The sequence below is a fragment of the Streptomyces sp. NPDC087844 genome (genome assembly GCF_044742785.1).
GTDB lineage: Bacteria > Actinomycetota > Actinomycetes > Streptomycetales > Streptomycetaceae > Streptomyces.
The window spans coordinates 115,344-167,157 of the sequence record NZ_JBIUVD010000023.1; the positions used below are offsets into that span (position 1 = coordinate 115,344).

The 51,814-nt window shown below is 69.8% G+C and carries 51 protein-coding genes, 2 tRNA genes and 1 riboswitch (1 of these 54 running past the window's edge); of the genes, 34 read left to right on the top strand and 19 right to left on the bottom strand.

Features of this window, described 5'->3' with window-relative positions:
* The 7 genes from ACIOKD_RS33980 to ACIOKD_RS34010 form a co-directional block, all read left to right on the top strand.
* Positions 1-737: the 3' portion of a carbohydrate ABC transporter permease gene (locus tag ACIOKD_RS33980; protein WP_402091688.1), read on the top strand. The gene continues 88 nt to the left of window position 1, outside the view; the window shows 737 of its 825 coding nt (coding positions 89-825); the start codon falls outside the window, past its left edge; the stop codon is at positions 735-737.
* Positions 738-807: 70 nt separating this feature from the next.
* Complete coding sequence (locus ACIOKD_RS33985) at positions 808-2,439, top strand: beta-N-acetylhexosaminidase (RefSeq protein ID WP_402091760.1); 1,632 nt, start codon at positions 808-810, stop codon at positions 2,437-2,439.
* A 276-nt stretch (positions 2,440-2,715) separates the two neighbouring features.
* Positions 2,716-3,609, top strand: coding sequence for an FAD binding domain-containing protein (locus ACIOKD_RS33990; protein WP_402091690.1), 894 nt, complete (start codon positions 2,716-2,718; stop codon positions 3,607-3,609).
* Positions 3,606-5,234 (top strand): 2Fe-2S iron-sulfur cluster-binding protein, encoded by a 1,629-nt coding sequence (locus tag ACIOKD_RS33995; protein ID WP_402091691.1) that lies wholly within the window; start codon positions 3,606-3,608, stop codon positions 5,232-5,234. Before ACIOKD_RS33990 ends, ACIOKD_RS33995 begins: the two co-directional genes overlap by 4 nt.
* Positions 5,231-7,540, top strand: a complete 2,310-nt coding sequence (locus ACIOKD_RS34000) for a xanthine dehydrogenase family protein molybdopterin-binding subunit (protein ID WP_402091692.1) — start codon at positions 5,231-5,233, stop codon at positions 7,538-7,540. The genes ACIOKD_RS33995 and ACIOKD_RS34000 overlap by 4 nt, the downstream gene beginning before the upstream one ends.
* A 526-nt stretch (positions 7,541-8,066) precedes the next feature.
* A complete protein-coding gene (locus ACIOKD_RS34005) occupies positions 8,067-9,290 on the top strand; it encodes an SUKH-4 family immunity protein (protein WP_402091693.1) in 1,224 nt (407 codons plus the stop codon).
* A gap of 107 nt (positions 9,291-9,397) precedes the next feature.
* On the top strand, positions 9,398-9,889 hold the full coding sequence (locus ACIOKD_RS34010; protein ID WP_402091695.1) for a DUF5949 family protein: 492 nt from the start codon (positions 9,398-9,400) through the stop codon (positions 9,887-9,889).
* A 138-nt stretch (positions 9,890-10,027) separates the two neighbouring features.
* On the opposite strand, the gene ACIOKD_RS34015 is transcribed toward ACIOKD_RS34010, so the two are convergent.
* Positions 10,028-10,099: transfer RNA gene (locus ACIOKD_RS34015), tRNA-Cys, on the bottom strand.
* A gap of 206 nt (positions 10,100-10,305) precedes the next feature.
* Between ACIOKD_RS34015 and ACIOKD_RS34020 the strand changes: the two genes are divergently transcribed.
* The 4 genes from ACIOKD_RS34020 (at position 10,306) to ACIOKD_RS34035 (ending at position 15,902) form a co-directional block, all read left to right on the top strand.
* Positions 10,306-11,757: an MFS transporter gene (locus tag ACIOKD_RS34020; RefSeq protein WP_402091697.1), complete on the top strand. Its 1,452-nt coding sequence runs from the start codon at positions 10,306-10,308 to the stop codon at positions 11,755-11,757.
* 150 nt (positions 11,758-11,907) lie between these two features.
* Positions 11,908-13,716, top strand: coding sequence for a DEAD/DEAH box helicase (locus ACIOKD_RS34025; protein WP_402091698.1), 1,809 nt, complete (start codon positions 11,908-11,910; stop codon positions 13,714-13,716).
* 451 nt (positions 13,717-14,167) lie between these two features.
* Complete coding sequence (locus tag ACIOKD_RS34030) at positions 14,168-14,812, top strand: IclR family transcriptional regulator (protein ID WP_402091700.1); 645 nt, start codon at positions 14,168-14,170, stop codon at positions 14,810-14,812.
* Between the two features lie 352 nt (positions 14,813-15,164).
* The gene (locus ACIOKD_RS34035) at positions 15,165-15,902 is read left to right on the top strand and encodes a S16 family serine protease (RefSeq protein ID WP_402091701.1); all 738 of its coding nucleotides are present in this window, start codon (positions 15,165-15,167) and stop codon (positions 15,900-15,902) included.
* A 52-nt stretch (positions 15,903-15,954) separates the two neighbouring features.
* Here ACIOKD_RS34035 and ACIOKD_RS34040 read toward each other — a convergent pair whose 3' ends face one another.
* The 5 genes from ACIOKD_RS34040 to ACIOKD_RS34060 all read right to left on the bottom strand — a co-directional run bounded on the left by ACIOKD_RS34040 (position 15,955) and on the right by ACIOKD_RS34060 (position 20,361).
* Complete coding sequence (locus tag ACIOKD_RS34040; RefSeq protein ID WP_402091703.1) at positions 15,955-16,923, bottom strand: glycine betaine ABC transporter substrate-binding protein; 969 nt, start codon at positions 16,921-16,923, stop codon at positions 15,955-15,957.
* A complete protein-coding gene (locus ACIOKD_RS34045) occupies positions 16,920-17,681 on the bottom strand; it encodes an ABC transporter permease (protein ID WP_402091762.1) in 762 nt (253 codons plus the stop codon). The genes ACIOKD_RS34040 and ACIOKD_RS34045 overlap by 4 nt, the downstream gene beginning before the upstream one ends.
* Positions 17,682-17,839: 158 nt before the next feature.
* Positions 17,840-19,180 (bottom strand): betaine/proline/choline family ABC transporter ATP-binding protein, encoded by a 1,341-nt coding sequence (locus ACIOKD_RS34050; protein ID WP_402091763.1) that lies wholly within the window; start codon positions 19,178-19,180, stop codon positions 17,840-17,842.
* A gap of 25 nt (positions 19,181-19,205) precedes the next feature.
* A complete protein-coding gene (locus ACIOKD_RS34055) occupies positions 19,206-19,853 on the bottom strand; it encodes an ABC transporter permease (protein WP_402091705.1) in 648 nt (215 codons plus the stop codon).
* A gap of 31 nt (positions 19,854-19,884) precedes the next feature.
* Positions 19,885-20,361 carry an Lrp/AsnC family transcriptional regulator gene (locus ACIOKD_RS34060; protein ID WP_402091765.1) on the bottom strand — a complete coding sequence of 159 codons (477 nt, stop codon included), beginning with the start codon at positions 20,359-20,361 and terminating at the stop codon, positions 19,885-19,887.
* A 122-nt stretch (positions 20,362-20,483) separates the two neighbouring features.
* Here ACIOKD_RS34060 and hppD point away from each other — a divergent pair, with 122 nt between their 5' ends.
* On the top strand, positions 20,484-21,629 hold the full coding sequence (gene hppD, locus ACIOKD_RS34065; RefSeq protein ID WP_402091707.1) for a 4-hydroxyphenylpyruvate dioxygenase: 1,146 nt from the start codon (positions 20,484-20,486) through the stop codon (positions 21,627-21,629).
* 162 nt (positions 21,630-21,791) lie between these two features.
* Here hppD and ACIOKD_RS34070 read toward each other — a convergent pair whose 3' ends face one another.
* Positions 21,792-23,273 carry a tetratricopeptide repeat protein gene (locus ACIOKD_RS34070; protein WP_402091709.1) on the bottom strand — a complete coding sequence of 494 codons (1,482 nt, stop codon included), beginning with the start codon at positions 23,271-23,273 and terminating at the stop codon, positions 21,792-21,794.
* A 103-nt stretch (positions 23,274-23,376) separates the two neighbouring features.
* Between ACIOKD_RS34070 and ACIOKD_RS34075 the strand changes: the two genes are divergently transcribed.
* On the top strand, positions 23,377-24,852 hold the full coding sequence (locus ACIOKD_RS34075) for an FAD-binding oxidoreductase (RefSeq protein WP_402091711.1): 1,476 nt from the start codon (positions 23,377-23,379) through the stop codon (positions 24,850-24,852).
* A gap of 94 nt (positions 24,853-24,946) precedes the next feature.
* On the opposite strand, the gene ACIOKD_RS34080 is transcribed toward ACIOKD_RS34075, so the two are convergent.
* A complete protein-coding gene (locus ACIOKD_RS34080) occupies positions 24,947-25,501 on the bottom strand; it encodes an SsgA family sporulation/cell division regulator (RefSeq protein WP_402091713.1) in 555 nt (184 codons plus the stop codon).
* A gap of 263 nt (positions 25,502-25,764) precedes the next feature.
* On the opposite strand from ACIOKD_RS34080, the gene ACIOKD_RS34085 reads away from it, so the two are divergent.
* Together ACIOKD_RS34085 and ACIOKD_RS34090 are read left to right on the top strand one after the other, a co-directional pair.
* Complete coding sequence (locus ACIOKD_RS34085; protein ID WP_402091714.1) at positions 25,765-27,456, top strand: RDD family protein; 1,692 nt, start codon at positions 25,765-25,767, stop codon at positions 27,454-27,456.
* Between the two features lie 110 nt (positions 27,457-27,566).
* The gene (locus ACIOKD_RS34090; RefSeq protein WP_402091716.1) at positions 27,567-28,208 is read left to right on the top strand and encodes an RDD family protein; all 642 of its coding nucleotides are present in this window, start codon (positions 27,567-27,569) and stop codon (positions 28,206-28,208) included.
* A gap of 122 nt (positions 28,209-28,330) precedes the next feature.
* Here the strand turns inward: ACIOKD_RS34090 and ACIOKD_RS34095 are convergent, their stop codons facing one another.
* Entirely contained in the window at positions 28,331-28,678 is a 348-nt protein-coding gene (locus ACIOKD_RS34095; protein ID WP_402091717.1) for a hypothetical protein, read from the bottom strand.
* A 467-nt stretch (positions 28,679-29,145) separates the two neighbouring features.
* Here ACIOKD_RS34095 and ACIOKD_RS34100 point away from each other — a divergent pair, with 467 nt between their 5' ends.
* Positions 29,146-31,497: an immune inhibitor A domain-containing protein gene (locus ACIOKD_RS34100; protein WP_402091718.1), complete on the top strand. Its 2,352-nt coding sequence runs from the start codon at positions 29,146-29,148 to the stop codon at positions 31,495-31,497.
* Positions 31,498-31,618: 121 nt separating this feature from the next.
* Positions 31,619-31,951, top strand: a complete 333-nt coding sequence (locus ACIOKD_RS34105; RefSeq protein ID WP_402091720.1) for a hypothetical protein — start codon at positions 31,619-31,621, stop codon at positions 31,949-31,951.
* A 140-nt stretch (positions 31,952-32,091) separates the two neighbouring features.
* On the opposite strand, the gene ACIOKD_RS34110 is transcribed toward ACIOKD_RS34105, so the two are convergent.
* Positions 32,092-32,676: a nicotinamidase gene (locus tag ACIOKD_RS34110; protein ID WP_402091722.1), complete on the bottom strand. Its 585-nt coding sequence runs from the start codon at positions 32,674-32,676 to the stop codon at positions 32,092-32,094.
* A gap of 243 nt (positions 32,677-32,919) precedes the next feature.
* On the bottom strand, positions 32,920-34,248 hold the full coding sequence (locus ACIOKD_RS34115; protein ID WP_402091723.1) for a nicotinate phosphoribosyltransferase: 1,329 nt from the start codon (positions 34,246-34,248) through the stop codon (positions 32,920-32,922).
* A 122-nt stretch (positions 34,249-34,370) separates the two neighbouring features.
* Here ACIOKD_RS34115 and clpS point away from each other — a divergent pair, with 122 nt between their 5' ends.
* The 7 genes from clpS to ACIOKD_RS34150 all read left to right on the top strand — a co-directional run bounded on the left by clpS (position 34,371) and on the right by ACIOKD_RS34150 (position 39,466).
* Positions 34,371-34,688, top strand: a complete 318-nt coding sequence (gene clpS / locus ACIOKD_RS34120) for an ATP-dependent Clp protease adapter ClpS (RefSeq protein WP_402091724.1) — start codon at positions 34,371-34,373, stop codon at positions 34,686-34,688.
* A gap of 118 nt (positions 34,689-34,806) precedes the next feature.
* Positions 34,807-35,412, top strand: coding sequence for a DUF2017 domain-containing protein (locus ACIOKD_RS34125; RefSeq protein WP_402091726.1), 606 nt, complete (start codon positions 34,807-34,809; stop codon positions 35,410-35,412).
* 376 nt (positions 35,413-35,788) lie between these two features.
* The gene (locus ACIOKD_RS34130; protein WP_402091727.1) at positions 35,789-37,264 is read left to right on the top strand and encodes an amino acid permease; all 1,476 of its coding nucleotides are present in this window, start codon (positions 35,789-35,791) and stop codon (positions 37,262-37,264) included.
* A gap of 108 nt (positions 37,265-37,372) precedes the next feature.
* Entirely contained in the window at positions 37,373-37,795 is a 423-nt protein-coding gene (locus ACIOKD_RS34135) for a Mov34/MPN/PAD-1 family protein (protein ID WP_402091729.1), read from the top strand.
* Positions 37,796-37,950: 155 nt separating this feature from the next.
* Positions 37,951-38,052 (top strand): putative leader peptide, encoded by a 102-nt coding sequence (locus tag ACIOKD_RS34140; protein ID WP_313904860.1) that lies wholly within the window; start codon positions 37,951-37,953, stop codon positions 38,050-38,052.
* Between the two features lie 159 nt (positions 38,053-38,211).
* Positions 38,212-38,490 carry a MoaD/ThiS family protein gene (locus ACIOKD_RS34145; protein WP_189775146.1) on the top strand — a complete coding sequence of 93 codons (279 nt, stop codon included), beginning with the start codon at positions 38,212-38,214 and terminating at the stop codon, positions 38,488-38,490.
* A 25-nt stretch (positions 38,491-38,515) separates the two neighbouring features.
* Entirely contained in the window at positions 38,516-39,466 is a 951-nt protein-coding gene (locus tag ACIOKD_RS34150) for a PLP-dependent cysteine synthase family protein (protein WP_398286087.1), read from the top strand.
* A 189-nt stretch (positions 39,467-39,655) separates the two neighbouring features.
* On the opposite strand, the gene ACIOKD_RS34155 is transcribed toward ACIOKD_RS34150, so the two are convergent.
* Complete coding sequence (locus ACIOKD_RS34155; RefSeq protein ID WP_402091731.1) at positions 39,656-40,108, bottom strand: type II toxin-antitoxin system PemK/MazF family toxin; 453 nt, start codon at positions 40,106-40,108, stop codon at positions 39,656-39,658.
* Between the two features lie 191 nt (positions 40,109-40,299).
* Between ACIOKD_RS34155 and ACIOKD_RS34160 the strand changes: the two genes are divergently transcribed.
* Entirely contained in the window at positions 40,300-41,052 is a 753-nt protein-coding gene (locus ACIOKD_RS34160) for an MBL fold metallo-hydrolase (RefSeq protein WP_402091733.1), read from the top strand.
* A 104-nt stretch (positions 41,053-41,156) separates the two neighbouring features.
* Here ACIOKD_RS34160 and ACIOKD_RS34165 read toward each other — a convergent pair whose 3' ends face one another.
* Positions 41,157-42,422 (bottom strand): PTS transporter subunit EIIC, encoded by a 1,266-nt coding sequence (locus tag ACIOKD_RS34165; protein WP_402091735.1) that lies wholly within the window; start codon positions 42,420-42,422, stop codon positions 41,157-41,159.
* A gap of 312 nt (positions 42,423-42,734) precedes the next feature.
* Positions 42,735-44,021, bottom strand: coding sequence for a PTS transporter subunit EIIC (locus ACIOKD_RS34170; RefSeq protein ID WP_402091736.1), 1,287 nt, complete (start codon positions 44,019-44,021; stop codon positions 42,735-42,737).
* Between the two features lie 132 nt (positions 44,022-44,153).
* On the opposite strand from ACIOKD_RS34170, the gene ACIOKD_RS34175 reads away from it, so the two are divergent.
* From ACIOKD_RS34175 to rdgB, 4 genes are all read left to right on the top strand, one after another.
* A complete protein-coding gene (locus ACIOKD_RS34175) occupies positions 44,154-44,453 on the top strand; it encodes a glucose PTS transporter subunit EIIB (protein WP_107015989.1) in 300 nt (99 codons plus the stop codon).
* A 114-nt stretch (positions 44,454-44,567) separates the two neighbouring features.
* A complete protein-coding gene (gene rph / locus ACIOKD_RS34180; protein WP_402091738.1) occupies positions 44,568-45,305 on the top strand; it encodes a ribonuclease PH in 738 nt (245 codons plus the stop codon).
* Between the two features lie 168 nt (positions 45,306-45,473).
* Positions 45,474-45,878 carry a hypothetical protein gene (locus ACIOKD_RS34185; protein WP_402091740.1) on the top strand — a complete coding sequence of 135 codons (405 nt, stop codon included), beginning with the start codon at positions 45,474-45,476 and terminating at the stop codon, positions 45,876-45,878.
* An 82-nt stretch (positions 45,879-45,960) separates the two neighbouring features.
* Entirely contained in the window at positions 45,961-46,563 is a 603-nt protein-coding gene (gene rdgB / locus ACIOKD_RS34190) for an RdgB/HAM1 family non-canonical purine NTP pyrophosphatase (RefSeq protein WP_402091742.1), read from the top strand.
* Between the two features lie 20 nt (positions 46,564-46,583).
* Here the strand turns inward: rdgB and ACIOKD_RS34195 are convergent, their stop codons facing one another.
* A complete protein-coding gene (locus tag ACIOKD_RS34195; protein WP_402091743.1) occupies positions 46,584-47,339 on the bottom strand; it encodes a hypothetical protein in 756 nt (251 codons plus the stop codon).
* A 192-nt stretch (positions 47,340-47,531) separates the two neighbouring features.
* Here ACIOKD_RS34195 and ACIOKD_RS34200 point away from each other — a divergent pair, with 192 nt between their 5' ends.
* Entirely contained in the window at positions 47,532-48,128 is a 597-nt protein-coding gene (locus ACIOKD_RS34200; RefSeq protein ID WP_402091744.1) for an ArsR/SmtB family transcription factor, read from the top strand.
* Between the two features lie 54 nt (positions 48,129-48,182).
* Here the strand turns inward: ACIOKD_RS34200 and ACIOKD_RS34205 are convergent.
* The 3 genes from ACIOKD_RS34205 to ACIOKD_RS34215 all read right to left on the bottom strand — a co-directional run bounded on the left by ACIOKD_RS34205 (position 48,183) and on the right by ACIOKD_RS34215 (position 49,563).
* Positions 48,183-48,258 (bottom strand) — tRNA-Leu (locus ACIOKD_RS34205).
* A gap of 55 nt (positions 48,259-48,313) precedes the next feature.
* The gene (locus ACIOKD_RS34210; protein ID WP_402091746.1) at positions 48,314-48,973 is read right to left on the bottom strand and encodes an HNH endonuclease; all 660 of its coding nucleotides are present in this window, start codon (positions 48,971-48,973) and stop codon (positions 48,314-48,316) included.
* Positions 48,970-49,563, bottom strand: coding sequence for an HNH endonuclease signature motif containing protein (locus tag ACIOKD_RS34215; RefSeq protein ID WP_402091766.1), 594 nt, complete (start codon positions 49,561-49,563; stop codon positions 48,970-48,972). Before ACIOKD_RS34215 ends, ACIOKD_RS34210 begins: the two co-directional genes overlap by 4 nt.
* On the opposite strand from ACIOKD_RS34215, the gene ACIOKD_RS34220 reads away from it, so the two are divergent.
* Entirely contained in the window at positions 49,493-49,654 is a 162-nt protein-coding gene (locus ACIOKD_RS34220; RefSeq protein ID WP_402091767.1) for a hypothetical protein, read from the top strand. The two genes, ACIOKD_RS34215 and ACIOKD_RS34220, sit on opposite strands and share 71 nt — an antisense overlap.
* A gap of 138 nt (positions 49,655-49,792) precedes the next feature.
* On the opposite strand, the gene bcp is transcribed toward ACIOKD_RS34220, so the two are convergent.
* On the bottom strand, positions 49,793-50,260 hold the full coding sequence (gene bcp / locus ACIOKD_RS34225; RefSeq protein WP_402091747.1) for a thioredoxin-dependent thiol peroxidase: 468 nt from the start codon (positions 50,258-50,260) through the stop codon (positions 49,793-49,795).
* A gap of 168 nt (positions 50,261-50,428) precedes the next feature.
* Between bcp and ACIOKD_RS34230 the strand changes: the two genes are divergently transcribed.
* The 3 genes from ACIOKD_RS34230 (at position 50,429) to ACIOKD_RS34240 (ending at position 51,709) form a co-directional block, all read left to right on the top strand.
* Positions 50,429-50,785, top strand: a complete 357-nt coding sequence (locus tag ACIOKD_RS34230) for a DUF3618 domain-containing protein (RefSeq protein ID WP_402091748.1) — start codon at positions 50,429-50,431, stop codon at positions 50,783-50,785.
* Positions 50,786-50,850: 65 nt separating this feature from the next.
* A complete protein-coding gene (locus tag ACIOKD_RS34235) occupies positions 50,851-51,207 on the top strand; it encodes a GroES family chaperonin (RefSeq protein ID WP_402091749.1) in 357 nt (118 codons plus the stop codon).
* 85 nt (positions 51,208-51,292) lie between these two features.
* Positions 51,293-51,360, top strand: a riboswitch (guanidine-III (ykkC-III) riboswitch).
* Between the two features lie 28 nt (positions 51,361-51,388).
* A complete protein-coding gene (locus ACIOKD_RS34240) occupies positions 51,389-51,709 on the top strand; it encodes a DMT family transporter (RefSeq protein ID WP_402091750.1) in 321 nt (106 codons plus the stop codon).
* Positions 51,710-51,814 lie beyond the last annotated feature (105 nt).

A 51,814-nucleotide genomic window follows, 5' to 3' on the forward strand; every position in this document is an offset into this window, starting at 1 on the left:
GCGCCTTCAAACCGGCCGGGGAGATCGAGTCGACCGAGCCGCGGCCCTGGACGCTCTCCCCGTCGCTGGATTCCTTCCGGCGCGTCTTCGGACAGCAGGAATTCGGCCGTTACTTCCTCAACAGTCTTGTCGTGGCGGTCACCGTCGTCGCCGTCTCGGCGCTCATCGCGTTTCTTGCCGCGACCGCCGTGACACGATTCCGCTTCCGCTTCCGAACCACCCTGCTGATCATGTTTCTGGTCGCGCAGATGGTGCCTGTCGAGGCACTGACGATCCCCCTCTTCTTCCAGATGCGGGACTTCGGTCAGCTCAACACACTGGGCTCGCTCATCCTGCCGCACCTCGCCTTCTCACTGCCCTTCGCGATCTGGATGCTGCGAGGCTTCGTGAAGGCCGTCCCCGAGGCGCTGGAGGAAGCCGCCTACATCGACGGAGCGAGCCGGACACGGTTCCTGTGGCAGATCCTTTTCCCCCTGGTCTTTCCGGGACTCGTCGCCACCAGCGTGTTCTCGTTCATCTCCGCCTGGAACGACTTCCTGTTCGCCAAATCCTTCATCATCAGCGACACCTCGCAGTCCACGCTGCCGATGGCCCTCCTCGTCTTCTACAAGCCCGACGACCCGGACTGGGGCGGCGTGATGGCCGGGTCCACGGTGATGACGATTCCCGTGCTGATCTTCTTCGTACTCGTACAGCGGCGCCTGGTCTCCGGACTCGGCGGCGCGGTGAAGGACTGACGTGAGCACCGACACGAGCACCGACACGAGCACCGACACGAGCGACGCGACTCCCGCAGCCCCGGCCGGTGTGATCCCGGCGCCCCGCTCGGTACGGGAGCCAGGGGGACCGGGCGTACCGCTCGACGCGGGCACCACCCTGTGGGCCGGCCCCGGTACCGGCACCACCGAACGCTGGCTGCGCCTCACCCTCGGCGCGGCCCTGGGACTTTCGCTGCCGCCCGGTACCGAAAGCGCGGCCGGTGCGGAAAACGCCTCCGGCTCCCTGCGGTTGCGTATCGACGGGACATTGCGACCCGAGGCGTACGTACTCGAAGCCGACGCCGAGAACGGCATCGAGATCCGCGGCGGGAGCGGCGCCGGAGTGTTCTGGGGAGCCCAGACACTGCGTCAGCTCATCGGCCCTGAAGCCTTCCGACGGGCACCCGTCCGACCGGGCGTCACCTACGTCGTCCCGAACCGGACCATCGAGGACGCACCACGATTCGGCTGGCGCGGTCTGATGCTCGACGTCTCGCGGCACTTCATGCCGAAGGACGGCGTCCTGCGCCAACTCGACCTGATGGCCGCGCACAAGCTGAACGTCTTCCACTTCCACCTCACCGACGACCAGGGCTGGCGTATCGAGATCAAGCGGTATCCGAAGCTCACGGAGACCGGATCATGGCGGGCACGCACCAAATTCGGTCATCGTGCCTCGCCCCACTGGGAGGAGAAGCCGCACGGGGGCTTCTACACCCAGGACGACATCCGCGAGATCGTCGCGTACGCCGCCGAACGGCATATCGCCGTCGTCCCCGAAATCGACATCCCGGGGCACTCGCAGGCCGCCATCGCCGCATATCCGGAACTCGGCAACACCGATGTCATCGACACGCACTCCCTCTCCGTCTGGGACACCTGGGGCGTCTCCAAAAACGTACTCGCCCCCACTGACAACGCCCTTCGCTTCTACGAGGGCGTCTTCGAGGAACTCCTCGGCCTGTTCCCCTCGGAGTTCATCCACGTCGGCGGCGACGAGTGCGCCAAGGATCAGTGGAAGGCGTCCCCCGCGGCACAGGCGCGGATCACCGAACTGGGCCTCGCGGACGAGGACGAACTGCAGTCCTGGTTCATCCGCCACTTCGACGACTGGCTGAGCGCGCGAGGACGCCGGCTGATCGGCTGGGACGAGATCCTGGAGGGCGGGCTCGCCCCGGGCGCCGCCGTCTCCTCGTGGCGCGGCTACCAGGGCGGCATCACGGCCGCACAAGCAGGACACGACGTCGTCATGTGCCCCGAGCAGCAGGTGTATCTGGACCACCGGCAGGCCGAGGGCCCCGACGAGCCGGTGCCCATCGGCTTCGTGCGCACTCTGGAGGACGTCTACCGCTTCGAGCCCGTTCCACCGGAACTGACCCCCGCTCAGGCGCGGCACGTGCTGGGCACCCAGGCCAACCTGTGGACCGAGGTGATGGAGGACCGGGCCCGCGTGGACTACCAGGCCTTCCCGCGGCTCGTGGCCTTCGCGGAGGTCGCCTGGAGCGCCCTGCCTCCGCCCGCGGAACGCGACTTCGCGGATTTCGAGGAGCGAATGACCGCGCACTACGCGCGCCTTGACGCCCTGGGAGTCGCCTACCGGCCGCCCGCCGGGCCGTTGCCGTGGCAGCGGCGCCCCGGAGTGCTCGGACGCCCGATCGAGGGACCGCCCCCGAACGTGTGAGGCGGCTCCCGGAGGGTGTCGTCCGACGCGGCACCCTGGGACGGTGACCCCTGAGGAGAAAGACACCCAAGGGGCAACGAAAACCGCCAATTGGCCCTGACGGGCGAGTGGTGCGAAAACGGACCATCCGCTGGTGGCGGGTAGGAATGCCTCCTAGCGGACCCCCGCGTCGGGGAACCGGGAAGATGTGCCAGAGTTGCCACGTCCGCCCTGTCAGCACGTACCGTACGGCAACACAGGTGGGACCAGGTGGGGCAGCGGGAAGGGGCAGCCGGTTTGACCACGCACGCACCGCAGGCGGCGCACGCCGTGACGCTGCCCGCCTCACTGGACGAGGCCGTGGCGGCGCTCGCAGCCATGCCCGCGGCCGTTCCCGTGGCCGGGGGCACCGACCTCATGGCCGCCGTCAACTCGGGGCAGCTGAGGCCCGCCGCACTCGTCGGCCTCGGCCGGATCAGCGAGATCCGCGGCTGGCAGTACCAGGACGGCCACGCGCTCCTCGGCGCCGGCCTCACCCACGCCCGTATGGGGCGCCCCGACTTCGCCGCCCTCATCCCGGCCCTCGCGGCCGCCGCGAGGGCCGCCGGACCTCCGCAGATCCGCAACGCGGGCACCCTGGGCGGCAACATCGCCTCGGCGTCGCCCACCGGGGACGCGCTCCCGGTGCTGGCCGCGCTGGAAGCGACCCTCATCATCGCCTGCCCGGGCGGCGCCCGCCGTGAGATCCCCGTGTCGCACCTGCTCGCGGGCATGGAGATGCTCCGCGGCGGCGAACTCATCGGGTACGTGCGCGTGCCGCTGCTGCACGCGCCGCAGGTCTTCCTGAAGGCGACCGGACGCACCGGCCCCGGGCGCGCCATCGCCTCCGTGTCGCTCGTCCTCGACCCCGCCAGGCGCGGGGTGCGGTGCGCCGTGGGTGCCATAGCGCCGATGCCGCTGAGGCCCCTGGACGCCGAGCAGTGGGTCGCCTCACTGATCGACTGGGACAACAACCGCGCGATCGTGCCCGAGGCGCTGGCCGCCTTCGGCGAGTACGTCGCCGCGGCCTGCATCCCCGATCCGGCCCCCGAGGAGGACGGTTCCGTCCAGGCACTGCCGCCCGCCGTACTGCACCTGCGGCGTACCGTCGCCGCGCTGGCCCGACGAGCACTGGGGAGGGCACTGTCGTGACCGACGACCAGCACGGAGATCAGCACGGTGAGGGCGCGCCCCGCGCGGGCAGCCGCTGGGACCCGCTGCCCCAGGGCGACTACGACGACGGCGCCACCGCCTTCGTCAAGCTCCCCGAAGGGGGCATCGACGCCCTCCTCGCGGACTCGCCGCTCGCCGCGCCCGGCCACGGCTACGTACCGCCGCCGATAACGGTCGCGCCCGGTACGGGTGCGGAGAACGACCCGGCATCCACCGGCTCCTGGGGCGCACCGCCCGAGGCGGCCGGCCCCGGGCAGCATCAGGACGTACGGTGGCCCGACCCGAACGCCCTCCCCGAAGAGCACCGGCAGGCCCCCCAGGACCAGTTCGCGTACAACCCCGGGGCCACCGGCCAGTGGGACTTCGACCAGCCCGCACCGGGCGACCAGGGCCCGCCCGGACACGACGGGACGGGCCACGACCTCTCGGGTCAGGACGTCACCGGACAGTGGTCCATCCCGGTCGCCGACGGTGATCTGCCGGACGAGTCGGGTGAGTTCACCACGTCCTCGCTGGTCGAGCAGTGGGGCGGCAGTCCGCCCGCCACGCTGCCGGGCGGGGCGGCGGCGCCCTGGGCCAACGAGCCGTGGGCCCAGCAGCCGGCCGAGCAGCCGCCCGCCGACGGGAGCGGGTCCCACGCCCCCGCCGAGCACGGCGCCGCCGAGATCATCGACGTCTCCGGAGCGCACGCCGACGAGATCGCCGTCTCCGTGGAGCGCGACACGGGCCGCGACGGCGACCACGAGGAACCGGCCGGGGCCGTGTCCCGCCACGACCACCAGGAATTCGCGGACGACCCCGCGGGCGAGCGGGAAACGGCCTCCACGGAGGAGCCAGGCGAAGAGATCGCGGACGCCGTCCCCGCCGCGTCCTTCGCGGACACCGGTGCCGCCGTCGACGAGTCCGGGTCCGGGTCCGGGTCCGACGACTCCCAGGGCATCGCCCCGCACAACGACCACCCCCTGGCCTCGTACGTCCTGCGGGTGAACGGCGTCGAGCGGCCCGTGACGGACGCCTGGATCGGCGAATCGCTGCTGTACGTACTGCGCGAGCGCCTCGGCCTCGCGGGCGCCAAGGACGGCTGCTCGCAGGGCGAGTGCGGCGCCTGCAACGTCCAGGTGGACGGCCGGCTCGTCGCGTCCTGCCTGGTGCCCGGCGTGACCGCCGCGGGGAGCGAGGTGCGCACCGTCGAGGGCCTCGCCGCCGACGGGCAGCCCTCGGACGTCCAGCGGGCCCTCGCCAAGTGCGGTGCCGTGCAGTGCGGCTTCTGCATCCCGGGCATGGCGATGACCGTGCACGACCTCCTTGAGGGCAACCCGGCGCCGACCGACCTGGAGACCCGCCAGGCCCTGTGCGGCAACCTGTGCCGCTGCTCCGGCTACCGGGGCGTCCTGGACGCCGTACGCGACGTCGTGGCCGAGCGCGAGGCCCACGCGTCCGCCGAGCACTCCGGAGACGGCGACGAGGCCCGTATCCCGCACCAGGCGGGCCCCGGCGCCGGAGGCGTCAACCCGTCCGCGTTCGAGCCCCATCAGTCCAACCACTCCAACCACTCCAACCAGTCCCACGAGCAGCCGTACGGCCAGGACGGAGGCCAGGCGTGAGCAACGACACCGCCACCGCGACCACCGCGCAGCCCGGCACCGCGCCGGAACCGCCGCCGCACGGTCTCGGCGTGTCCCTGCCGTCCGCGGAGGCCCGCGCCAAGACGGAGGGCACCTTCCCGTACGCGGCGGACCTGTGGGCCGAGGGCCTCCTGTGGGCGGCCGTCCTGAGATCACCGCACCCGCACGCGCGCATCCTGTCCGTCGACACCACCCACGCGCGCGAGATGCCCGGCGTACGGGCCGTCATCACCCACGAGGACGTGCCAGGCACCGCGCTGCTCGGCCGCGGCAAACCCGACCGGCCGGTGTTCGCCTCCGACGTCGTACGCCACCACGGAGAGGCCATCGCGGCCGTCGCCGCCGACCACCCCGACACCGCGCGCATGGCCGCCGCGGCCGTCATCGTCGAGTACGAGATCCTCGACCCGGTGACCGACCCGGAGCAGGCCTTCGAAGCCGAACCCCTGCACCCCGACGGCAACCTCATCCGTCACATCCCGCTGCGCCACGGCGACCCGGACGCGGCCGGCGACATCGTCGTCGAGGGCCTCTACCGCATCGGCCGCCAGGACCCGGCCCCGATCGGCGCGGAGGCCGGCCTCGCCGTGCCCCGCCCCGACGGCGGGGTCGAGCTCTACGTGGCCTCGACCGACCCGCACACCGACCGCGACACGGCCGCCGCCTGCTACGGGCTGGAACCGGAGCGCGTGAAGGTCGTCGTCACCGGCGTGCCCGGCGCCACCGCCGACCGCGAGGACCAGGGCTTCCAGCTCCCCCTCGGGCTGCTCGCCCTCAAGACCGGATGCCCGGTCAAACTGACCGCGACACGCGAAGAATCCTTCCTCGGACACGTCCACCGGCACCCCACGCTGCTGCGCTACCGCCACCACGCGGACGCCGAAGGCAGGCTGATCAAGGTCGAGGCGCAGATCCTCCTCGACGCGGGCGCGTACGCGGACACCTCGTCGGAGGCCCTCGCCGCCGCCGTCTCCTTCGCCTGCGGCCCGTACGTCGTCCCGAACGCCTTCATCGAGGGCTGGGCCGTACGCACCAACAACCCGCCCTCAGGACACGTACGCGGCGAGGGCGCCATGCAGGTCTGCGCCGCCTACGAGGCCCAGATGGACAAGCTGGCGAAGAAGCTCGGCCTCGACCCGGCCGACCTGCGCCTGCGCAACGTACTGGCCACCGGGGACGTCCTGCCGACCGGCCAGACGGTCACCTGCCCGGCCCCCGTGGCCGAACTGCTGCAGGCCGTCCAGGACTACCCGCTGCCCGCCCTCCCCAAGGACACCCCCGAGGACGAGTGGCTGCTCCCCGGCGGCCCCGAGGGCGCCGGTGAACCCGGCGCCGTACGGCGGGGCGTCGGCTACGCCCTGGGTATGGTCCACATGCTCGGCGCCGAGGGTACGGACGAGGTCTCGACGGCCACCGTGAAGGTCCACGACGGCATCGCCACCGTGCTCTGCGCGGCCGTGGAGACCGGCCAGGGCTTCACCACGCTGGCCCGGCAGATCGTCCAGGAGACGCTCGGCATCGAAGAGGTCCACGTGGCCTCCGTGGACACCGACCAGCCCCCGGCGGGCCCCAGCGCCCGTGGCCGCCACACCTGGGTGTCCGGCGGCGCCGTCGAACGGGCCGCCAAGATGGTCCGTACGCAGCTGCTGCAGCCCCTGGCGCACAAGTTCGGTATGTCCACCGAGCTGCTCCAGATCGCCGATGGCAAGATCACCTCGTACGACGGTGTGCTGTCGACGACCGTCGCCGAGGCGATGGACGGCAAGGAGCTGTGGGCGACCGCGCAGTGCCGCCCGCACCCCACCGAGCCGCTGGACGGCGCGGGCCAGGGCGACGCCTTCGTGGGCCTCGCCTTCTGCGCGATCCGCGCGGTGGTGGACGTGGACATCGAGCTGGGCTCGGTGCGCGTGGTCGAACTGGCGCTCGCCCAGGACGTGGGCCGCATCCTGAACCCCGCGCAGCTCACCGCCCGTATCGAGGCCGGTGTCACCCAGGGCATCGGCGCCGCCCTCACGGAGAACCTGCGCACCGCGCGCGGGCTCGTCCGCCACCCCGACCTCACCGGGTACTCGCTGCCGACCGCCCTCGACGCCCCCGACATCCGCATCGTCAAGCTCGTCGAGGAGCGTGACGTGGTCGCGCCCTTCGGAGCGAAGGCCGTCAGCGCCGTACCGGTCGTCACGTCCCCCGCGGCCGTCGCGTCCGCGGTACGGGCGGCCACGGGACGCCCGGTGAACCGGCTGCCGATAAGGCCCCAGGCGGCCGTGGTGACGGCGACGCAGTGACGCGGCACGACTCCTTCCGGACATAGGCCGGCCCGGGTCGGCCTATGCCGATGCCGGCCGGCGTGATCCTGATCACCGGCGTCATGGCTGCCGGAAAGTCCACGTAGCCCCGCACGTGCGCGACCGAGAGACCGCCACGGGCCGCGCGCGTACGGGGTGACGTGTTCCGGCGAATGATCGTCACCGGCCGCACGGAGTACGAGCCCGACGCCGGCCCGCGGAGCGAGGCGGAGGCCCAACTCCGGCTGCGGTACCGGGCGAAGAAGAGGCCGTCGAAAAGTCACGAGAATCCGCTGGTCAGGGCGTTCGCGGGGCATTTCCGGGGCGTTGTCAGTGGTGCCCGGTAGTGTTCTGGTCAGTGGGGGAGGACCGCTGGGCGGCGGGCCGTTTTCCGGGTGTTTCGAGGCGCGTCCGGATGCCTTGGTGTGCGTGGCGGCATGCCTGCGTGCGTGTCATGCGTGTATGGCTGTGTGCCGCCCGGCCCGGTCCTGCCGGGGGACTGTGAACAACGATCCACGGGGGAACGATGAGCACGACGGACACCGGCACTGGCATCCGCGTCGCAGTCGGAGTCGAAGTTGGAGTTGGAGTTGGAGTTGGCGCCGAGAGGATCACTCTGCACGAGGACGCACTGGGCCCGTACGTCACGCACGCACCGACACGGCGATGGCTGACGGGGCCCGGACTGCCGGGCGACAGCGGCCTGTTGACCTTCGAGACCCTGCGCGAGGACGGACTGCGGACGGTGGGGGACTCGACGGGAGACCCGGCCGCTCTCCCGCCCGGACTGCGCGACCAGTTGGTGATCGGCGCGCTGCGGGACCCCGCCGGCACGGGCGCGGAGTCGGTCCTGCTCGACGGAGCGACGGGCGAGGTGTCCACCACGTTCTTCCTCCACGACCGTCCCGACCTGATGGACCGCGTCCCGCTCGCGCCCTCGCTCCGGACGCTGACGGACTTCGTGACGGCGACGGACGAGATGTCCGCACGGAGTGGCCAGTTCGCGTTCTACGAGGGCCGGTTCGGCCCGAAAGCCGTCAGCGCGATGTCGCGGCAGTTGCTGGCGCTCTTCGAGGAGGGCGTCGACGGCGAGGTCCCGCCTTTCTGGAGGATGGCGGCGCTGATCCGCCCGATGGCCCTCGTCGCGGGCTCGCCGACCGACTCCGCGCTGACCCTCGACCTCCCCGCGCGCCTGCTGGACCAGGAGTTCGGGCACGGCCGGGTGGTGCGCTTCGAGGACGTCGACTTCCCCGCGGCGCTGGCGCACGAGCCGACGCGGCACTTCCTGCGCGACACGGGCCTGCCCGAGGACGGCTTCCTGTTCCAGCTGGACACGGACGTGCCGCTGCCGACGCTCGCCGAGTACTACGAGGACCAGCGCCCGGACGTGTTCACGCCCGACCAACTCCCGCGAGACGCGGACCACCTGATACGCCTTGGCCACCTGGTCGAGGACAACAGCCTGGTCGTCGACGGCGAGACGGGCGCGATCCTCGACTGGCGTGAGCCCGACGCCACGCTGTACGCCCTGAACGCGGATGTCTCGACCCTGGCCTTCACCCTGTGGCTGCTGCACCGCGAGCGCACGATCGACGAGTCCCTGTCCCACGAACTGACGGAGGAGGCCTACGACCAACTCGCCACGACGATGACGCAGACCCTGTCGACGGTCGACCCGACGGGCGGGACAGAGGGCAACCGGCACTACTGGACGCAGATGTTCGAGGACGAGGCGGGCGGGGTGCTGTGACCTCGAAGGGTTTCCTCATCCTTCGTTCGGGTGGAGCTGCCGAGGGGTATCGCCCGGTCGGGTGAACGTGCGCCGGTGGTGCCGCGTGGCGTCGCTACGGTTCCCCGATGACCTCGAACTCAACAGAAGCGCGCCCGGTGCGCTCCGCCGCACTGGGCACGCTCGTGGCCATGTCCTGGAGCCGTGCGACGCCCCAGGGCAGCGTCCCCTACATCCTCGCCTGCTCCCTCGGGGACGGCGAGCAGGGTCCGGAGGGCTCGTCGGCGTCCGTCGCGCAGTTGCTGCACAACTCCGGGCTCTCCACGGAGGAGGGTCTCGTCGACGCCTCCACCCGCCCGTCCCTGCCGATCAGCCTGCTCGTCGTGGACGGGTCGATCGTCCTCACCATGCCGCAGATCAACGCCCAGATCGTCCCCTCGGCGCAGTGGCTCAGCGCCGTCGCGGAGCGCGGCTGCGCGTGCCTCATCCTCACCACGCGCCCGTGGCCCGGCGGCGACCTCGACGACAACGAGACCCTGGCCGCCTTCGCCAACGACGAGGAGACCCTCAAGGCAGCGGCCGTCGTAGCCCTCCCGGCCCGCAAACTGCGCGACCGCTGACGCGGCACGCTCACCCGACCGGTGTACTCCGGCCGGCGTTGGAGCCGGCGTTCGGGCAGGCCGACTGAGACGGACGAACGAAGGGGCGGCATCCCTCAGGAGATGCCGCCTTTTCGTTCCGCCTGGTCAGGCCAGTTGAGGCCGTGGCGGGAATTGAACCCACGTGCCTCGCTTTGCAGGCGAGTCCCTAAGCCACTCGGGCACACGGCCAAGCTTGAGTCCGTTTGTCCCGGACTCGTTGTATCGACCGTACGGCCCGGGGGCGGAGGTGACCAAGGGGTTCGTGGGGGCTGCAACGGGACTGCCATGCCGCGTTCACAAAGGGAGGGGCGGGCGGGGTCGTACGGCCAAGGTCTCAGGTCAGGGCCGTCTTTCGACAGGGGTCAATGTCATTCTTGCCCCTTACCCTGGCGAGCATGACCTCCCTGGAACCGGGCGACACCGGCGTCGCCGCCACCCCGAGCGCACCGATCGAAACCGTCGCCCCGGACAGCGTCCTCGGCCGTTCCCACCGGGCGCTGAGCATCGGGATCGTGTCCGTCGTGCTGCTGATCGCCTTCGAGGCGACGGCCGTCGGGACGGCCATGCCGGTGGCGGCCCGGGAGCTCGACGGGATCTCGTTGTACGCGTTCGCGTTCTCCGGGTACTTCACGACGAGCCTGTTCGGCATGGTGCTGGCCGGGCAGTGGTCCGACCGGTCCGGCCCGCTGGGGTCGCTCACCGCGGGGATAACGGCCTTCGCGGCGGGGCTGCTGCTGTCCGGGACGGCCGGGGCCATGTGGCTGTTCATCCTCGGCCGGGCCGTACAGGGCCTGGGCGGCGGACTGGTGATCGTCGCGCTGTACGTGGTCGTGGGACGGGCCTACCCGGCGCGGCTGCGCCCGTCGATCATGGCGGCGTTCGCGGCGAGCTGGGTGGTTCCGTCCATAGTCGGCCCCCTCGCCTCCGGCGCGGTGACCGAGCACCTCGGCTGGCGCTGGGTCTTCGTCGGCGTACCGGTGCTGGTCCTCCTGCCGCTGGCCCTCGCGCTGCCGCAGATACGCAGGCGGGCGTCCGGGCCGGAGGAGGGGACCCTTCCCGCGCCCTTCGACCGGCGGCGCATCCGGCTGGCCCTCGCCATCTCCGCGGGCGCCGGCCTCCTGCAGTACGCCGCCCAGGACCTGCGGTGGCTGTCCCTGGCCCCAGGTGTGGCGGGGGCCGCGCTGCTCGTCCCCGCCGTGCTCGGGCTGCTGCCGCGAGGCACCTACCTGGCGGCGCGCGGGCTGCCGTCCGTGGTGCTGCTTCGTGGGGTGGCGGCGGGCTCCTTCATCGCGGCGGAGTCCTTCGTGCCGCTGATGCTGGTCACCGAGCGCGGGCTGTCGCCGACGCTGGCCGGGTTCTCGCTGGCGGCCGGCGGCGGCACCTGGGCGCTGGGGTCCTTCGTGCAGGCGAGGGCGCGCGTGGAGCCGTACCGGGAGCGGCTGATGATGCTGGGCATGGTGCTGACCGCGGCCTCCATAGCCGCCGCGCCGACCGTGCTGATCGACGGGGTGCCGGTGTGGACGGTGGCGGTGGCCTGGGCGTTCGGCTGCTTCGGCATGGGCCTGGTGATCTCCTCCAGCAGCGTCCTCCTGCTCCAGCTCTCCGCGCCCGGCCAGGCCGGCAACAACTCCGCCGCCCTGCAGATGTCCGACGGCCTCGCCAACGTCGTGCTCCTCGCCGCGGGCGGCGCGGCCTTCGCGGCGCTCGGTGGCGGCACGGTCACCCACACGGCCACCCAGGCCTCCGGCGGGCATCCGGCCGCGTTCGTGGCGGTCTTCCTGCCGATGGCGGGGGTGGCGTTGGCGGGGGCGTGGGTGACCACACGGCTGCGGGCCGATACCAAGTGATACACAAGAACTCTGTGACCTGAGTCCCATCCAAGAGTGATCCCGCGTCGTCCGCGCGTTGACGTTCATGGGGCGCCGGTAGGGTGGCCCGGTTGTCATACGCAGCCGTCGTCATACGTAACCGAGCCGCTCGACCACCCCACGGAGACCGTGACTACCACCGCCGCCACTGCCGCCAGCGCCGCGTCCTCGCACCACCTGTCGCCCGCGTTTCCCGGGCGGGCCCCCTGGGGCACCGCCAACAAGCTGCGTGCCTGGCAGCAAGGGGCGATGGAGCGGTACCTCCAGGAGCAGCCGCGTGACTTCCTCGCCGTCGCCACGCCCGGCGCCGGCAAGACGACCTTCGCGCTGACGCTCGCGTCATGGCTGCTGCACCACCATGTCGTGCAGCAGGTGACCGTGGTCGCGCCGACCGAGCATCTGAAGAAGCAGTGGGCGGAGGCGGCCGCGCGGATAGGGATCAAGCTGGATCCCGAGTACAGCGCGGGCCCGCTCAGCAAGGAGTACCAGGGCGTCGCCGTGACCTACGCCGGTGTCGGCGTGCGGCCCATGCTGCACCGCAACCGCTGTGAGCAGCGCAAGACCCTCGTCATCCTCGACGAGATCCACCACGCCGGTGACTCCAAGTCCTGGGGCGAGGCGTGCCTGGAGGCCTTCGAGCCCGCCACCCGCCGGCTCGCCCTCACCGGTACGCCGTTCCGCTCCGACACGAACCCCATCCCCTTCGTCGCGTACGAGGAGGGCAACGACGGAATCCGCCGCTCCTCCGCCGACTACACCTACGGCTACGGGAACGCGCTGGCCGACCACGTCGTTCGGCCCGTCATCTTCCTCTCCTACAGCGGCAACATGCGCTGGCGTACGAAGGCGGGGGACGAGATCGCCGCCCGGCTCGGCGAGCCGATGACCAAGGACGCCGTCAGCCAGGCCTGGCGCACCGCCCTCGACCCGCGCGGCGAGTGGATGCCCAGCGTGCTGCGCGCCGCCGACCAGCGGCTGACCGAGGTACGCAAGGGCATCCCGGACGCCGGCGCCCTCGTCATCGCCTCCGACCAGGACTCCGCCCGCGCCTACGCCAAGCTCATCCGTGAGATCACCGGCAACAAGGCCACCCTCGTCCTGTCCGACGACACCGGCGCGTCCAACCGGATCGACGACTTCGCGGCGAGTGACGACCGCTGGATGGTCGCCGTCCGGATGGTGTCCGAGGGCGTCGACGTACCGCGCCTCGCCGTGGGCGTGTACGCGACCACCATCTCCACCCCTCTCTTCTTCGCCCAGGCCGTCGGCCGCTTCGTACGGTCCCGGCGGCGCGGCGAGACCGCCTCCGTCTTCCTGCCGACCGTCCCCGACCTCCTCACCTTCGCCAACGAGATGGAGGTCGAGCGCGACCACGCCCTCGACAAGCCCAAGAAGGAGAGCGAGGAGGACCCGTACGCCGAATCCGAGAAGGAGATGGAGGAGGCGAACAAGGAGCAGGACGAGGACACCGGCGAGCAGGAACAGTTCTCCTTCGAGGCGCTGGAGTCCGAGGCCGTCTTCGACCGGGTCCTCTACGACGGCGCCGAGTTCGGCATGCAGGCCCATCCGGGAAGCGCGGAGGAGCAGGACTACCTCGGAATTCCGGGGCTGCTGGAGCCCGACCAGGTGCAGCTCCTGCTGCAGAAGCGGCAGGCCCGGCAGATCGCGCACAGCCGCAAGAAGCCGGACGACGAGGCCGACCTTCTCGAACTGCCCGCCGAGCGCCGCCCCGTGGTCTCCCACAAGGAGATGCTGGAGCTGCGGAAGAAGCTCAACACGATGGTCGGCGCGTACGTCCACCAGAGCGGTAAGCCCCACGGCGTGATCCACACCGAGCTGCGACGCGTCTGCGGCGGCCCGCCGAGCGCGGAGGCGACCGCCGGGCAGTTGCGCCAGCGGATCGAGAAGGTGCAGGAGTGGGCGACCCGTATGCGCTGACCGACGCGACCTGACGCGCGTCAGGGCATGCGCGCGTCCGCATGCCGCGACCCACGCGCCGGTACGCCGACACGAGCGCCGGTGCCTTGCCGGCACCGGCGCTCGCGTGCGTGTGCGCTCCGTGCAGGGGTGGTGTACGCCGGGTGGCCCGAGCTGCTCAGACACGGCTCAGACACGGCCAAAAGTGGATCAAACCGCGGGTAACCAGGAACGGTCCGTACCTGCGCATGACCGGATTCTGGACGGAGCCTTCCGCTGAGCGAACCAGCTCGCTACTGTCCCCGCTATGCACACGCCCCGTGGCAGCGCCGCCGCGGAGCGCAGCCGGTGCCCGCCCCGGAGTACCCGGGACGCAGCCGACCGGCGGCCTCTGACGCGCGTCGCCGATGGGACCGGTGACGCGTCCGCCACGTAGGGGGTCGCCGACTCTCACCACTAAGGAGTGGGCGTCGTGACCGCGGAAACCTCCCAGACGCTCGACCGGGGACTGCGTGTCCTCAAGCTGCTCGCCGACACCGACCACGGTCTGACCGTCACCGAGCTGTCCAACAAACTCGGAGTCAACCGGACCGTTGTGTACCGGTTGCTCGCCACGCTTGAACAGCACGCCCTCGTACGCCGTGACCTGGGCGGCCGTGCCCGGGTCGGGCTAGGTGTGCTGCGACTCGGCCGGCAGGTGCACCCGCTGGTCCGCGAGGCCGCGCTGCCCGCGCTGCGGTCGCTGGCCGAGGACATCGGGGCGACCGCCCATCTCACGCTGGTCGACGGCACGGAGGCGCTCGCGGTCGCCGTGGTCGAGCCGACGTGGACCGACTACCACGTGGCCTACCGCGCGGGGTTCCGGCATCCGCTGGAGCGGGGAGCCGCCGGAAAGGCGATCCTCGCGGCGCGGGCCGGGGGCGTGGACGGTGAGCTCGGCTGCACCCTTACGCATGGCGAGCTGGAGGCCGGTGCGAGTGGGGCCGCGGCGGCGCTGATCGGTGTGACGGGGGTGGAGGGGAGTGTGGGGGTGGTGATGCTTGCGGATGCTGTGCCTGAGCGGGTGGGGCCGCGGGTTGTCGATGCGGCGCGGGAGGTGGCTGATGCCTTGCGGTGAGCCTGGGGTGTGTGTTGTCTGCGGGGCTCGCCGTGGCTGGCCGCGCCGTTCCCCGCGCCCCTAAAAGATTGCGCCGTTCCCCGCGCCCCCAAAGGACTGCGCCGTTCCCCGCGCCCCTGGAGGGCGAAGGACTGCGCCGTTCCCCGCGCCCCTGGAGGGCGAAGGACTGCGCCGTTCCCCGCGCCCCTGGAGGGCGAAGGACTGCGCCGTTCTCCGTGCCCCGCTGCACGCCGCCGGAAAGAGTGATATCGCTCTCCGTTAGATTGAGCCCGTGCCTTTTCGACTCTCTGGTTTTCCTCGGCTCTCCGGCCTTTCCCGGCCCCGAGCCGTCGCCGTGTGTGCCCTGCCCGTCGTGGGGCTGTTCGCTGTGGCGGTGTTCGCGCCGTTGCCGTTCTCGTTGGCGCAGCCCGGTATGACGGCGGATGTCCTCGGCGAGAACAAGGGCGACCCGGTGATCACGATCTCCGGCGCGAAGGCCCGTGAGACGCGCGGGCAGCTGCGGATGACGACCATCGAGGCGACGGGGCCGGACGCGGACGTCAGCCTGGGCGACGTGCTCGACGGCTGGTTCCGTACGGACCGTGCGGTGATGCCGCGCGACTCGGTCTACCCGAGCGGCGACAGCGTCAAGGAGATCGAGAAGTACAACGCCGAGGAGATGAAGAAGTCCCAGGACACCGCCACCGAGGCGGCTCTGGACCAGCTCGGCGAGCAGTCGGACGACATCGAGGTCACCCTCAAGCTCGCCGACGTGGGCGGCCCGAGCGCCGGGCTCCTCTTCTCCCTCGGCATCGTCGACAAGCTGGACGGTGACGGCAGCGGCGGCGACCTCACGGGCGGCCGGGTCATCGCGGGTACGGGAACGATCGACGCCGACGGGAAGGTCGGCGCGGTCGGGGGAGTGGCCCTCAAGACGCAGGCCGCCCACCGCGACGGCGCCACGGTCTTCCTGGTCCCGAAGGCGGAGTGCGCGGACGCCGAGTCGGAGCTGCCGAAGGGGCTGCGCCTCATCCCCGTGACGACCCTCAAGGGTGCCGTCGACTCCCTGGTGGCACTGGAGAAGGGCCAGGGCTCGGTCCCCTCCTGCTGACCCCTCCTGCCAGGCCCCGCCCGCCGACGCCCGTGAGCAGCACGGCCGCCGCTCACTTCTCCCTGACGAACCCCTCCGCCTTCATCCAGTCCAGCGCCACCGCGTGCGGATCCTCCCCGTCGACGTCCACCTTGGCGTTCAGCTCCCGCGCCACGTCGTTGTCGAGCCGCCGCGTGATCGGGGCAAGGACGTCGGCGATCGCCGGGTACTTCTTCAGGGCCTTCGTGTTGATCTGTGGAGCCACGTTGTAGTTGGGGAAGAACTTCTTGTCGTCCGCCATCACGGCGAGGTTCATGGACTTGATGCGCCCGTCGGTGGTGAAGACCTCCCCGTAGGCGCAACTGCCCTTCTTCACCTGGGTGTAGATGATCCCGGTGTCCATCTGCGTGATGTTCCCGCTCGGCAGTCGCATGCCGTAGGCCTTCTCCATGCCCGGCATCCCGTCCGCCCGGTTGGCGAACTCGCTCTCCAGGCAGACCGTGACGGCCTTGGGGTCCTTCTTGGAGAGGGCGGCCACGTCGGAGAGCGTCTTCGTGCCGTACTTCTTGAAGTTGGCCTGGTTCATGGCGAGCGCGTACGTGTTGTTCAGCTCTGAGGGGGCCAGCCAGGTCAGCCCGTTCTTCAGATCGGCCTCGCGCACGGCCTCCCACTGCTTCCGCGGATCCGCAATGGGATCGCTGTTGCCCAGGTAGGTGATCCAGGCGGTGCCCGTGTACTCGTAACCGGCGTCCGCGTCCCCGTTCTTGACCGCTTCCCGGGAGCCGATGGAACCCTGGATGCCGGTGCGGTCGAGGACCTCGGCGCCGGCCGCCTGGAAGGCGATACCCATGATCGCGCCGAGGATGAGCTGCTCGGTGAACTCCTTGGACGTCACGGTGAGATCGGCGCCCTTGAGCGGCTGCCCCTTCCCGACCGATCCCGGCCGCACATCGTCGACCATGGGCGAACCGCTGGTAAGACCGCACCCGGAGACCACCGCCAGCAGGGCCAGCGCCGCCACCGGACCCGTAACCCGCCTCATGTGCCCGCCTCCAGCCCGCGCGGACTGAGCAGGAGCTCGGCCAGTGATGCCAGCCAGTCGACCAGCAGTGCCAGCGCGACGGTCAGGATCGAGCCGAGGACGAGCACCGGCATCCGCTGATTGGTGATCCCGGTCGTGATCAGTACGCCCAGTCCACCGCCTCCGCCGAACGTGGCGAGCGTGGCCGTGCCCACGTTCAGGACGAGCGCGGTTCGCACACCGGCCAGGATCAGCGGTACGGCCAGCGGGAGTTCGACCCGGCTCAGCACGCCCAGCGGGGACATGCCGATGCCCCGGGCGGCCTCCAGGAGCGTCGGGTCGTTCGCCTTCAGCCCGGCGATCGTGTTCGACAGGACGGGCAGGACGGCGTACGCGATGATGCCGATCAGCGCGGCCCTGCGCCCGATTCCCAGCCAGATCACCAGCAGGGCGAGCAGCCCGATCGCGGGCGTCGCCTGCCCCATGTTGGCGAAGGCCATGACCACCGGGGTCGCCTTGCGGATGGCGCCGCGCGTCAGCAGGATGCCCAGCGGAATCGCGATGATCAGTACGAAGAAGGTGGAGATCACGGTCAGCTCGATGTGCTGGCGCAGGGCTTTCCACACCTGCCCGTTGCTGAGCGCGTTCTCGGAGAGCGGGTCGAGATCCGCCTGCCGGAACCAGAGCCAGGTGCAGAGCAGCCCGACGACGAGCACGGTCGGCAGGAGGGTCAGTTTCTGCCAACTGATTCCGAACGGCGCGGACTTGGCGGCCACCACGGCTAGATCCTCGTCGAAGGCGGCTTCCCGCCCGATCGGACCGGCATTCACGGAACCGGGGCGAAGGCCCCCGTGCCCCGTACGGGCGTCCTGGGGGTCCTGGGGGTCCTGGGGGTCCTGGGATTCCGCGCCGGCATCGCGGTCGGTCTCGGGAGTCCTCACGCCTCCCCCTCCCCGCCGCGACCCACACCCTCCTGCTCGTGACGGGACTGCTCGTGACGGGACTGCTCGTGACGGGACTGCTCGTGAGGGGTCGACTCATGACGGGTCGACTCATGACGGGGCTGGTCGGTGCGGGCCTCGTCCAGCTCGTGCTGGTGCTCCATCGCGTCGAGCCGGTCGGCCTCCAGCATCTCCTGCACGGAGTTCATCAGCGTCTCCATGTCCACCACGCCGGTGTACTCGCCGCGCCGCCCGGTCACCACGACCCGCCCCGCGTTGTCCGTGAGCACGGCCTCCAGCGCGTCCCGCAGCGTCGCGTCCCGGGTCACGGTGTCGTTCACCGGCGTGCCGGCCCTGGCCAGCGAGCCCCGCGCCCGCATGAGGTCTCCGCGCCGCAGCCACTTGTAGGGCCGCCCCCGCCGGTCGAGCAGCAGGATCTCGTTCGTACCGCTCGCCCGGATCCTGTCGAAGATCTCCTGCAGCGGATCGTCGACGGTCACCGTCGGATAGTCGGTGATCTCCACATCCCGTACGCGTGTCAGGTTCAGCCGCTTCAGGGCGGCCCCCGCGCCCACGAACCCGGACACGAAGTCGTCGGCGGGATTGGTGAGGATCGCCTCCGGGGTGTCGAACTGCGCGATGTGCGACTGCTCCCGCAGCACCGCGATCCGGTCACCGAGCTTGATGGCCTCGTCGAAGTCGTGCGTGACGAAGACGATCGTCTTGTGCAGCTCGTGCTGCAGCCGAATCAACTCGTCCTGCAAATGATCACGAGTAATGGGATCGACGGCACCGAACGGCTCGTCCATCAACAGCACGGGCGGGTCGGCGGCCAACGCCCGAGCCACGCCCACCCGCTGCTGCTGACCACCGGACAACTGCCGTGGATACCGCCCGTGGAACTCACCGGGATCGAGCCCCACCAGATCCAGCATCTCCTCGATCCGCTCGGCGACCCGCGCCTTCGACCAGCCCACCATCTTCGGCACGAGCCCGATGTTCTGGGCGACCGTCATGTGCGGGAAGAGCCCCGAGGACTGGATGGCGTACCCGATCTTCCGCCGCAGCTTCACGGGATCCATGTGGGTGACGTCCTCGCCACCGATGCGAATCCGTCCGCCGGTGGGCTCGATCAGCCGGTTGATCATCTTCAGCGTGGTGGACTTCCCGCACCCGGAGGGCCCGACCAGGACCACCAGCTCACCGGCGTTGATCTCCATGTTGACGCTGTCGACAGCGGGCTCGGAACTCCCCGGGTACCGCTTGCTCAGATTCTCCAGCCGAATGGTGGCCCCGGTGGCCTCGCGTCCACCCCCACCCTCCCGCGCCCCTTCCACAGTCCCCGCTGCTGTCTGTGCTGTCTCAGACACGAATCCCCCTGGGAATGGTCAGCCGCCCGATGAGGACGTACACGGCATCGAACAGCAGCGCCAGGACGATGATCCCGAGCGTGCCCGCGAGGACTTGGTTGAGCGCGTTCTTGCTGCCCAGGGAGGCGATACCGCGGAAGATCTCATTGCCGAGCCCGGGCCCGGAGGCGTACGCGGCGATGGCGGCGATGCCCATCAGCATCTGCGTGGAGACCCGGATCCCGGTCAGGATCGGCGGCCAGGCCAGCGGCAGCTCGACGCGTACGAGCCGGGCGAGCCGCGACATCCCGATACCGGTCGCCGCGTCCACCAGCGACGGATCGACCCCGCGCAGCCCGACGATCGAGTTGCGCACGATGGGCAGCAACCCGTACAGGGTCAGAGCGATGACCGTGGGCGGCACACCCAGCCCCACAACCGGGATCAGCAGACCGATCATGGCGAGCGAGGGAATGGTCAGCAAAGTGGCCGTAGCGATCGTGGCGAGGTTCCCGGCCCAGTCGCTGCGATAGGTGACCACCCCGAGCATCACCCCGACCGCAGTGGCGACGACCATGCACTGGAAAACGGCGCTGGCGTGCTGAAAAGCGTCGGCGAGGAGCTGCTGATGACGACTGCCGAGGTACTCCCAGAAGTTCACCGCTATCACCTCGCTCGGTAGTCCCGGTCGTTCAGCCGTCGTCGTCCCGCGCCGCCTGCTCCACCAGCGGGATGATCCGCAGCGGGACGGGGTTCTCCATGACGATCGCCGTGGAGGCCCGGACAATGCCATCGAAACCGACAACCCGGTCGATCACACGTTGAAGATCGGCGTTGGACCGGGCCACGAGCCGGCACAGCATGTCCCCGCCGCCCGTGGTCGTGTGCAGCTCCAGCACCTCGGGCACGGTCGTCAAGTGCGCCCGCACGTCGGCGCCTTGCCCCTGCCGGATCTCCAGCGTCGCGAAAGCGGTGACGGGATATCCGAGGGCCGAGGGATCCACCTGCGGCCCGAACCCCCGGATGACGCCATTCGACTGAAGCCGGTCCAGCCGCGCCTGCGCGGTCCCGCGCGCGACACCGAGCCGACGGGACATCTCCAGAACCCCGATCCGAGGCTCCTCGGCAAGCAGCACCAGAAGCCGCCCGTCCACCTGATCGATCCCCACAAACACCTCCACAGTGGTCACCCTGTACAAGACGTAAGAGTCAACCACCCTCTCCCTATACACATTGTCCAGCCAAATCGCAAACTGTTGCGCACCTTGCCGAAGGGAGAGAGCCTGCGTCCATGACTCAGACCACGCACCACACCCCTCACACCGCGCGGCAGGCAGACCCCTTCCCGGTCAAGGGAATGGACGCGGTCGTCTTCGCCGTGGGCAACGCCAAACAGGCGGCGCACTACTACTCCACGGCCTTCGGCATGAAGCTCGTCGCCTACTCCGGACCGGAGAACGGCAGCCGGGAGACCGCCGGCTACGTCCTGGAGAACGGCTCCGCCCGTTTCGTGTTCACCTCGGTCATCAAACCCGCCACCCCCTGGGGCCACTTCCTCGCCGAGCACGTGGCCGAACACGGCGACGGCGTGATCGACCTCGCCATCGAGGTCCCGGACGCACGCGCCGCGTTCGCCTACGCCGTGGAACACGGAGCGACGCCCCTCACCGAGCCGTACGACGTGAAGGACGAGCACGGCACGGTGGTCCTCGCCGCGATCGCCACGTACGGCAGGACCCGCCACACCCTGGTCGAGCGCACGGGCTACGACGGCCCGTACCTCCCCGGCTACACAGCCGCCGCCCCGATCGTCGAGCCCCCCGCCCAGCGCACCTTCCAGGCCATCGACCACTGCGTGGGCAACGTGGAACTCGGCCGGATGAACGAATGGGTCGGCTTCTACAACAAGGTCATGGGCTTCACGAACATGAAGGAGTTCGTGGGGGACGACATCGCCACCGAGTACAGCGCCCTGATGTCCAAGGTCGTGGCCGACGGCACGCTCAAGGTCAAGTTCCCGATCAACGAGCCCGCCATCGCCAAGAAGAAGTCCCAGATCGACGAGTACCTGGAGTTCTACGGCGGCGCGGGCGTCCAGCACATCGCCCTGAACACGAACGACATCGTCAACACGGTCCGCACGATGCGCGCCGCGGGAGTCCAGTTCCTCGACACCCCGGACTCGTACTACGACACCCTCGGCGAGTGGGCGGGCGAGACCCGCGTCCCCGTCGAGACCCTGCGCGAGCTGAAGATCCTGGTCGACCGCGACGAGGACGGCTACCTGCTCCAGATCTTCACCAAGCCGGTCCAGGACCGTCCGACCGTCTTCTTCGAGATGATCGAACGCCACGGCTCCATGGGCTTCGGCAAGGGCAACTTCAAGGCCCTCTTCGAGGCGATCGAACGCGAACAGGAACGCCGCGGCAACCTCTAACCCCCGGCACGGCCCGCACCCGGCACACAACGGGAGCGGGCCGTGCCGGTACGTCGCGGTCCGCCGCATAGGGCTCCTGCAAGTAACGGCCGCCCTCCTCCTTGGAGCAGTACACCCGGAAGGCGGCGGACGCGACGTACCGGCACGGCCCCGACCCACCGACTACCGCCGCCCGCTCCCGCCCTCGCCCTCGCCCTCGGGCACACCCAACTCCTCCAGCGCCCGCAGAGCCACCGGCACCAACAGCGGCGAGAACACCGGACTGATCCGCAACGCCTCGCCAAGATGCCGCCGAGCCCCCGAGTCGTTCCCCAGCCTCCGCTCGATCACCCCCCGGTGGAACGAGTACAAGGCAACCCGAGCCCCACCCCCACGCACCCGATCCGTGGCCCGGGTCGCGAACCCGATCGCCTCCTTGTCCTTCCCGTCCCGATGCAACGCCCACCCCAGCGCATCAGCCACAGCCACCGAAGGATGCCGAGCCCACTCACCCCGCAACCGCCGCACCGCACCCCCCGCATCCCCGTGGTCAGCCTCGAAGAGCCCGAGCACCAGCTCCTCGTTCACACCGGCCGCGTCCCCCTCCCGCACCCGCGCCCGCAACACGTCGTACTGGGCCCGCGCGGCCCCGCCGAGCCCCAGCGACTCGTACAACTCTCCCAACTCCAGCGCGTACCGCGGCAACGGCTGCTTCGCCAGCGCGGACTGATACGCGAGCAGCGCCTCGGAGTCCCGCCCCAGCGCGGCCAGCGCCCGCCCCTGCCCGGCCCGCGCCGCATGCTCCCCGGGATCGGCCCGCAGCGCGGCCTCGAACGCGCGCAGCGACTCGGCGGGCTCCCCGCGCTCCCAGGCCGACTCTCCGACCCGCACCAGACAGTCGGCCTGCTCAGCGGGGGTAGCGGCCAGCGCCGCAGCATCGGACAGCGCGGCGGCGGAATCCTCCCGCCACCCCCTGTCCCGGTAGACGAGCCCGGCCCGCACCCATACCTGCGCCCCCGAAGTACGCCTCTCCGAGGGAAGCTCGACAAGCCGGGCCAACACCCGCCGCGCACCCTTGTAGTCCCCGAGCCCCCGATACGCGTCGATCAACGCCGGATACCCGGACCACCGCTTCGGCGAGGCGGCCACCGCCGCCTCCCCCCACCGCCGCGCGGCCCGGAAGTCGTGCCGCGCGTTGGCGAGCGCGGCCAGCCCACGGAACGCCTCGGCGTTCCCCTTCGGCCGCCCCTTCAACGACGTACGCAACGCCGCGTCGGCCTTCGGGAAGTACCGCGGCTCGGCGGTCCGCTCACCCCGCTCCACGTACGCGGTGCCCAGCTCGGCCCACGACCGCACATCACCCGGATGGGCCCGCAGATGCGCCTCGCGGTCACTGATCAGCGCGACCAGATCGGGCAGCGAGGCGGGCGCCCCGGACCCGACCGCGGTCACGGCCCGCGCCACGGGCCCGGGGGAGGGCGGCGGCCGACGGCCCTCGTCGGGCATCACGACCAGCACACCCCCCAGCACGAAGCACCCCACGACGGCCCCGGCCAGCACTCGCCGCGCCAGAACGTCACGCCGAACCGCCGACTCCGTCCGTACGCCGCTCGCCCCGACGCCCTCCATGCCGCTGTCCGTGCCACTGTCCACGCCGCTGTCCATGCCGATCACTGTGCGTCAATACGAAGAGCACACCCGGCCACCACCCCGGCACGGAAAGCCTCGCGCGGGCGGGGTTCACACCGATGGCCCCGAGTGCGACGCTGTGATCATGAGCCGTATCGAAGCCCGACCCGATGAAGACACCGTGGCGGTGGGCAGCGCCCCCGAACGTCTCACCGAAAACCTCACCGAAGACCTCACCGAAGACCTCACCGAAACCCTCATCGAGCGCCTCCTCACGGGCCTGCCGCCCGAGGCGCTCCTCACCGACCCGGACGTCACCAGCTCGTACGCCAACGACATGGCCAGCTTCTGCGAGGCGGGCACCCCCGCGGTCGTGGTGCTGCCGCGCACGGTCGAACAGGTCCAGCACGTCATGCGCACCGCGACCGACCTGCGTGTCCCGGTGGTCCCGCAGGGCGCCCGCACAGGCCTCTCAGGGGCGGCCAACGCCTCGGAGGGCTGCATCGTGCTGTCCCTGATCAAGATGGACCGCATCCTGGAGATCAGCCCCGTGGACCGGATCGCGGTGGTCGAGCCGGGCGTCATCAACGCCACGCTCTCCCGCGCCGTCAACGAACACGGCCTCTACTACCCGCCGGACCCCTCCAGCTGGGAGATGTGCACCATCGGCGGCAACATCGGCACGGCCTCGGGCGGCCTGTGCTGTGTGAAGTACGGAGTGACGGCCGAGTACGTCCTTGGCCTGGACGTCGTCCTCGCGGACGGCCGCCTGATGTCGACGGGCCGCCGCACGGCGAAGGGCGTAGCCGGATACGACCTGACGCGCCTCTTCGTCGGCTCGGAGGGCTCACTCGGCATCGTCGTACAGGCCACCCTCGCCCTGAAACCCCAACCGCCCCAGCAGCTGGTCCTCGCGGCGGAGTTCCCTTCCGGATCGGCCGCCTGCGACGCGGTCTGCCGGATCATGGAGGGCGGCCATATGCCGTCCCTCCTCGAACTGATGGACCGTACGACGGTGAAGGCCGTCAACGCCATGGCGAACATGGGTCTCCCGGAGAGCACCGAGGCCCTGCTCCTCGCCGCCTTCGACACGCTCGACCCCGCCGCGGACCTCGCCGTGGTGGGCGCGCTGTGCGAGGCGGCGGGCGCCACGCAGGTCGTACCGGCGGAGGACGCGGCCGAGTCGGAACTGCTGCTCCAGGCCCGCCGCCTGTCCCTCACGGGCCTTGAGGCGGTCAAGGGCACGACGATGATCGACGACGTGTGCGTGCCGCGCTCCAGGCTCGCCGAGATGCTCGAAGGGGTCGACCGGATCGCCGGGAAGTACCGGTTGACCATCGGGGTCGTCGCCCACGCGGGCGACGGCAACACCCACCCGACCGTCTGCTTCGACGCGAGCGACCCCGACGAGTCCCGGCGCGCCCGCGAGTCCTTCGACGAGATCATGGCCCTCGGTCTGGAGCTCGGCGGCACGATCACCGGCGAGCACGGTGTGGGCGTCCTCAAGAAGGAGTGGCTGGCCCGCGAGATCGGCCCGGTGGGCATCGAGATGCAGCGGGCGGTGAAGAAAGCCTTCGACCCCCTGGGCATCCTGAACCCGGGCAAACTCTTCTGACAGAACGCTCCCCTCCCCTCCCTCCCCTCCCTCCCCTCCCTCCCTCCCTCCCTCCCTCCCTCCCTCCCTCCCTCCCTCCCTCCCTCCCTCCCTCTCACTCCCCGTCCTTGGACTCGTCCGAGGGCCACGGATCGCTCAGCCACAGCTCGTCGACCGGAGCCGGCGCGAGCAGCTCGGCGAGGCCGTCGTCGATACCGAGCCGGCCGGCCTCGGTGCCCGGCGGGACCGCCCGCAGCGTGCGCTCCAGCCACGCCGACACCTGCGCGGCCGGCGCTTCCAGCAAGGCGTCCCCATCGGGTGAACTCAAGGCCATCAGGACGACGCCGCGCCCCCCGACCTTCGTCGGCCACGCGCGCACATCCCCGTGCCCGCACGGCCGGAACACCCCCTCGACGAGCAGTTCACGCGCGAAGGTCCAGCTCACGGGGTGATCGGTGCCGATGTGGAAGGTGACGTGGACGGCGTACGGATCGTCGCTGCGGTAACTCAGCAGAGCCGGAACGGGAATGCTGCGCTCGGGGGACAGCACCAACTTGAGCTCCAGCTCACGTTCCACCACGGCCGTGTCGCTGATCGTGCCGTCGTTCCTGCCGTCGGTCTTGCCGTCGTTCCTGCCGTCGTTCACATCGTTGTTCACGTCGTTGCTCATGCGGTCCGCTTCCTCTCGCGTCCGGGCCCGAAGGCCGGTCCCGTACGAGTGGAGAGGCCGCGGGGGCCGAAGCATTACGCCGGTTCGGAGAACTTCTTCGCAGGGCTCCCCGGACCGTCACGCCTATACCGCGCGGAGGCAGGAAAAGGTGGGGGAACCTTGCTCGAAGGGGGTAGGTACACCAGGAGCGGCAGTGGCGGTTGCGCTCGTCTGATAGATGTTGACGCTCAACACGACCCCCGAGCAGATACGGGACGACGGACATGAGCGCCCCAACCCCGGCCCCCGGCGACGACAGGCCCCGCGAGGGGTACTACCCGGACCCGTCCATTCCTGGATATGTCCGGTACTGGAACGGTGCCGCGTGGGTGCCGGGCACCAGCCGGCCGGCGCCCGGCGGCGATCCGGCCGCCTCGGCCGCGACCGCGCGGCCCGCACCCGTGTCCACGGAGGAGACGGGCCCGCACTTCTTCGACGAGGACCCGCCCGCCGCGGGCCCGTCGCCCGCCGAGGCCCAGCACGGCAGCCGCCCCGAACCGGCCACCGCGTGGGGCGCCGACCGCTCCCGGCAGACCGGCTTCGGCGGCGATCCGGACCGCCGGGTCCGCTGGGGTTCGCAGGACCCGCGCGTACCGTCGGAGTCCACGCAGCCCGCACAGCCGGCCCAGCCCGCGCCGCAGGCACAACCCGCACCCCAGACCCAGCCCCAGGCACAGCCACAGCCCACGTCTCAGGCGCAGCCCGACGGCAGGTCGGACCACACGGACGGTACGGCCACGTTCCAGGGGGCCGACTCCGAAAGCGACCCGGGGTCGCCCATGCCTCCCCCCTCCGCCGGCACAGTGGTCTTCCGCAGGCCCACGGGGCCGGTACACCCCACTGGTGCCGCCGGTGCGGCGGGACCCACGGGATCGGCCGGCGCCATGGGTGCCGGACGCGCGCATGTCGCGGGCGCGTCCGGAGCGGCGCGCGCGCAGACCCCGGGCACGGGGGCCGCCGCCCCCGGCGTCCCCGGCTCCCGCGAACCACTCGCCGCCGAGGGCACGATGAGCTTCAGGCGGACGTCGCAGCGGGCGGGACAGCAGCGCGGTACGCAGTCGGCCGCGGAACAGACGCCCATGGGCCCGGCCCAGCCCGCGGTTCCGGCGCAGCCGTCCCCCGCCGCCCCGACCCCGCAGCAGCAGTCCACGGCCTCCGTGCCCCCGAAGCCTGTCCCTTCACAGTCCCTCCCTTCACAGCCCGTCCCTTCACAGTCCGTTCCCCCGCAGGCTGTGCCCCCACAGTCCGTTCCCCAGCAGCCTGTTCCCCCGCAGTCCGCCGCGCAGGCGCCGATGAGCGCGGGTCTCGGCGGCGGACAGCCCTCCTGGGCCCAGCAGGTGCACCGCCTGGCCGGGGCGGACGAGGACCAGCCCGTGGTGCCGTGGAAGCCGGTGCGGGAGGACCCGTTCCAGGCGGTCGTCCGCTCCCAGGCGGAGGCGCGTCCGGCGGGGCTCGGGAAGCGGTTCGCAGCCCGTCTCGTGGACACGCTCGTGCTGGCCGCGGTCACCGGGGCGACCGCGGTTCCCCTGGGCACCAGGGCGCTGGACCACGTCAACGAGAAGATCGACGCGGCCAAGCTCTCCGGCGAGACCGTCACGGTGTGGCTGCTGGACGGCACGACCGCCCTCTACCTCGGCATCGTCCTCGCCGTCCTGATCGTCTTCGGCGTCCTCTACGAGGCGCTGCCCAACGCCAGGTGGGGCCGCACCCTCGGGAAGAAGCTGTTCGGCCTCCAGGTACGGGACATCGAGGGGGGCGACCCGCCGTCGTTCGGCCTGGCCCTGCGCCGCTGGCTCGTCTACAGCGTCCCGGGCATCCTCGTCATCGGTGTCGTGGGTGTCGTGTGGGGCCTGTTCGACCGCCCGTGGCGCCAGTGCTGGCACGACAAGGCGGCCCATACGTTCGTCGCGGGCTGACGGCACCCGGCGGCTGTACCGGAGGGCCGTTCCCAAGGGCCGTTCCGGCGGATACCCCGGACGGGCCGCCCCCCGTTGCGCGGTCGTAGGGTTCGCGGTCCACTCTGGACATGACCACCGAGCCGCCGCCCCCTCCGGACGACGATCCGTTCCGGAAACCGCCGGACGAGGACCCGTTCAAGAAGCAGCCGCCGCCACCCGGTCAGAGCGGCGGCGGCTCCCCGTACGGCGCCACACCGCCACCGCCCTACGGTGGCGGCGACCCCTACGGCGGCGGCCCGTACACCAACGATCCGCTCGCCGGGATGCCGCCGCTCGCCGACAGCGGCAAACGCGTCCTCGCGCGGATCATCGACATGATCCTCGTCGTCATCGTGGTGTGGCTGCTGACCTGGGGCTTCGGCGTCAACGAGTACGACATGGACGCGGACAGGATCCAGTACGGCAAGTCCTTCGGGCAGTCCCTGATCGCCCTGCTGCTCTACGTCGGGTACGACACCTTCCTGACGACCAGGTCGGGGCAGACCCTCGGCAAGAAGTGGCTGCACCTGCGGGTGGCGAACCTCGACAACGGCTCCACGCCCTCCGTGCAGACCTCGCTGGTCCGCGCGCTGGTGCTGTGGGTGCCGTTCGCGTTCTGCTGCGCGTGCATCTGGACCGCCGTCGCGGGCGGCTGGAGCTTCTTCGACAAGCCGTACAAGCAGGGGCTGCACGACAAGGCGGCCAAGACCGTGGTGGTCAGCACCGACTGAGCCGCCCGACGGCTGGCGGCGGGCGGCAAGCGGTGGACGGCAAGAGGCGGGCGACAGTCCTGTACAGCCGGGCTCGTGCCGGACGGGCCGCGCGGACCGTGCCCGTCCGGACGGGCACGGAGTCAGGCGCGTTCGCGTATCGGCTCGGACGCGCTCGCGGCGGCGACGGTCTCGCGCCGTGCCGAAATCTGCGGTTCCGGAACGCGCTGATCCGCAACTCGCTGATTCGGACCTCGCTGTTCCGTGACCGTGACCGTGACAGTGACTCGTGAGGGAGCGGCGGTCGTGGCCGTGACGGGCTTCGGTACAGGAACCGTCATGGCTACGAGGAGGCCGAGCGCGAGGGCGGAGAGCGCGATGATCACGACTCCCGGGCCCGAACTCGTCTGTGACAGCAGCAGCATGGCGAGCGTGGAGAAGAGCACGGTGCAGGAACCGTAGGCGAGCTGTGCGGCGGTCGGACGAGGCATGGCAGTTCCGTCCTCGGGGTGGGGGTCTCCCCCCGGTGCCCTTCGCGATGGGGGAGGTGCGAACAAGAAGCAAGACTGCGATAGCGGTGCCGCCTGGCAAATCACCGGATATCCGGCGCGCCGCCAACCGACTCTATTCGCCTGTCTGCCCGAGGGGAACGAGCAGTAAGCGTGACCTAACCCACGGTGCCGGTGCACGGGGGGCGCACGGAATCATGACTTCTGCCAACCCGGCTGTTCAACGCGCCTGTTGAGCGGTACACGGGATTCTCCGAGCGGACGGGTGCCGACGCGCGACGCGGAACCGCCGGTGCATAGCTCACTTGACCTGTCCAAGTCAAGGTCTGTCTTTTCTCCTTCAACTCCGATCGAATGTCGTCACTTGTGACGCGCATAGAGCGCGCGCGGACTCCATAACCTGGACACCCTCCTTCCGCGCGCCCGGGCGTGAGGGAGGACTGCATCAAGTGACCAGCAGACCATGGACGTTCAGAGCGGCCGCAGTGGGTGTGGCGCTCACCGCGGCAGCCGCCACGTTCTCGACCTTCGCGGTGGCGCAGGCCGCCGACGCCGGCGACCAGCCGGCCGCGGCCGCGAACCGGCAGGACCCGGCACGCGCCGGGGACGACGCCGAGCATGAGCACGACCTGAAGGGGCCCCTGACCGACCGTCAGGAGGCTCAGCGCGAGGAGGCCCTCAAAAGGGTCATCTCCGGCGACGCCAAGGCCGTCGAGCGCAACGGTTCGCAGGTCGTGAAGCTCCAGAACGGCAAGTACGTGGAGCTCGGCCGTGAGAAGACCGACGAGATCTTCACGATCCTGGTGGAGTTCGGCGACAAGGTGGACAGCCGCTACGGCGGCACCCCCGGGCCGCTGCACAACCAGATAGCCGAGCCGGACCGTGCCGAGGACAACAGCACGGCCTGGCAGGCGGACTACAACACGGCACACTTCGAGAAGCTCTACTTCGGCACCGGCAACGGTGTCGAGTCGATGAAGAAGTACTACGAGAAGCAGTCCTCGGGCCGCTACTCCATCGACGGCACGGTCTCCGACTGGGTCAAGGTGCCCTACAACGAGGCCCGCTACGGCTCCAACAAGTGCGACCCCGACACCTGCGCGTGGAACGCCGTCGCCGACGGTGTCACCGCCTGGGTCGACGCCCAGAAGGCGGCCGGCAAGTCCGACGCCGACATCAAGTCCGAGCTGTCCGCCTACGACAAGTGGGACCGCAACGACTTCGACGGCGACGGCGACTTCAACGAGCCCGACGGCTACATCGACCACTTCCAGATCGTGCACGCCGGCGAGGACGAGTCCGCGGGCGGCGGCGCCCAGGGCGACGACGCGATCTGGGCCCACCGCTGGTTCGCGTTCGGCACCGACGAGGGTGCCACCGGCCCCACGGGCAACAAGATGGGCGGCGCGCAGATCGGCGACTCCGGCATCTGGGTCGGCGACTACACGATCCAGCCGGAGAACGGCGGACTCGGCGTCTTCGCCCACGAGTACGGCCACGACCTCGGTCTGCCGGACCACTACGACACGACCAACACGGCCGAGAACTCCACCGCGTTCTGGACGCTGATGTCCTCCGGTTCGTGGCTCGGCACCGGCAAGGACGCCATCGGTGACCTGCCCGGCGACATGACCGCCTGGGACAAGCTGCAGCTCGGCTGGCTGAAGTACGACACGGCGAAGGCCGCGACGCGCTCCACCCACACGCTGGGCGTGGCCGAGTACAACACCAAGAAGGCCCAGGCGCTGGTGGTCGAACTGCCGAAGAGGTCGGTCACCACCGAGGTCGTCGCCCCGGCCGAGGGCGCCACCCAGTGGTGGAGCGGCAGCGGCGACAAGCTCAAGAACACGCTGGCCCGTTCCGTGGACCTCACGGGCAAGTCCTCGGCGGCGCTGACGCTCGACGGGTACTACGACATCGAGACGGACTTCGACTACCTCTACACCGAGGTGTCCACCGACGGCGGCGCCAAGTGGACGGCGATCGACGGAACGGTCGACGGCCAGGCGATCCCGCGTGACGCCAGCGGCAGCCCCGCGCTGACCGGCACGTCGGCCGCGTACACGAAGCTGTCGTACCCGCTCGACGCCTACGCGGGCCGGAAGTTCGACCTGCGCTTCCGCTACTCCACCGACGGCGGCGTGGCCCAGAAGGGCTTCGCGGCGGACCGCATCACCGTCACCGCCGACGGCTCGGCGCTCTTCTCGGACAACGCCGAGACCGCCGACGCCGCGTGGAAGTCCAACGGCTTCTCCCGTATCGGCGCGTCCTTCACCAAGGACTACGCGCAGTACTACATCGCGGAGAACCGCCAGTACGTGTCGTACGACAAGACCCTGAAGGTCGGCCCGTACAACTTCGGTTTCGCGTCCACGCGTCCGTCCTGGGTGGAGCACTTCCCTTACCAGAGCGGTCTGTTGATCTGGAAGTGGGACACCTCCCAGCGCGACAACAACGTCAGCCAGCACAAGGGCACCGGCCTGCTGCTGCCGGTGGACGCCCACCCGACGGCGCTGAAGTGGACCGACGGCACGCTGATGCGCAACCGCATCCAGTCCTACGACTCGCCGTTCAGCTCGTACCGGACGGACGGTCTCACGCTGCACAAGGCGGACGTCGCGACGAAGATCAAGTCGCAGCCGGGCAACCGGATCTTCAACGACCGCACGAACACGTACTACGACACGGCCAACCCGACCGGAGGTGTCAAGATCACTGACACCAACACCAAGATCGCGATCGTCAAGGAGCCCCGCGATGGCTCGACGATCACTGTGAAGGTGTCGGCCGCGACGAAGTAAGAGACGTTTACGCAGGTCAAACCATGATCGGCCGTGACCCCCTGGCGGGTCGCGGCCGATCGTGTTTAGGTGCGTCCTGTGACTCTCTTATTGACACCGGATCTCGCGGGGGTATGACCGAATGGCCGCAGGAGGCTTCTGCAAGCTGCCGAACGGCACCGTCGTGGTGGCGCTGAACCTGCCCAGACCGCTCGCCGCGGGCAGCGGTTCGGTGCGGGTGCTGGTGCATGCGCACAACCGCGCCCGCGCGTTGACGCGGCTGCGCAACCTGGGGTTGCGGGCGGTGTACCTGCGCGGCAACGGGCAGCCTCCCACGCCGGACGAGATCACCGCCGTCCTGCACCATCCCGATGGGCTCATATGGCGTACGGCGCCGGGGGTGGACGCTGTCGCGGCCGAACTCTGGCACCCGATCCGCACGCTGATACGACGGCCGGCCGCACCGACCCCGTAAGGGCGCGCCCCGCAGGGCGGACCATGCATGGTCGGGTGCATGGTTGGGTGCGGGTGCGGGTGCGGGTGCGGGTGCGAGGGCGTCGTGGTGGCGGGCCGCGCCGTTCCCCGCACCCCTAGGAGGCGGCCCCTGCGGGGCCCTCAGCCCACCGGCTTGCCGGTGAGTTCCACGCCTGCTCCGCGGAGGTCGTCCAGGGCCTGGGACGTGGTGTCCGGGGCCACCCCGGCCGTGAGGTCGAGCAGGACCTGGGTGCGGAAACCCTCCCGCGCGGCGTCCAGGGCCGTCGCCTTCACGCAGTGGTCCGTGGCGATGCCCACGACGTCGACCTCGGTGATCTCACGCGTGCGCAGCCACTCGCCCAGCGAGACGCCGTTCTCGTCGGCGCCCTCGAAGCCGCTGTACGCCGCCGAGTACGCGCCCTTGTCGAAGACGGCGTCGATCGCGCCGGAGGCGACCGCCGGAGCGAAGTTCGGATGGAAGCCCACCCCCTCGGTGCCGGCCACGCAGTGCGCGGGCCAGGAATGGACGTAGTCGGGGTTGTCCGCGAAGTGGCCCCCGGGGGCGATGTGGTGGTCGCGGGTCGCCACCACGTGGCGGTAGCCGGCGGGGGCCTGCCCGATCAGTTCCGTGATCGCGGCGGCCACATCCGCCCCGCCGGGCACCGCGAGGCTGCCTCCCTCGCAGAAGTCGTTCTGGACGTCTACGACGATCAGGGCGCGGCGCATGGGCGGTGTCCTTTGGCTTGGCATCGGCGCTCCGCGGGGGAGGCCGGTGGAGTCGTGCGGGCCGGCGGGGGCTGGTCGCGCGGTTCCCCGCGCCCCTTCAGGGCGCGCTGGTCCGCGTGGCCGAGCCCGACGAATTCGCGGGTATGGCAGTGGGTGCGGTGCGGTCGTTGCCGTTGCCCTTCCCGGCTTACCGGCCCTTCACTCCAGTACGGGGCCGGTACAGCGAGTACGGGTCCGCGTGTCTCACACGTACTCGGTCGGAATGACGGCTTCCCCCCGTGACAGCTGGGTCGCCGAGAGGGGCAGGTTCGCGCGGGCGCGGGCGTGCCGTTCGCGTACGACGTCCAGCGGCTCGCGTGCGACGACCTGGCCGCCCTTGACGAGCCGCACCAGGAGCTGACTGTCGACGAGCTCGGCCGGGACCGCCCCCAGGCCGATCACCTCGGCCTCGGCGACCCCGTGCGCGTCGAGCCGCCGCGCGGCCCACTTGCGACCGCCGATGGATGTCTTGCCACCCGAGGACTTCTTGGCCACCGGCACGAGCGGAGCCTTGGGGTCCGCCGACTCGGCACGCGCGACGATCTTGTAGACCATCGAACACGTCGGATGGCCGGAACCCGTCACCAGCTGGGTGCCCACCCCGTACGCGTCCACGGGCGCCGCGGCCAGCGAGGCGATCGCGTACTCGTCCAGGTCCGAGGTCACGATGATCCGGGCCTTCGTGGCGCCCAGCTCGTCCAGCTGCTGCCGTACCCGGTGTGCCACGAGCAGCAGGTCACCGGAGTCGATGCGGACGGCGCCCAGCTCGGGCCCGGCCACCTCGACGGCCAGCCGGACGGCCTCGGCGACGTCGTACGTGTCCACGAGCAGCGTGGTACCCCGGCCGAGCGAGTCCACCTGGGCCCGGAAGGCGTCCCGCTCGGTGTCGTGCACGAGGGTGAAGGCGTGGGCGGACGTGCCGACCGTCGGAATGCCGTAGCGGAAGCCCGCGGCCAGGTCCGAGGTGGTCGTGAAGCCGCCGACGTACGCCGCGCGGGACGCCGCCACCGCGGCCAGCTCGTGGGTGCGCCGGGCGCCCATCTCGATGAGCGGGCGTCCGCCGGCCGCCGAGGCCATCCGGGAGGCGGCCGCCGCGATGGCCGAGTCGTGGTTGAGGATGGAGAGGATCACGGTCTCCAGGAGCACGCACTCCGCGAAGGAACCCTCGACCCGCAGGACCGGCGACCCGGCGAAGTACACCTCGCCCTCCGGGTAGCCCCATACGTCGCCTCCGAAGCGGTACGAGGCCAGCCACTCAAGCGTCGGCTCGTCCACGACGTTCCGCTCGCGCAGGAAGCCGATGACGTCCGCGTCGAAGCGGAAGTTCTCCACCGCGTCCAGGACCCGCCCGGTTCCGGCGACGACACCGTAGCGGCGGCCCTCGGGCAGCCGGCGGGTGAAGACCTCGAAGACCGAACGCCGGTCGGCCGTGCCGCCCTTGAGAGCGGCCTGCAGCATGGTCAGCTCGTAGTGGTCCGTGAAGAGAGCTGTCGACGGCACATCCACCGGCAGTCCCAGGTCCGCAGTGTTCATGACCAGGATGCTACCCCTATCTCGTCACTCTGACGATTTCTAGGTCCTGTGATGTGCGGCTCGCCCGCGGGGCGCACGATGTGCGGGGCTCGTTTGGCCGGGCACCCACCTGTGGTGGCAGCATGGGCCGTGTGACGGCTCCCGCACCCCTAGAGACCGAGAAGACCGAGTCGGCCGAGGAGGTCTTCGCCGTAATCGAGCCCGACGTTCCCTGGGTGACCATCGTCCACAACGATCCGGTCAACCTGATGAGCTACGTGACCTACGTCTTCCAGTCGTACTTCGGGTACTCGAAGGAAAAGGCCACCAAGCTGATGATGGACGTGCACCACAAGGGCCGGGCCGTTGTCTCCAGCGGCACCCGTGAGGAGATGGAACGCGATGTGCAGGCCATGCACGGCTACGGTCTGTGGGCCACCCTCCAGCACGACCGGAAATGACCCGACCGGACATCGCGAGCCCGGACATCGCGAGGCCGGACACGGCAGGACCGGCACCCGCCCGACGCCGACGCGGTACCCGACGCCCGCGCAGTACTGGAAGTAGCGACGCAACCTGATGCCAGGACACTTCGAACCGCTCCCCGGCGGCGGCGCGGCCGTCGCGCTCGACGAGGTCGAGATCTCCATCATCCGCTCCCTCGCCGTACAGCTCCTGGAGCTCATCGGACCGGGCCCCGGCGGGAAGGTCTCCGACGACCCGCTCGCCGAACTGTTCGCGGAGGGACCGAGCGAGCCGCCCTCGGACCCTGTGCTGAAGCGCCTCTTCCCGGACGCGTACAGCGGCCCCGACGTCGAGGCCACCTCGCCCGAGCAGGCCGAGGAACAGCGCGCGTACTCCTCGGAGTTCCGCCGCTTCACCGAGAACGACCTGCGCGCCGGCAAGCGGGACAACGCCCTCGTGGTGATCCGCTCGCTGGACGGCGTCGCGGCGGTGGGGGAGGGGGGAGCGGTCCTGAAGCTGACGTCCGAGGAGTCGAAGCAGTGGCTCAGCTGCCTCAACGATCTGCGCCTCGCGATCGGCTCCCGGCTGGACGTCGTCGACGAGGAGGACACGGACCTCCTCTACCGGCTCCCCGACGAGGACCCGCGCAAGCCGATGGTGATGGCGTATCTGTGGCTCGGCGGGCTGCAGGAGACCCTGGTCGAGACGCTGATGAAGTGACATCGAGACGCTGATGAAGTGACATCGAACGTTCGCTCAGCGGACGCTCAAATCCGGATAACGATCACATCACCACCCGGGCCCGCTATGTGGGTCCGGGTGTTCTATGTCCGCTTCTGCCTGTGGCATGCGCTACAAGCGGCCCGAACGACGAATATTGCGGCCGTGATAAATCTGCACGATCGCTCGGCGGGACACCACCCACGTCCTGCCGGGTGCGCCACTGATCCGGCAACAGCCGGCCAGGCACGAGCGGCCTCGGGAAGGCCGTTCAGCGGGCTCGGGGAGCCCGCTCGACTCCAGTAATCCGGGGGGATCGGAAACCGGACCGAAGCCGACGAAGGCTCGGGACGGTATGGAGAAAGGCGCATGGCACATGACCTCGGTGCAGGTCGGCAAGCACGACGACGAGTGGGGCGGCAACGGCGTCGCCGACGGCGACACCCCGGACGGGAACGCCCCCGGAGAGGGCTACGAACGCGGGCTCGGCAGCCGTCAGGTCCAGATGATCGCGATCGGCGGCGCCATCGGCGTCGGCCTCTTCCTGGGAGCCGGGGCGAACATCGCCAAGGCGGGCCCCAGCCTCATCCTCATGTACGCCCTCGCGGGCGTCATCATCTTCTTCATCATGCGGGCCCTCGGTGAGCTGCTGCTCTACCGCCCGGTCTCGGGCTCCTTCGCGGAGTACTCGCGCGAGTTCCTCGGCCCGTTCTTCGGCTACTTCACCGGCTGGACGTACTGGCTGATGTGGGTGGTCACCGGCATGGCGGAGCTCACCGCCGCCGCGATCTACGTCAACTACTGGTTCCCGCAGATCCCGCAGTGGGTCACGGCCCTGGCCTTCCTGGTCGTGCTCTTCGTGGCGAACCTGATCTCCGTCAAGCTCTTCGGCGAGATCGAGTTCTGGTTCTCGATGGTCAAGGTCACCGCGCTCATCGGCATGATCGTGATCGGCCTCGGCGTACTCACCTTCGGCTTCAGCTCCGCGGGCGACACCGCCGCCGTGTCCAACCTCTGGGCCTTCGACGGCTTCTTCCCCAAGGGCATCGGCTCGTCCCTGATGACCCTGCAGGGCGTGATGTTCGCCTACCTGGCCGTCGAACTCGTCGGTGTCACCGCGGGTGAGTCCGAGAACCCGGAGAAGACCCTCCCCAAGGCGATCAACACCCTGCCCTGGCGCATCGCCCTCTTCTACGTCGGCGCGCTCACGGTCATCCTCTGCGTCGTGAAGTGGACGGAGTTCGCGCCGGGCGTGAGCCCCTTCGTCGCGGCCTTCGCGAAGATCGGCATCCCGGCGGGCGCCGGCATCGTCAACTTCGTCGTGCTGACGGCGGCCCTGTCCTCCTGCAACTCCGGCATGTACTCCACGGGCCGCATGCTGCGCACCCTGGCGGACAACGGTGAGGCCCCGAGGATCTTCAACAAGCTGTCCTCCACCAGGACGCCCGCGTTCGGCATCACCGTCTCCGTCCTCTTCATGGGCGTCGGCGTGATCCTGAACTACATCGTCCCGGAGAAGGCCTTCGGTTACGTCGTCTCGGTGGCCACCGCGGCCGGCATCTGGACCTGGCTCATGATCCTCATCAGCCACATCCTGTACCGCCGCGCCGTCGACGCGGGCCGTCTGCCCGCCTCGCCCTTCCCGGCCCCCGGCGGCTCGAAGTTCAGCTGGGTCGCGGTCGCGTTCCTGCTCTTCGTCACCGGCCTCATCGCCTACGACGCCGACTCCCGCGTCTGCCTGTACGTGATGGCCGGCTGGGCCGCCGCGCTGGGCATCGGCTGGGCCGTGCTGAAGTCCCGCAACCCGGAGGTCACCGAGCGCCGCGAGCCGGAGTTCGAGAAGGTCGACTGACGAAGACCCGTCGGCTCCGCTTCCGACGGCGCGGCCCTCGCCGCCCAGCATGTGGGCAGCCCCGTACCACTCTCCGGTACGGGGCTGCCGTCTGCCTATCCTGGCCCCATGCTGACCATCACCCAGGCCCTCGTCGACCAGATCGTCGCGCACGCGCGCCAGGACCATCCCGACGAGGCGTGCGGCGTGATCGCGGGCCCGGAGGGCACCGGCCGTCCCGAGCGATTCATCCCCATGCTGAACGCGGCGATGTCGCCCACGTTCTACGAGTTCGACTCCGGGGACCTGCTCAAGCTGTACCGCGAGATGGACGACCGCGACGAGGAACCGGTCGTCGTCTACCATTCCCACACGTCCACCGAGGCCCATCCCTCCCGCACGGACATCTCCCTCGCGAGCGAGCCGAACGCCCACTACGTCCTCGTCTCGACCGCCGACACCGACGGACTCGGAGAGTTCCAGTTCCGCTCGTTCCGGATCGTGGACGGCGAGGTCACGGAGGAGGAGGTCACGGTGGTGGAGGCGTACTGAGCCCGCACGGACACCGTCCGGTGCGCGTCCGGTTCGCGCCTGGTTCGCTCCCGGGTCCACCCGATCCCGCATCCCATCCCGCATTTCGGGCAGAATTCATCCACTATCTGAGATCACATTCCGGGACCCGGACCGGGAATCGATACGATGAGCCCATGGTTTCCCACGACGTGAGCGACAAGACGCCGGGCATGCTGCTCGTGGCGCGGCTGCACGTCGATCTGTGCAGGCTGCAGAGCGCCATCTGTACGCGCTGAACCCTGCCGCCGTACGGCCGTGGGAGCCTCGGCTCCGCACGGGGCCGCGACCGGCGCCCCCTGCCCTTCCCGGCGCGGTTTCCGCACGCACCGCCTCGCGCACCCCACCCAGACCCGAGTCGCCTTCCGACTTCCGCTTTCCGACAGGAGCCCGCAACCATGGCCATCGAGGTCCGCATCCCCACCATCCTCCGCACCTACACCGACGGCCAGAAGGCCGTCGAGGGCGGCGGGGAGACCCTTGCCGCGCTCTTCGCCGACCTCGAAAGCCGCCACACGGGCATCCAGGCCCGCATCGTGGACGGGGGCGAACTGCGCCGCTTCGTGAACGTGTACCTGAACGACGAGGACGTCCGCTTCCTCGACGGCATCAACACCAAGCTCACCGACGGCGACAGCGTCACCATCCTGCCGGCCGTCGCCGGCGGCATGGTCTGACCGGGCTGCCGGGCTCTGATCACCGATGCGCTACGACTCCCCGCTGGCCGCGGTGGGCAACACCCCGCTGGTGCGCCTGCCGCGGCTCTCGCCGTCCGCCGACGTCCGTATCTGGGCGAAACTTGAGGACCGCAACCCGACCGGCTCGGTCAAGGACCGCCCCGCGCTCCACATGGTCGAACAGGCCGAGAAGGACGGTCGGCTGACACCCGGCTGCACGATCCTCGAACCGACGTCGGGCAACACCGGCATCTCGCTCGCCATGGCCGCGAAGCTCAAGGGCTACCGCATGGTGTGCGTCATGCCCGAGAACACCTCGCAGGAGCGGCGGGACCTGCTCGGCATGTGGGGCGCCCGGATCATCCCCTCCCCGGCGGCCGGCGGCTCCAACACGGCGGTGCGCGTGGCGAAGGAGCTGGCCGCCGAGCATCCCGACTGGGTGATGCTCTACCAGTACGGCAACGCCGACAACGCGGGCGCGCACTACGCGACCACGGGCCCCGAGATCCTCGCCGACCTGCCGTCCGTCACGCACTTCGTCGCCGGACTCGGCACCACCGGAACGCTGATGGGCGTGGGCCGGTTCCTGCGCGAGCACAAGCCGGACGTGAAGATCGTCGCGGCCGAGCCGCGCTACGACGATGTCGTCTACGGGCTGCGCAACCTCGACGAGGGCTTCGTGCCCGAGCTGTACGACGCGTCGGTGCTCACCACCCGTTTCTCGGTCGGCTCGGCCGACGCGGTGACCCGTACGCGGGAGCTCCTCCAGCAGGAGGGCATCTTCGCCGGGGTGTCCACCGGGGCCGCGCTCCACGCCGCGATCGGTGTGGGCCGCAAGGCCGTGCAGGCGGGGTCGCCCGCCGACATCGTGTTCGTCGTGGCCGACGGTGGGTGGAAGTACCTGTCGACGGGCGTCTACACGGCGGAAACGACGGAAGAGGCGATCGCCACGCTGCAGGGGCAGCTGTGGGCTTAGCCGGGGATCTGTTCTCGTCACCGACTCGGGGGCCAGCCCCCGAACCCCCGGTCCTCAAACGCCGGACGGGCTGAAGATGTCGCCGGACGGGCGGATATCCTCAGCCCGTCCGGCGTTTGAGGACGAGCGCGCAGCGCGACAGGGGGCGAGGGGGCGAGGGGGCGAGGGGGCGAAGCCCAGGGAAAAGCCCTACCGCGCGAGGTGCCGCACCTGGTCCCAGACCCGCGCGTCCACCGCACCCACCCGCCGCCGGAACTCCCGCACCGGCACTCCCCGCAACTCACCCGTCTCCAGAAAACTCGCGCGCCCCCGCGCATCCCCCACCGACCCCGCGGGCAGCGCGATGACCCCGTCCCGCCCGTCGTCGTGGTACTTCGTCGTGATCTTCGCGACGACGGCCTTGCGCCCCCGTACCGACAGGACCAGACAGGGCCGGTCCTTCGCCCCGGGCCCGTCCTCGAACGGCACGTTCGCCCACCAGATCTCAGCCGGCTGAGGCCGCGCCGAACGCCGGACACCGTCGGCCCGCCCGGGCGGGCGCCGCGTGGACGGCTTGCGCCCCCGCCCCCACCCGTCCACGAACGTCGCCACGGCCGCGAGCAGCACCACGGCCACCAGCGCCAGCCACCACGACATGTTCATGCGTAGGACGGTACCCGTCAGGACCGAGCCCACGCCCGTGCGCCCCCGAACCGGTGACACCGCAGGTGAGTTCCCCCACAACGGCCCTCGACGGAGGAGCGACCCGCCCTTTCGCGCCTTACGCTCGACGGACCGCACGACCCCTGTCACGACCCCCGTCTTCACTCCCCGCCCGCGGAGGTTTCCGCTCTATGAAGCTCACCGTCGTCGGCTGCTCGGGGTCGTTCCCGTCCGCGGAATCGGCCTGTTCGAGCTACCTCGTCGAGGCCGACGGCTTCCGGCTGCTTCTCGACATGGGCAACGGTGCCCTTGGCGAGCTGCAGCGCCACTGCGGTCTCTACGACCTCGATGCGATCTTCCTCAGCCATCTGCACGCCGACCACTGCATCGACATGTGCGCGTACTTCGTCGCGCGCTACTACCGCCACGACGGCGGCCGCTGCGATCCGATCCCGGTCTACGGACCCGAGGGCACGGAGCAGCGCCTGACCACCGCGTACGCGGACACCCCCTCCGCCTCCTCCATGAGCGAGGTCTTCGACTTCCACACGGTCAAGCCGAGCTCCTTCGAGATCGGCCCCTTCTCGGTGCACACCGAGAAGGTCAGCCACCCTGTGGAGGCGTACGGCATCCGTGTGGAGCACGGCGGCCGGTCGCTGACCTACTCCGGGGACACGGGCGTGTGCGACTCGCTCGACGAACTGGCCCGGGACACGGACCTGTTCCTCTGCGAGGCCGCGTTCACCCACGGCAAGGAGAACATCCCGGACCTGCACCTCAACGGCCGCGAGGCCGGCGAGACCGCGACCCGTGCGGGCGCGCGCCGCCTCGTCCTCACCCACATCCCACCGTGGACGGACCCCCAGGAGAACCTGGACCACGCCCGCCAGGCGTTCACCGGCCCGGTGGAACTGGCGGCGCCGCGAGCCACGTACGAGATCTGAGCCCGCGGGCACGTCGGGCGGTTCCCGCCCCCGTGAACGCGGAATTCCCCGGACAGCCCGCAGGCGGTCCGGGGAATTCCCTTCGGTCGAGGAGGGCCTCGGGGCTACTTGGCTTCCGCCTTCTGCAGCTCGGCGAGTTCCTCGTCCGACTCACGGCCCGGAGTCGGGAGGTTGAACCTGACGATCGCGAAGCGGAAGACCACGTAGTAGACGACCGCGAAGCACAGACCCACCAGGACGAGGCCCCACGGGTTGGTCGCGATGCCCAGGTTGAGGCCGAAGTCGACCGCGCCGGCCGAGAAGCCGAAGCCGTCCTTCATACCGAGCGCCCAGGTCAGCGCCATGGAGACACCGGTGAGGACCGCGTGGATCGCGTACAGGACCGGCGCGATGAACATGAACGTGAACTCGATGGGCTCGGTCACGCCCGTGACGAACGAGGTCAGCGCCAGGGAGAACATCATGCCGCCGACGACCTTGCGACGCTCGGGGCGGGCGCAGTGGACGATGGCGAGACAGGCCGCGGGCAGGGCGAACATCATGATCGGGAAGAAGCCGGTCATGAACTGCCCGGCAGTCGGGTCACCGGCCAGGAAGCGGGAGATGTCACCGCTCTTGCCCTCGTACTCACCGGCCTGGAACCAGGGGAAGGAGTTCAGCAGGTGGTGCATGCCGATCGGGATCAGCGCGCGGTTGGCGACACCGAAGATGCCGGCGCCGACAGCGCCCGAACCGACCAGCCACTCACCGAAGTTGTGCAGACCGGTGCCGAGGACCGGCCAGATGTAGCCGAAGACGATGCCGAGCAGCAGACCCGCGAAGGCGGACAGGATCGGGACAAGGCGGCGGCCGCTGAAGAAGCCCGCCCAGTCGGGCAGCCTGGTGCGGTGGAAGCGCTGGTAGAGCAGGGCCACCACGATGCCCATGACCACACCGCCGAGGACCTTGGCGTCCACGGGCGCGTCGACCATGACGACCTTGCCGTCGACGGCCTTCGCGACCTGCGGCAGGTTCTTGTCGGTGAACGTGGCCAGCACGTTCTTGAAGACGAGATAGCCCGTGACCGCCGCGAGGGCCGTGGAGCCGTCCGACTTCTTCGCGAAGCCGATCGCGATGCCCACGGCGAACAGCAGCGCCATGTTGTCGAGGATCGCGTTGCCGCCCGCCGCCATGAAGCCGGCGATCTTGGTTATGAACGCCGGGAACGACTCGCGCCCGAGCATGTCGGTGTTGCCGAGACGCACCAGGAGCGCTGCCGCGGGCAGGACGGCGACGGGGAGCATGAGGCTGCGACCGATGCGCTGCAAGACAGCCATCGCGCCGGAGCCCTTCTTCTTCGCAGCCGCGGGAGCGGCGCTGGCCGTGGACACAACTTCCTCCTGGGTGTCCCCCCGGCCACGGGGCCGGGGGAGGGCAGAGCGCCGCCTGCGGACAGGGAAAAGGGAGACGGCAGCGTCTTCGGGGAACGCGGTCAATGACCACGTGGTCTACACCACTCAGTGGTGTAGACCTGTTGTAGCACGGTGAAGGTGAGATAAGGAACCCGCCAGTTTTGTGACCCCGGCCGTAGCGGGACGGTCGGCTCATATCGTTATGAACGCGGCCCAGGGGCGCGCCGAAGGGCCCCCGGAACGGTCGTCCGGGGGCCCTTCACGGATTTCACGGGGCTTCTCGCCCGCGCACTATGCCTTCGTCACGTCCTCGACCTCGTCCTCCGGCTCCCGCCCCGGCGTCCGCAGATCGAACCTCGTGATCGCGAAACGGAAGACCACGTAGTAGACGACCGCGAAGCACAGGCCGATCGGGATGATGGCCCAGGGTCTCGTGGCGAGGTTCCAGTTGATGACGTAGTCGATCAGGCCGGCCGAGAAACTGAAACCGTCATGCACCCCGAGCCCCCACGTCACCGCCATGGAGACACCGGTGAGCACCGCGTGCACCACATACAGCGCCGGCGCGATGAACACGAACGAGTACTCGATCGGCTCGGTGATGCCCGTGACGAACGAGGTCAGCGCGATCGACAGCATCAGACCGCCGATCTCCTTGCGGCGATGCGGCTTCGCACAGTGCGTCATGGCCAGGCACGCGGCCGGCAGCGCGAACATCATGATGGGGAAGAACCCGGACGTGAACTGACCCGCGTCCGGATCACCCGCCAGGAACATGTTGATGTCCCCGTGCACGACCGACCCGTCCGGCTTGGTGAAGCTGCCGAACTGGAACCAGACGGGCACGTTCAGGAACTGGTGCAGCCCGATCACCAGCAGCGCACGGTTCGCGATGCCGAAGACACCCGCACCCCACGCGCCCAGACTCACCAGCCAGTCGCTGAAGTCCTCCAGGCCCCGGCCGATCGGCGGCCACACCCACAGGCAGAGCGCGGCGAACGCGATCGCCACGAACGCCATGATGATCGGCACCAGCCGCCGGCCGTTGAAGAAGCCCAGCCAGTCGACGAGCCTGGTGCGGTGGTAACGCTGCCAGAAGTAGGCAGCCATCAGCCCGATGGCGATACCGCCGAACACACCCGGATTCTGATACGTGAAGGCCGCCACCGTGCCGTCCGGTGCCTGACAGCCCGCCGCCACCACCTTCGCCTGGTCCGCACAGTCCTGCGGAAACTGCCGCAGCACGTTGTAGTAGACGAGAAAACCGGCCGTGGCCGCCAACGCCGTCGAACCGTCCGCCTTCTTCGCCATCCCGATGGCCACCCCGATGCAGAACAGCAGCGGCAGACCGAGCGAACCGTCCAGCAGCGCACCGCCCGCGCCCGCCATCACCTTCGAGACGTTCGTCCAGCCGAGACCGTCGGCCCCGAACACATCCGGCTGCCCCAGCCGGTTGAGGATGCCCGCCGCCGGCAGTACCGCGATGGGCAGTTGCAGGCTGCGGCCCATCTTCTGCAGCCCCTGGAACAGATCGCTCCACCGGGAGCGCGCGGGCGCGGCCGCACTGTCGGCACTCATGGGTGTCCTCCTGCGTCCCAGGTTTGGCGGCCGCCGAAAACTGGTGTAGACCAGTCAGCGAACGATGTGTGAACGGTTTCTCGCTGTCGTGATCGCCATCATTCGGCAGGGGCGACGTGGCCGCTCGCGAAGATGGGCCAACTGTGGGTTACTGCGACAAAGCGCTGCGACAAAGCGGTTCGGATCAGGGAGAAGGACATGGCCAGCAAGGCTGAGAAGATCGTCGCCGGGCTCGGTGGCATCGACAACATCGAAGAGGTCGAGGGCTGCATCACCCGGCTGCGCACCGAGGTCGTCGACCCGAGCAAGGTCGACGAGGCCGCCCTGAAGGCCGCGGGCGCCCACGGCGTCGTCAAGATGGGCACCGCGATCCAGGTCGTCATCGGCACCGACGCCGATCCGATCGCCGCCGACATCGAAGACATGATGTAGCTGTAGCTGTAGCTGTAGCTGTAGCTGTCGAGGCAGGCACGAAGCCTCACCCATGAGGGGCCGCTTCCGTATACCGGGGCGGCCCCTCACCCGTATACGGCTACGCTCTTCGCCATGTCTCGTATCGACGGCCGCACGCCTGAACAGCTCCGCCCGATCACCATCGAACGCGGCTGGAGCAAGCACGCCGAGGGCTCCGTCCTCGTCTCCTTCGGCGACACGAAGGTCTTCTGCACCGCCTCCGTCACCGAAGGTGTCCCACGCTGGCGCAAGGGCAGCGGCGAAGGCTGGGTGACCGCCGAATACTCCATGCTTCCCCGCGCCACCAACTCCCGCGGCGACCGCGAGTCCGTCCGCGGCAAGATCGGCGGCCGCACCCACGAGATCAGCCGGCTCATCGGCCGCTCCCTGCGCGCGGTCATCGACTACAAGGCACTCGGCGAGAACACCATCGTCCTGGACTGCGACGTCCTCCAGGCCGACGGAGGCACCCGCACCGCCGCCATCACCGGCGCCTACGTCGCCCTCGCCGACGCCGTCACCTGGGCCCAGGGCAAGAAGCTCATCAAGGCCAACCGGCAGCCCCTCACCGGAACGGTCAGCGCCGTCTCCGTCGGCATCGTCGGCGGCATCCCCCTCCTCGACCTCTGCTACGAGGAGGACGTCCGCGCCGACACCGACATGAACGTCGTCTGCACCGGCGACGGCCGCTTCGTCGAGGTCCAAGGCACCGCCGAGGCCGAGCCGTTCGACCGCGACGAGCTCAACTCCATTCTCGATCTGGCCGTTCTCGGCTGCACAGAACTCGCTGTCGCCCAGCGCACGGCACTTGATACGGTCCTCGAAAGGTAAAGGACAACCCAAGAAGGCCGGAGGTCACGGGCAACCACGGCACCGGTCGTCGCGTCCCTACAGGTGCGGGCGAACGGCACACCACCGTCTCGCCCGACCAGCACCAAACGGGGGCCCTGAGGCCTACGAAACGGGCCCTCGGGGGCCTGACCACGGGAGGACCGTTCCATGGCCGCGAGCCGTCGCCGACCACGCCGTATCACCGCCGTCGCCGCAGCAGTGGCAGCCGTCGCGCTGACAACAGGGCTCACCACCGGCTGCGACGCCGTCAACAAGGCGCTCGACTGCGTCCAGACCGCCGACACGATCGCCGACAGCGTCACCGACCTCCAGCAGGCCGTGGAGAACGCGTCGAACGACCCGACGCGGACGGACGAGGCGCTCGACTCGATCGACAAGAACCTCGACACCATCGGCGACAAGACCGACGACGTCGACATCAACAAAGCCGTGGACGACCTCCAGAAGGCAGTCGGCGACGTCCGCGACGACATCAAGAACGGCGACGAGACCCCCGACATCAGCTCCGTCACCGACGCGGCGGGCGAACTCACCAAGGTCTGCACCCCGTAGCGACACCGGCCGGCCCCGGCGGGCGGCGGGCGATCACAGGCGGCACGCGAACAGGAGCGTCCACCTGGCTAGGGTGAGCACCATGACCCGCCTGATCCTCGCCACCCGCAACCCCGGAAAGATCACCGAGCTGAGGGCGATCCTCACCGCGGCAGATCTGTCACACGATCTCGTCGGCGCGGACGCCTACCCGGACATCCCCGACGTCAAGGAAACCGGCGTCACCTTCGCCGAGAACGCGCTGCTCAAGGCCCACGCCCTCGCCCAGGCCACCGGACTCCCGGCCGTCGCCGACGACTCCGGCCTGTGCGTCGACGTACTCGGTGGCGCCCCCGGCATCTTCTCCGCCCGCTGGTCCGGCACCCACGGCGACGACCGCGCCAACCTCGACCTCCTCCTCGCCCAGCTCGGCGACATCGCCGACGGGCACCGAGCCGCCCACTTCGCCTGCGCCGCCGCCCTCGCCCTGCCCGACGGCACCGAGCGTGTGGTCGAGGGCCAGCTGCGGGGCACCCTGCGCCACGAACCCGCCGGCGCCCACGGCTTCGGCTACGACCCGATCCTCCAGCCGGACGGCGACACCCGCACCTGCGCGGAACTGACCCCCGACGAGAAGAACGCGATCAGCCACCGGGGCAAGGCGTTCCGGGGACTGGTGCCGGTGGTGCGGGAGTTGCTGGGCTGAAGCCCGTCGGGGGCGCGCCTTCAACCGCGCGCCCTCGCCCCCGACCGCTCCGCCTCCCCGTACGCACGCATCGCCACCCGGGCGTCCAGGTCGATGCCGTTCGCGCCCGCCGGTGACGGAAGGCGCAGCGCCTTGTCGAGCGCGGGTCCCAGTGGGCCGCAGCCCGAAGTCCCCGGCACGGCGAAGCGGTTGTCCTCCACCCCGAAGGTGACGACCAGCGGGTCCGGCGTGACGACCTCCGGCGGATCCGTCTCCATGAGCACCAGATGGACCGGGTCCGCCCCGCTGCCTATCGAGCAACCGGGCGGCACGCCGGGCCCGGATATCCGGAACGTCAGATCCAGCTCGCCGCGCCGCTCGTCGTTCGACTGGAAGTCGGAGTACCCGCCGTACCGAGGCGTGATGGACAGCGGCGTGCCTCGAACCCGCAGGGGAGTGGCGGCCATCGCGCCGAACACCTGACGGAACTCGCCGTCCACCGTGCCCTCCGCGAACGTGATCGCCAGCGGCCGGCCGGCCGGCACCTCGACATCGACCCGGCCGAGCGTGAGACGCCCGACGGCCGTCATCGCCTCGCAGCGCCACTTCGCCGGATCGGCGCCCGGGGGCAGTTCGGTAAGGGCGGGGCAGTCCTGGAAGCCGCGATCTCGCGCGGCGAGGTCGTGGTCGGGGCCCGCGCCGGGCCCGGCATGAGCGGGCGCCATCGCCGCCGCGCCCATGCCCGCGGCGAGGACCACCGCGGACAACGCCCTCGCGATACGTCGGACAGGAAACATGAAGACCCCCAGTTGAACGACCGGATGAACGACCGGATCAGTGACCGGATGAGTGACCGGATGAGCGGGAGGCTGCCGCCACCGCGCTTCTCCAAGGATTGCAGCCATTCCTCTGCAATGGAAGATCTGCAGAGAAAATTCTGCATAAGTACCTCTGCAGAGATTCGGCTGTGTGCACGGTAGGCTTGCCTCATGAGCGACGAAGGTGAGTCACGGCCCGCACTCGCGCCGGCGGAGCCGGGCGGCGAGCGCCGCACCGTCAGCGACCCGGCGGCCCTCAAGGCGCTCGCTCACCCGCTGCGGCTGAAGATCCTTCGTCATCTCGCCGTCTCGGGCCCGGCGACCTCCACGACCCTCGCCGCCGCGCTCGGGGAGAACACCGGCACGCTCAGCTATCACCTGCGCCGGCTGGAGAGCGGCGGCTTCATCGAGGACGTACCGGAACGGCCCAACAGCCGTGAGCGCTGGTGGCGGGCGGTGCGCGGACTCGACGTGCGCAGGCCGGCGCAGGACGAGATGACCGACGGCGAGCAGGCGGTCGCGGGAGCCCTGGACCGAATGCGGCTGGACGAGGACATCGAGCTGGCCCGGCGGTTCACGGAGGGCCAGGGGGAAGCGGAGGGCTGGATGCGTGGCTCCCGCAGCCTCAGTCACCTCACCAAGGACGAGGTGACCGCCTTCCACGACGCCTACCTGGACCTCCTGACCCGCTTCGCCCGGGGCCCGGAGGACGCCCCACCGGACGCGAGGCCGGTACTGCTGCGGTGGTTCGCGCTGCCGGCCGAGTGATGGTCTGGCAGGACGAAGGCCCAGCTCGCGGGGTGCTAGCTGGGCCTTCGTCCTTGGTGCGCCCGGTCGGATTCGAACCGACAGACACGACCACCTAAAGATCGCCGCTCAGCCCTTGGCGTACGGGCGCAAGAACCGTGTCTTACTCTACTGGCCGAGGTCGACTGCTGGTGTGGAGAGGCCGACTATGAGCGTCGCCGTCGGCCTCCTCGGCACCAGGTGCTGGTGCTCGCATGACAGTTGGGGCACAGCAAGCGGAGGTTCTCCGGCCGGTCGTCGCTCCAATCCCCGCTGATGTGATCGATTTCTAGCGTCATCGGATCGCCGAGCCACTCGGGGCCGGTCCCGCATTCGGCACATTCTTCCGGTACGTCGATTTCTCGCAGTGCTCGGCGAAGGAGTGCCGTCCCCGTGCGACGCCCACCACTGTGTTTGACGAGCAAGTCCTCTGGCCGTTTCAGGGGGGTCGGCCCGGGTTTCCCGCGTTGGTGTGCCTGCCCGAGGAAGTGGGCGGTGTCGATACCGTATGTGCTGGTCAACTGGGGAAGCAGTGCGCGCAGTCGTGAGTTGCCAGGACATTGCAGCCACCGGAGAACTCCCGCAGTGGATATGGACTGTGCGACTGCTTGTCGCAGTTCACTCTCACTCGGAAGATCCCGAGACCTTTGAGCCCTACGAGGAAAGTGCGAGATGTCGATTCCGAAGTGCTCGAAGCGTTTGTACAGGTGAAGGCGGAGTTTGCCGTACGGCGAGGTGCCCAAGAAGACAATGACCTCGTTGATGTCGGAGCACTGCTCGGCGGCCTGGAGCAACCGCTCGCGGGTGTACTGCACGCGATGGCTCACGAGGCGTTACTCCTTGTGCGTCCCTTGGCGCGGCCCCTGTAACTGTCCGTTGTCGAGTGGCAGTTGGGGCAGAGGAACCGGAGATTCTCGATGCGGTTGTCGCGCCAGTTGCCGTCGATGTGGTCGATCTCCAGGGGAAGCGGGTGTCCGCGCCAGACCGGATCCGTACCGCAGCGCGCGCAACGCTCCGGCACTCCTGCAGCTGTCATCGCCCCTTTGAGGCGGTTGCTCGGGATGCGCCGGGCATGAGCGCCCGTCTGCTCGACGAGCAAGGCTTGTGGCGTCCGAGAACGTCCGCTCTCTCCTCGCCGGGACGGTGCCTGGAAGTGTGAGGTGTCGATACCGAAGGCCCTGACCCTGCGACTGATGTGTGTGTGGTGTCCGCCGACGACCTCAAGTCCAAGACGGCGCAGCACTTCGCACATGTTTGTCGAGGCAGAGACCGCAGCTTCGAGGATCTCTCTGGTCCACCGCGCTCCCTCGCGTTCGAAATGCGAAGTATCCACTCCCAACTTCTTCATGCGCGTCTGCACGTACCGCCGCGTCCCGCTCTTCGGGTCCACCCCCAACCTCCCCAGTGCCTCCGACAGCGTCCGCGACGAACTCGCCGCCTCCACCAGTCGCTCCCTGGTGTACGGGCTGACCGGCATGAGCCCCTCCGCTCCGGCCGTCTGTTCGTGACCTCGTACGGAGTAACGAATCGTTTATCGGATGGTCACGCCCGGAATGCGGAACGGCCCGCGCCGCTTTCGCGAGGCGGGCCGATTCGGAAGAGTAGGCGGTTCCCGACCTCAGATCCGGGACCTCAGAATCGCGCCCTCAGATCTCCAGGTCCTTGATGATCTTCGCGACGTGGCCGGTCGCGCGGACGTTGTACAGCGCCCGTTCCACCTTGCCCTCCTCGTCCACCACGATCGTGGAGCGGATGACACCCATGTAGGTCTTGCCGTAGTTCTTCTTCTCGCCGAACGCGCCGTACGCGTCCAGGACCGTCTTGTCCGGGTCGGCGACCAGGGTGACCTTCAGGTTCTCCTGCTCCCGGAACTTGGCGAGTTTCTCCGGCTTGTCGGGGGAGACGCCGATGACGTCGTAGCCGGCGCCCGCGAGCAGCTCCAGGTTGTCGGTGAAGTCGCAGGCCTGCTTGGTGCAGCCTGGAGTGAGGGCTGAGGGGTAGAAGTACACGATGACCTTGCGGCCCTTGTGGTCGGCAAGGGACACCTCGTTGCCGTCGGCGTCGGGCAGGGTGAAGGCGGGGGCGGTGTCGCCGGGCTGGAGTCGCTCGCTCATCTCGGTTCGGTCTCCTTGCGAGGTGGTGGATTCGGAACCGAGCGTAATGGGGGTGCCGGGCGGTACGTGGAGGGCGGAGCTGACAGACTGTCGATCAGGTACAGGGCCGACAGGAACCGGCCATGGACCGGCCACGGGAAGAAACGACCACGATTACGGAGGCAGCGCGTGTCGGACACGTCGAGCACGCCGGACACCAGGACTCCGGCGCAGATCGAGGCGGACATCAAACGCCGTCGCGAAACCCTCGCCGAGACGCTCGACGAGATCGGTGTGCGGGTGCACCCGAAGACCATCGTCGGGGATGCCAAGGCCAAAGTGGCGTCCAGCGTCGACCACACCCTCGGACGTGCCTACGTCGGCGTCAGCCGCGTCGTCGACGAGGTGAAGGGCCAGTTCGTCACGGAGGACGGGGCGCCGCGGCTGGACCGCATCGTGCCCGTGGCCCTCGTGGTGGTCGGCGTCGTCGGACTGCTCACCCTGGGCACCAGGCGCTCCGGGCGCACCAGGCGCCGCAGGCGTTGAACCGGGCCGGACCCTTGCGTACCCCACCCGCGTACGAGTGGCGCGAAGGCAGGTAAATTCGGACCGTGAGCGCCAAGAGGACTGAGCCCAGCAGCCAGCACGACAAGCTGCCCATCCGGATGCTGCACGACCGTGTGCTCGTGCGGCAGGACGCCGCCGAGGGTGAGCGCCGGTCCGGTGGTGGCATCCTGATCCCCGCGACCGCGGCGGTGGGCCGGCGGCTCGCCTGGGCCGAGGTCGTGGCGGTCGGGCAGAACGTACGGGCGGTCGAGCCGGGTGACCGGGTGCTGTACGACCCGGAGGACCGTGCCGAGGTCGAGGTGCGCGGCACCGCGTACGTGCTGATGCGCGAGCGGGATCTGCACGCCGTGGCCGCGGACCGGTTCGAGGGGTCCGAGGACTCCACCGGGCTGTACCTCTAGGCATGTCGGAAGCGTCGGAAGCGTCGGAAAGGGCTGGTGACCATCGTCACCAGCCCCTTTCGTCTGCGCCCAGCCCTCCACTCCACCACCCTTGCTACTTTGGAAGAAACCCGACGAGACGCGCCGTACCGGGACAGGCAAAGACGACGCACCCCTGTTGATTCCTTCACGGAGGTGCCTCATGGCCTGGGTCCTGCTCGTCGTCGCCGGTCTGCTCGAAGTCGGCTGGTCGATCGGTATGAAGTACACCGAGGGGTTCACGCGGCTCGTGCCCAGCGTGCTCACCGGCGCCGGCATCGTCGCCAGCATGCTGCTGCTGTCGTACGCGGCGAGGACACTGCCTATCGGTACCGCGTACGGGGTCTGGGTGGGCATCGGCGCGGCCGGGGCGGCGGTGTACGGCATGGCGGTGCTCGGTGAACCGACGACCGCCGCCCGGATCTTCTTCGTCTGTCTGCTGCTGGTGGCCGTGGTCGGGCTGAAGGCGACCTCCGGCCACTAGCCGCCGCCCACCCCGTTATGTTTTCTGCGGTTCCGCAACGGGGCCGCTGGCCTCCGGGTCCGGCATGACTGTGTCCCCCTGTCGAAGGCATGACCTGGGGGGTGG

Bases quoted from the DNA above. Each gene is read 5' to 3' on its own strand.
- ACIOKD_RS34020 (WP_402091697.1), top strand. From the start codon at position 10,306: ATGACCTCCCTGGAACCGGGCGACACCGGCGTCGCCGCCACCCCGAGC.
- ACIOKD_RS34240 (WP_402091750.1), top strand. From the start codon at position 51,389: ATGGCCTGGGTCCTGCTCGTCGTCGCCGGTCTGCTCGAAGTCGGCTGG.
- ACIOKD_RS34155 (WP_402091731.1), bottom strand. From the start codon at position 40,108: ATGAACATGTCGTGGTGGCTGGCGCTGGTGGCCGTGGTGCTGCTCGCG.
- rph (WP_402091738.1), top strand. From the start codon at position 44,568: ATGTCTCGTATCGACGGCCGCACGCCTGAACAGCTCCGCCCGATCACC.
- ACIOKD_RS34110 (WP_402091722.1), bottom strand. From the start codon at position 32,676: ATGCGCCGCGCCCTGATCGTCGTAGACGTCCAGAACGACTTCTGCGAG.
- ACIOKD_RS34200 (WP_402091744.1), top strand. From the start codon at position 47,532: ATGAGCGACGAAGGTGAGTCACGGCCCGCACTCGCGCCGGCGGAGCCG.
- ACIOKD_RS34070 (WP_402091709.1), bottom strand. From the start codon at position 23,273: ATGGACAGCGGCGTGGACAGTGGCACGGACAGCGGCATGGAGGGCGTC.
- ACIOKD_RS34170 (WP_402091736.1), bottom strand. From the start codon at position 44,021: ATGAGTGCCGACAGTGCGGCCGCGCCCGCGCGCTCCCGGTGGAGCGAT.
- ACIOKD_RS34135 (WP_402091729.1), top strand. From the start codon at position 37,373: ATGCTGACCATCACCCAGGCCCTCGTCGACCAGATCGTCGCGCACGCG.
- ACIOKD_RS34150 (WP_398286087.1), top strand. From the start codon at position 38,516: ATGCGCTACGACTCCCCGCTGGCCGCGGTGGGCAACACCCCGCTGGTG.
- hppD (WP_402091707.1), top strand. From the start codon at position 20,484: ATGACTCAGACCACGCACCACACCCCTCACACCGCGCGGCAGGCAGAC.
- ACIOKD_RS34160 (WP_402091733.1), top strand. From the start codon at position 40,300: ATGAAGCTCACCGTCGTCGGCTGCTCGGGGTCGTTCCCGTCCGCGGAA.
- ACIOKD_RS34195 (WP_402091743.1), bottom strand. From the start codon at position 47,339: ATGTTTCCTGTCCGACGTATCGCGAGGGCGTTGTCCGCGGTGGTCCTC.
- ACIOKD_RS34140 (WP_313904860.1), top strand. From the start codon at position 37,951: ATGGTTTCCCACGACGTGAGCGACAAGACGCCGGGCATGCTGCTCGTG.
- ACIOKD_RS34080 (WP_402091713.1), bottom strand. From the start codon at position 25,501: ATGAGCAACGACGTGAACAACGATGTGAACGACGGCAGGAACGACGGC.
- ACIOKD_RS34010 (WP_402091695.1), top strand. From the start codon at position 9,398: ATGACCTCGAACTCAACAGAAGCGCGCCCGGTGCGCTCCGCCGCACTG.
- ACIOKD_RS34085 (WP_402091714.1), top strand. From the start codon at position 25,765: ATGAGCGCCCCAACCCCGGCCCCCGGCGACGACAGGCCCCGCGAGGGG.
- ACIOKD_RS34005 (WP_402091693.1), top strand. From the start codon at position 8,067: ATGAGCACGACGGACACCGGCACTGGCATCCGCGTCGCAGTCGGAGTC.
- ACIOKD_RS34115 (WP_402091723.1), bottom strand. From the start codon at position 34,248: ATGAACACTGCGGACCTGGGACTGCCGGTGGATGTGCCGTCGACAGCT.
- rdgB (WP_402091742.1), top strand. From the start codon at position 45,961: ATGACCCGCCTGATCCTCGCCACCCGCAACCCCGGAAAGATCACCGAG.
- ACIOKD_RS34185 (WP_402091740.1), top strand. From the start codon at position 45,474: ATGGCCGCGAGCCGTCGCCGACCACGCCGTATCACCGCCGTCGCCGCA.
- ACIOKD_RS34145 (WP_189775146.1), top strand. From the start codon at position 38,212: ATGGCCATCGAGGTCCGCATCCCCACCATCCTCCGCACCTACACCGAC.
- ACIOKD_RS34175 (WP_107015989.1), top strand. From the start codon at position 44,154: ATGGGCCAACTGTGGGTTACTGCGACAAAGCGCTGCGACAAAGCGGTT.
- ACIOKD_RS34095 (WP_402091717.1), bottom strand. From the start codon at position 28,678: ATGCCTCGTCCGACCGCCGCACAGCTCGCCTACGGTTCCTGCACCGTG.
- bcp (WP_402091747.1), bottom strand. From the start codon at position 50,260: ATGAGCGAGCGACTCCAGCCCGGCGACACCGCCCCCGCCTTCACCCTG.
- ACIOKD_RS34130 (WP_402091727.1), top strand. From the start codon at position 35,789: ATGACCTCGGTGCAGGTCGGCAAGCACGACGACGAGTGGGGCGGCAAC.
- ACIOKD_RS34220 (WP_402091767.1), top strand. From the start codon at position 49,493: ATGCGCGTCTGCACGTACCGCCGCGTCCCGCTCTTCGGGTCCACCCCC.
- ACIOKD_RS34040 (WP_402091703.1), bottom strand. From the start codon at position 16,923: ATGAGGCGGGTTACGGGTCCGGTGGCGGCGCTGGCCCTGCTGGCGGTG.
- ACIOKD_RS34105 (WP_402091720.1), top strand. From the start codon at position 31,619: ATGGCCGCAGGAGGCTTCTGCAAGCTGCCGAACGGCACCGTCGTGGTG.
- ACIOKD_RS34125 (WP_402091726.1), top strand. From the start codon at position 34,807: ATGCCAGGACACTTCGAACCGCTCCCCGGCGGCGGCGCGGCCGTCGCG.
- ACIOKD_RS34090 (WP_402091716.1), top strand. From the start codon at position 27,567: ATGACCACCGAGCCGCCGCCCCCTCCGGACGACGATCCGTTCCGGAAA.
- clpS (WP_402091724.1), top strand. From the start codon at position 34,371: ATGGGCCGTGTGACGGCTCCCGCACCCCTAGAGACCGAGAAGACCGAG.